This is a genomic window from Streptomonospora alba (assembly GCF_000826685.1).
Taxonomy (GTDB): domain Bacteria; phylum Actinomycetota; class Actinomycetes; order Streptosporangiales; family Streptosporangiaceae; genus Streptomonospora; species Streptomonospora alba.
The window spans coordinates 56,586-105,291 of the sequence record NZ_JROO01000040.1; the positions used below are offsets into that span (position 1 = coordinate 56,586).

Below are 48,706 nucleotides of genomic sequence, written 5' to 3' on the forward strand. Positions count from 1 at the left end.
TCGCCCGACGCGGCAGTGCTGCGGGTGGTGAAGGTGTTGCCGCAGGTGCAGGTGACCTGGGTCACGACGTACTCGGGATGGATGTCGGCTTTCACGTGGATCTCCTCGCTGTTGGCGGTCGCCGGGCGCACTCGGCAAGGCGCTGGGCTGCCGTTCCGATGGCGTGAACCGGTACCGCGGCGGTCGATATACCAGTTTGCCAGACCTTCAAACAAGAACCGACCAGCGGCTATTCCGGCCGCCGCGGGCGGCGGCCCGGGGAGCACCCGCGCGTGCGGCGCCGGACCGTTCAGCCACCGCGCCCCGGGCACGCGGCGCGGTGACCGTACCGAGCCGACGGCCTCCGCCCTCCGCTAGCGGGTGCCGGTGGGCTCGCGGCCCGGTCCGGTACCGCGGGCCGCGCGGCGCATCAGCACCACCAGGGCCGCCAGCGCGCCGAGGATGAGCGCGAGCATGAGCATCCCCGCGTTGAGACCCAGCCCGTACGCCAGCAGGTAGGTGAGCGCACCGGCCGTCAGCAGATAGTAGGTCAGCGGGATCACGGTCTGGCGGATCAGGTCGCCCTCGCGCCCCACCAGGCCGACGACGGCCGAGGCCGCGACGACGTTGTGCACGGTGATCATGTTGCCCGCCGCGCCGCCGACCGCCTGGCCGGCCACGACCGTCTCGGGCGCGACCCCGATCTGCTCGCCGGTGGAGAACTGGAACAGCGAGAACATCAGGTTGGACACGGTGTTGCTGCCGGCGACGAAGGCACCGAGCGCACCGATCCACGGAGCCAGCGCCGGCCAGCCGCCCCCGGCCGCCGCGGCCGCGCCGTGGGCGAGGGTGAGCGGCATGCTTTCCATGTCTCCGGCGCTGAACTCCGCGCCGGAGTTGATGAACACCCGCACCAGGGGAACGGCGAAGAGCAGCGCCACCGCGGCCCCGGCGATCTGGCCGCCGGCCAGGCGCCAGGACGCGGCGATCTGACCGCCGCTCATGCGGTGCAGGGCGTAGGTGACCAGGCAGGCCAGGATGAAGACCGCCCCGGGCGAGTACAGCGGCTGGACGGCCTCGCCGATGGAGGTGCCGAACAGTTCGTTCGCGCCGAGTTCGATGCCCTGCAGCCACTCCGGGATGCCCGGGAGGATGCGCGTGGCCACCAGCACTCCGGCCACCAGCAGGTAGGGCGACCAGGCCCGCAGCAGCCCGATGGAGGGCGCACCGCCGGTATCCGCGCCCGCCGGGCCGTCGCCGTCGCCGGGGTTGAGCCGGCCGTTCCAGCGCGCGGGCCAGCTCTCGCGCGGCCCGAAGTCCCACGTGGTCTTGGGCAGCAGGAATCCGCGCCGCGCGGCGGTGACGACGATCAGCAGGCCGGTGAGGCCGCCCAGCAGCGAGGTGAACTCCACCCCGAGGAAGGCGTTGAAGAGCACCGAGGGGACCGTCAGGGCGAAGGCGGCGAACAGGGCGAAGGGCCAGACCTGCAGGCCGTCGGCGAAGCGGCGGCGCTCGCCGTAGAAGCCGCACAGCAGGCAGCACATGAACAGCGGGATGAGCGTGCCGACGATGCCGTGCACGACCGCGGTCTGCAGTCCGATCCGCTCGACGAGCTCGGGCACGCTCAGGCCCAGCTCCTGCGCCCGCTGCTCGACCGCCGCCGAGCCGGCAAGACCGCCGTCGACGCCGACGAGGATGGGGGTGCCCACGGCGCCGAAGCTGACCGGGGTGCTCTGGATGATCAGGCCGACCATGACGGCGGCCATGGCGGGGAAGCCGAGCGCGAGCAGCAGCGGCGCGACGATGGCCGCGGGGGTGCCGAAGCCGGAGGCCCCCTCGATGAACGCGCCGAACAACCATCCGATGATGATCGCCTGGATGCGGCGGTCGGCGCTGATGCCGGTGAAGGTGGCGCGGATGGTGTGGATGGCCCCGCTCTTGGTGAGGGTCGCCAACAGCAGAAGGGCGCCGAAGATGATGTAGAGCAGACCGACGGCGAGGATGAGCCCTTGCACCGTGGAGGCGGCTACGGCGGCCCACTCCATCTGCCACACAGTCACGCCCACAAGCACGACCACCGCGTAGCCGGCGGGCATCGCGTACTTGGCGGGCAGGCGGAATCCGACCAGCAGGACACCGACCACCAGGATCGGCGCGATGGCGAACAGGCTGAGGAGGGGGAGGCTGTCCATCCGCTTGTCTCCCGGGGGTGGAGTACACGGTATGCAGTACGCCGTGAACCCTAGATCACATCGTCCCACCGGGTAAAGGCGGAAATGCGGACGGAAACGGACTACCGCAGGCCATCCGCATCACACGGATTCACACCCGCCGCGCACGGCAGGGCCGATCGCGTCGAGGGCGCACACGACAGGCGCCGCCCCCCGGCCCGGCCGGGGGGCGGCGCCTGTACTCAGGAGCGCTGCGCCTACGGCGGTGCCGCGACCGCCGGGGCCGTCCTCGGCGTCGCCGAAGGAGGCTAGGACCGCCGCTGGGCGCCCTCGGTCTCGTTGGCTCCGCCGACCGTGGTCTTCTGCACCTGCAGCAGGAACTCGGTGTTGCTCTGCGTGTCCTTCATCCGCTCCAAGAGCAGTTCCAGCGCCTGCTGGGTGTCGAGGGCCTGCAGCACGCGGCGGAGCTTCCAGATGATGTTGAGCTCCTCGCCCGACATCAGGATCTCCTCCTTGCGGGTGCTGGAGGAGATGACGTCGACCGCGGGGAAGACGCGCTTGTCGGCCAGGGACCGGCTGAGCTTGAGCTCCATGTTGCCGGTGCCCTTGAACTCCTCGAAGATGACCTCGTCCATCCGCGAGCCGGTCTCGACCAGCGCGGTGGCCAGGATCGTCAGGGAGCCGCCGTTCTCGATGTTGCGGGCGGCACCGAAGAACCGCTTGGGCGGGTACAGCGCCGTGGAGTCGACACCGCCGGAGAGGATGCGCCCGCTCGCCGGGGCGGCGAGGTTGTAGGCGCGCCCGAGCCGGGTGATCGAGTCGAGCAGGACCACCACGTCCAAGCCCATCTCGACCAGCCGCTTGGCGCGGTCGATCGCGAGCTCGGCCACCGTTGTGTGGTCCTCGGCCGGGCGGTCGAAGGTCGAGTGGATGACCTCGCCCTTGACCGTGCGCTGCATGTCGGTGACCTCTTCCGGCCGCTCGTCGACGAGCACGACCATCAGGTGGGTCTCCGGGTTGTTCTCCGTGATCGCGTTGGCGACCGACTGCAGCACCATGGTCTTGCCGGCCTTGGGCGGCGAGACGATGAGCCCGCGCTGGCCCTTGCCGATCGGCGCCACGAGGTCGATGATCCGCGTGGTCAGGATGTTGGGCTCGGTCTCCAGGCGGAGCCGGTCCTGCGGGTACAGCGGCACCAGCTTGGAGAACTCCTGGCGGTTGCGCGCCTGCTCCGGAGTCATCCCGTTGATGGTGTCCAGGCGCACCAGCGCGTTGAACTTCTCGCGCCGCTCGCCCTCGCGCGGTTGGCGCACCGCGCCCGTGATGGCGTCGCCCTTGCGCAGTCCGTTCTTGCGCACCTGGGCCAAGGAGACGTAGACGTCGTTGGCGCCGGGCAGGTAGCCGGTGGTGCGGACGAACGCGTAGTTGTCCAGGATGTCCAGTATGCCGGCGACCGGCAGCAGCACATCGTCGTCGCTGACGACGGGCTCGGTGTCCGGGCGGTCGCGGCGCCGGTCGCGGCGGTCCCGGCGGCGCCCGCGGCGGCGGTTGCCGCCGAAGTCCTCGTCGCCGCCTCCGCCGCGGTTTCCGCCGCCGCCTTGCTGCTGGCCGCCGTCCTGGCCCTGCTGCTGTTGCTGCTGGTTGTCGCCGCCGCCGGAGTCGTCGCGGTTCGCGCCGCGGTTGCGCCGGTTGCGCTGGCGCTCACGGCCGCCGCCCTGGCCGCCTTGGCCGGGCTGGCCGCCGCCCTGCCCGGACTGGCCGCCTTGGCCGCCCTGGGAGTCGGACTTCTGGGAGTTGGATGTCTTCGTCACGCTACTCGCGGGGGTCGAGGGGTCGGTACCGTCCGAGGGCCGGTTCTGGTCTGTGGAGTCCTCACCGCGCTTGCGCGGGGACCGGCGGCTGCGGGCCGGCTTCTCGGAGCGGTCGGCCTGTGTGGACTCGGAGCCGTTCCCGCCCTGCTCGGCCTTGGGCGATTCGGCTTTGGCCGGCTCGGCCTTGGCGGGCTCGGCCTTGGCCGCGGGCGCACTCTGCCCTGCGTCGTCCTGCGTGTCCTGCTGCCCGGCGCCCTTCTCGGGACGGTCCCCGGTCTGCTTGGCCCCACCCTCGGACTGCGGCGCGGACACAGGGCCGCCCTGCTTCGCCTCGATGGCGCCGATGATGTCGTTCTTGCGCATCCGCCCCGTGCCCGTAATACCCAGACTCGACGCCAGCCGCTGCAGTTCGGTCAGCTTCAGCGCCGACAGACCGGTACCGCCGGAGCGGCTGGGAGACCGGGACTGCGTGCTCTTTCTGGACGAGGTCGCGGCGTCGCCGGCATCCGCAGCGGACGCGGTCGTCTCCTGCTGCTGCTTGCTGACCGCCGCGTCCGTGTGGAGTTCGGTGGTGTCGCTCACTAAGGGTCCTTCCCAAGGAGCGGGCTCTGGCCGTCATCGTGTCGCTGACGGCCGGCCCGGTGGTGCGAACCGGCGGGGGCCGGGTCGGGCATGCCCCACGCGGATGTGTCGGGAACCGTGGATCCCTACCCGATCGCGGCGGGCTCTGGGTACAGCCAGGCGTGAGGGCGATGAGTCCGGTAGTGCCGCCCGTGAACCATTCTGCCGCCCTCGGCGGGCGAGTCGGCGGCACACTCAGGGTGGACGGATTCACGGGAGCGCCGCGAACTCAGCACAGTGTGGACCGCGTGCAGTGGTCGCATGGCCAAGACCACGTACACCTTGGACGCGGAAAACACTGTGGCGGATGAGCACACGCCCCGGATCGGGGCATCTGGTGCTTCACCCAGCCTAACATCACCGGAGCCCACAGCTATTCCTTGACACAGGTCTATGAACGGGGAGTTTCGATCCACGCTCCTGCCGGATCGATGGCTAAGGGGCGTATGTGCCAATGCTTACCCGTTCGCCGTTGGACTGAATCAACCAGGTCGTCACTGATTTGCGCAACATCCGGCGTTTCCGGGGATGAGGAAACGCCGCCTGCACGCCCCGCGTCGACCAGGACGAGCACGGTGGGACCGGCCCCGGAGACCACCGCCGGCAAGCCCTCGTCGCGCAGCTCGCGGGCGATGCGCAGACTCTCCGGCATAGCGGGCCGACGGTACTGCTCGTGCAGGCGGTCCTCGGTCGCCTCCAGAAGCAGCTCGGGGTGGCCGGAAACGGCCGCGACCAGCAGCGCTGCGCGCCCTGCCGTGAACGCCGCGTCGGCGTGCGGAACCGTCCCCGGCAGCAGGCCGCGCGCCTGCTCGGTCGACAGCCGTTCGTCGGGGATGCACACGAGCGGCCTCAGCCGCGCTGAAGGCGCCACGCCTGTCGCCCGCCAGCCCTCGGCCGAGCGCCAGGCGACGGTGAACCCGCCGTAGACGCAGGGCGCCACGTTGTCGGGATGGCCCTCGATCTCCGCCGCCAGCCGGAACACGCGGTCGCGGTCCAGGGACAGGTGCGCCGGATCCTGCCCGCTCAGCAGCGCGGTCGCGGCGCTGACGCCGGTGACGATGGCCGAGGCCGACGAACCCATTCCGCGCCCGTGCGGGATGCGGTTGGTGCAGCGCAGGTGCAGCCCGGGAAGCGGCTCTCCCGCCTCCTCGAAGACCGCCCGCATCGCGCGCACGATCAGGTGCGAGGAGTCCCGCGGAACCTCCCCCGCCCCCTCGCCCTCCACGTCGACGACCAGATCGCCGTCCCCTGTGATCCGGACGTCGGCCTCATCGTGCAGCCCCAGGGCCAGCCCGAGCGAGTCGAATCCGGGACCGAGGTTGGCACTGGTGGCGGGGGTGCGCACATGCACCCCGCTCAGATGCACCCCGGCGGGGAGCGATTGGGACATGCGGATGCTCTTTCCTTGACTTCTCTTCCTGCTGAAGCGCGAAGATTCTTCCCTCGCGGGTCGAGTCCTCTACTTCATCGCCAACCGCCGACCCGAGTCGACGGCGAGGGACGCGGCGCCGCCCACCGGTCTTGCACCGGCTCCACGTGCAACCGGTCGACGAGCCCCGTGGCGGAGGATCGTCGAGTACCGCCTGCTTCGCAGGAGTCCGCTTCCCGCCCCCGCCCAGTGCGGCGCACGGCCGCCGCTGCGCAGCGGCGCCGCGGGCTCAGACCAGGCCCAGCGCCGAAGCCGCCGTGGGAGCGTCGACGGGCACTGTCGTGGCCGCCGAGGCTCCGGCCAGCGCCCAGTCGGGGTCCTTGAGGCCGTTTCCGGTCACGGTGCACACCACGCGCGTGCCGCGCGCGATATGGCCGGTCTCGACCGCTTGGAGGAGCCCGGCGACGCTCGCGGCGGAGGCGAGCTCGACGAAGACGCCCTCCTCGGCGGCGAGCATGCGGTAGGCGGCCAGGATCTTGCGGTCGGTGACCGAGTCGATGCGGCCGCCGGACTCGTCGCGCGCCTGCTCGGCGTAGACCCACGAAGCGGGGTTGCCGATGCGGATGGCGGTGGCGATGGTGCGCGGGTGCTCGACGGGCGCGCCGTTGACGATCGGCGCCGACCCGCTGGACTGGAAACCGAACATGCGCGGCGCGACGGTGGATGCGCCGTCGTCGGCGTACTCGCGGTAACCCATCCAGTAGGCGCTGATGTTGCCGGCGTTGCCCACCGGCAGGCAGTGCACCTCGGGGGCGTCGCCGAGCGCGTCGACGACCTCGAAGGCCGCGGTCTTCTGCCCCTGCAGCCGGTAGGGGTTGACCGAGTTCACCAGCGCGACCGGGTAGTCCACCGACAGCTTGCGGGCGAGTTCGAGGCAGTCGTCGAAGTTGCCGTCGACCTGCAGCAGCTTCGCGCCGTGCACCAGTGCCTGGGCCAGTTTGCCCATGGCGATCTTGCCTTGGGGCACGAGCACCGCGCAGGTCATGCCCGCGCGCACGGCGTAGGCGGCCGCGCTGGCGCTGGTGTTTCCGGTGGAGGCGCAGATGACGGCCTTGGCGCCGTCCTCGGCCGCCTTGGTGATGGCCATCGTCATGCCCCGGTCCTTGAAGGACCCTGTGGGGTTGAGGCCCTCGACCTTGAGGAACACCTCGCACCCCGTCAGCTCGGAGACGCGCCTGGCCGGAACGAGCGGGGTTCCGCCCTCGTTCAGGGTGACGACCGAGGTGTTCGCTGTAACGGGAAGACGGTCGCGGTACTCCTCGACGACTCCCCGCCACGCCCGTGCCATGCTCACGACAGGGCCCTTTCGAGAGAAACGGGTGGATGCATTAGCCGATGCCGCGGACGAGGGCACGCCCCGATGCGCGGTGCCCCTGCGGATGTGTGCGGCAGCCGCGGCCCACGCCCGACGGCGCCGACCGCGCGGCCGCGGCACTGCCACCGAGTCTAGAGCCCGGCGGCGGCCGCACGTGCATCCGACGGGCACTCATCTCAGCAGTTGGGACGGCGTTTCACGGGCACCGCCGCGGCCGCGGCGGCCGCCGCTGAGCGGACCCGCGAACGCCGGCGCGCGGCCGGGGATCAGACGTCCTCGGAGAACGCCTCGACGCGCATGAGGCTGGCCACCGAGCGCACCATGTCCAGCCCGCGCAACCGCTCCACGGTCTCGGCCAGGGCGGAGTCGGGTGCGGTGTGGCTGACCAGTACCAGCTGGGCGTCCTCGCCCGACCCCTCCTGGCGGACGTTCTTGATGGACACGCCCATCTGCGCGAAGACCTCGGCGCAGCGGGCCAGCACGCCGGGGCGGTCGGCCACGTCCAGGGAGATGTGGTAGCGGGTTACCGTCTGCCCCATGGAGTGCACGGGCAGCCCCGTGTCGTGGGCGCCCTCGCCCATCGACGTGCCCGCCAGCCTGTTGCGGGCCACGGCGACCAGGTCGCCCAGCACGGCGCTGGCCGTCGGCCCTCCCCCGGCGCCGGGGCCGTAGAACATCAGCCGCCCGGCGGACTCGGCCTCGACGAACACCGCGTTGTAGGCCTCGGTGACCGCGGCCAGCGGGTGCCGGCGCGGCAGCATCACCGGGTGCACGCGCACGCCCACCGACTCGCCGTCCTCGGCGCGCTGGCAGATCGCCAGCAGTTTGACCACGCAGTCCATGGCCTTGGCGCTGGCGATGTCGCCGGCGGAGACCTCGGTTATGCCTTCGCGGTGCACGTCGGCCGCCGTGACGTTCTGCGTGTGGAACGCGAGCCTGGCCAGGATCGCGGCCTTGGCGGCGGCGTCGAAGCCCTCGACGTCGGCGGTGGGGTCGGCCTCCGCGTAGCCCAGGGTCTGGGCCTCCTCCAGCGACTCGGCGAAGCCGGCGCCCTGGGTGTCCATCCGGTCGAGGATGAAGTTGGTGGTGCCGTTGACGATGCCCAGGACCCGCTGGACCCGGTCGCCGGCCAGAGACTCGCGCAGCGGGCGCAGCAGCGGGATCGCGCCGGCCACCGCGGCTTCGTAGTAGATGTCGACGTTGTTCTCGCGCGCGGCGGAGAGCAGCGTCGCGCCGTCCTCGGCCAGCAGCGCCTTGTTGGCGGTGACGACGGACTTGCCCGCCTTGACCGCCTCCAGGATCAGCGACCGGGCGGGCTCGATGCCGCCGATGACCTCGATGACGAGGTCGATGTCGGGCCGTGTCACCAGCTCCGTGGCGTCGGTGGTGAACAGCTCCGGATCGACGCCGGTGCCGCGCTCGCGCCCGAGCCGCCGCACCGCGATGCCGCCGATCTCCAGGGGTGTTCCCACCCGTGCGGCCAGTTCGGATGCCTGCCGGTCGACCAGCTGCACCACTTCCGCACCCACAACGCCGCATCCCAGCAGCGCCACCTTCATCGCCATAGAGGGGTGACTCCCACTTCTGTCACGTCGTGTCCGTCCACTTCGTCCGCCGTCGGCCCGGCGCAGGCACCCGGCCCCGTCAGCCTACGTCCAAGCGGAGGAGGTCCTCCTCGGTCTCCCGGCGCACCAGTGTCCGCGGGACGCCGTCGCGCACCGCGACCAGGGCCGGGCGAGGCAGGTGGTTGTAGTTGCTGGCCATGGAGAAGCAGTAGGCGCCGGTGGCGGCGACGGCCACCAGATCGCCGGGACGCACGTCGGCGGGCAGGTAGAGGTCGTGCACGATGATGTCGCCGCTCTCGCAGTGCTTGCCGACCAGCCGGGAGAGCACCGGGTCGGCGCCGCTGGTGCGCGAGGCCATCGCGCAGGTGTACTCGGCGCCGTAGAGAGCCGTGCGGATGTTGTCGCTCATGCCGCCGTCGACGCTGACGTAGGTGCGGATGCCCTCGACGTCCTTGACGGTGCCGACCTCGTAGACGGTGATACCGGCGGGCCCGGACAGGGCGCGGCCGGGCTCGACGGCGATGCGCGGCATGGCCAGCCCGTGGGCGTCGCACTCGCGCTGCACGATGGCCAGCAGGCTCTTGGCGATGGTCTCGGGCTCCAGCGGGGTGTCGTCGGAGACGTAGGCGATGCCCAGTCCGCCGCCCAGGTCCAGCTCGGACAGCTCGACACCGTGCTCGCGGTGCACGCGGGTGAGGAACTCGGTGACGCGGCGCGCGGCCACCTCGAATCCGGCGGTGTCGAAGATCTGCGAGCCGATGTGGGAGTGCAGGCCGACCAGCTCGATGTGCTCGCAGGCCAGGACGCGCCGGACCGCCTCGGCGGCGGCGCCGGTGCTCAGCGCCAGACCGAACTTCTGGTCGTCGTGGGCGGTGGCGACGAACTCGTGGGTGTGGGCCTCGACGCCGGTGGTCACCCGCACCAGGACCGCGGGGGAACGGCCCCGCTCCGCGGCGATGCGCTCCAAGCGCTCGATCTCGTCGAAGGAGTCGACGATGATGCGGCCTACGCCGGTCTCGACCGCGCGCGCGAGTTCGGCCTGGGACTTGTTGTTGCCGTGCAGGCAGATGCGCTCGGGCGGCATGCCCCCGGCCAGCGCCACGTTCAGCTCGCCGCCGCTGCTCACGTCGAGCTTGAGGCCCTCCTCGTGCACCCAGCGGACCACGGCCTTGGTGAGCAGGGCCTTGCCGGCGTAGTAGACGTCGGCTTCGGCGTCGCTGAACGCCTCGCGGTAGCTGCGGGCGCGCCGACGGAAGTCCTCTTCGTCGAGCACGAACAGCGGTGTGCCGTATTCGGCGGCGAGGCGGCGTACGCCCGCTCCCCCGACGGTCAGCTCGCCGCCGGCGGTTTCGTCGCGCCGGGCCGTGGCCGGCCAGACGCGCGGATCCAGCCCCATCAGGTCGCGCGGCGGGGTGGGAGGGTTCTCCTCGGGCAGCACCTCCGCGTGGCGCGGACCGGCGGGGTGGGCGTAACGGCTCATGGTGTCAGTGCTCTCGACGTGTCGGCTTTCGTCCGGGCGTGACCGGTACGGCGTGCAGGGCTGTTCGGCGCGGTCGGGCGGGTGGGCGGCGCCGGCGGGGATCGGCGCGCCCGGCGGGGTGCGCGGGCGGCGCAGGATTCCCGCATCGCCCTGGGCGCCCGGGGTTTCCGGGGCCTCCATGCGGCGGGGCGTTCGCCGGAGTACTCACAGCCTTGTGGGCGCGGGCACGCCGAGCAGGGACAACCCCGCGTGCAGGACACCGGCCGCGGCCGCGCACAGCCGCATACGGCCGAGCGCCGGCGCGGATCCCCCGCCCGCGGATTCGACGGCGGCCTCCACGGCGAGTCCGCCTGACCCCCGCCATTCATGGTAGGCAGCCGCCACACCTTCGAGGTATCTGACCAGCATATGGGGTTCGCTACGCCGCCGGGCGGCGTGCAGGACCAGCGGGCCGTCGTAAAGCGCACCCGCCAGCGCGGCAGCCGCGGGTTCTTCCAGCGGGACGGGGGCGAGAGCGGGCGCCGCGGCGGTGGCGGCGGCCGCCTGCGCCTCGCCTGCCCAGCGCAGTGAGGAGACGGCGTGGGCGTGGGCGTAGCGCAGGACGAAGGCGGGATTGGCACGGGTGCCCAGCGCCCAGGCGCCGGGGTGCTCGGCGGTCGGCACGGCGGGCAGCCCGGGACCGGTCTCCTCGCCCGCGCGCGGGCGTTCGGCCGCCGCGCGGCAGAAGGCGACGCGGGCGCCGGCCTCGCCGATCACCGCGAGCAGCCGCCCGGCGGGGGTGTCGCCTCCGCCGCTGTCGATGCAGGGCTCGCGCCAGGAGACGTCGCCGGGCTGCACCGCGATGCACGCGCCGTCGGCCTCGGCACCGGGGTGCCCGGCCAAGGCGCGCATCCGGCGGCGCGCGTCCTCGCGCGCCAACCGCCGTGCCTCCTCTGCGGTGGCGGCACCGTGCAGGGGAGACGGCGGCGGGAGCGGTGCGGCCGAGGCACGCTCATCGGCGGGCGCGGCCCGGTCGGGCTCGGTGACATCGAGGCGGCCCAGGCCGCGAAGGTAGCCGAGATAGTCGCCCAGGAACGCGGCACCGTCGGCGGCAGCGGTGTGCACCATCGCGGCGCGCGCTTCGGAGGCGACGTCGAGCGCGACGAACCCGCCGCGCTGCACCCGGGCGCCGTCCACCCGGGCGACGCCGCGAAGCAGTGCGGCGGCGGTCTCGGCCACCCCGGACGCGCTCACGCCGAGACTCCCGGCCAGGCGCAGCGGCAGCGCCGTCGAGTACTGCGCCCCACCCGCGGACGCCACGCGCCGCGGTTCGGCCGGGGGGACGGATTCCAACGGGCACTCGGCGGCCGCGGCCACGGCGCTGCGCAGCAGGGCGTCCACGCGCCGGGGGGTCGCGCCCGCGGAGCGCCACCAGCGATCGGAGCCGTCGAGCGCCACAGGTCAGCCGGCCTGCTCGGCCCGGCTGTGCTCCGCGAGCTCGCGGACCAGCCGGATGAGCTCGGTGGGGTCGAACGGCTTGGTCAGGTAGGCGTCGACGCCGATCTCCTGTCCGCGCCTGACGTCGTCCTCCTGGGCGCGGGCGGTGATCAGCAGTACGCGCATCCCGCAGGTGGCGGGGTCCTCGCGCAGCCGCGAGGCGGCCACCCAGCCGTCGAGCCGGGGCATCATGATGTCCAGGGTGATCACATCCGGCCGGATCTCGCCCACGCGGGCGAGGCAGTCCTCGCCGTCAACCGCGGTGTGCACCTCGAAGCCCTCAAGCTGCAGGTTGACGGCGATCAGCTGCCTGATCACCTCGTTGTCGTCGACCACCAGTACCCGTGCCAGACCATCACCCACGGGCGCGAGACTAGCGTCCCCGCCCACGCCTCCGCTGGCGATCCGCCAAGCCCGCGGTAGTTGCACGACCCACCCTGCGGCGCCTGCTAGTCTGGATCTCGCAAAGCGCCCCCTTAGCTCAGGGGATAGAGCAACGGCCTCCGGAGCCGTGTGCGGAGGTTCGAATCCTCCAGGGGGCACCGGCGCTTTCACCCTTCGACCAGCGGAATCGCATATGCGGCCGCTGGTCTTTTCATGTGCCGGGCGCGATCCGGCCCGCCCGCGTACAGGGCTGCCACCGTCGTACGACATCCACCCGGATTCGCCGCAAAGCAGGCGAAAAAGGGCGGGCCACCGGCAGGTTCCGCCCCGCGTTTAGGTCACCTGTCTTGTGGTGATTCGGGTGGATAAAACCAGAGGCGTCCGCGCTTGCGCGGAGTGCCCTCCTCCACGCGCCGCGCGCCCCTCCGTCCGGCGAGGTGTGGGCAGGCTCTCGTGCGCAGACGGTGACTCTGATCCTTACGTGAAAGTAGGCTTGGCGTGCGCCGGATCCGCCGCCGCGGCCATCCCTTCTCCGCCGCACCCGACTCGCGGTCCGGTCGCTCGACTCTCGCCCGCAGGCGGCAACGGTGCCGCTCACGGAGCCGCTCCCAGGGCGGCCTCCAGCGGGAGCCATGCCCCGACCTGCGATCGCAGCAGACCACCGCGCGCTCCGACGTGTGCCCGGTGAGGGCGCGCGCCGCCCTGCACCGGTCACGTTGTGTGCGCCCAGCCGAGATTGGTTTCATGACCGCCCAGCAGACCAGCCCTCGCCGACGCCTCCCGATTCCGTCCTTGTCCGTGTCGAGGCTGCGCACGGAGGTGCTCGCCGGCCTCGTCGTCGCCCTCGCCCTGATCCCCGAGGCCATCTCGTTCTCGATCATCGCCGGCGTCGACCCGCGCATCGGGCTCTTCGCCTCCTTCACCATGGCGGTCTCCATCGCCTTCCTCGGCGGGCGCCCGGCCATGATCTCGGCGGCGACCGGGGCCATGGCGCTGGTCGTCGCACCGCTGGCGCGCGAGCACGGCGTCGACTACCTGCTGGCCGCGACCATTCTGGCCGGCGTCTTCCAGGTGGTCCTGGGACTGCTGGGGGTGGCCAAGCTGATGCGGTTCGTCCCGCCCAGCGTCATGACGGGGTTCGTCAACGCCCTGGCCATCCTCATCTTCATGGCCCAGGTGCCGCACTTCGCCGGCGAGGGCTGGCCGGTCTACGCCCTCATCGCAGGCGGACTTGCGATCATCTTCCTGCTCCCCCGGCTGACCACGGCGGTGCCCGCGCCGCTGGTGGCCATCATCGTGCTGACGGCCATCGCCGTCGCCTCCGGCGTCAGGGTGCCCACCGTCGGCGACATGGGCGATCTGCCCTCAAGCTTCCCGATCCCCTTCCTGCCCGACGTGCCGCTGACCATGGACACGCTGCGCACCGTTGCCCCCTACTCCCTGACGCTGGCTCTGGTGGGGCTGATGGAGTCGCTGATGACCGCCAAGCTGGTCGACGACATCACCGAGACGGGTTCGGCCAAGGGCCGCGAGGCCCGCGGCCAGGGCCTGGCCAACATCATCACCGGCTTCTTCGGCGGCATGGCCTCCTGCGCGATGATCGGCCAGACGATGATCAACGTGCGCTCCGGCGCCCGCACCCGCCTGTCCACGCTCATGGCCGGTGTGTTCCTGCTGATCCTCGTGGCGGTGCTGGGCGACGTCGTCGCCGTGATCCCCATGGCCGCCCTCGTCGCGGTGATGGTGTTCGTGTCCATCGCCACCATGGACTGGCACAGCATCGCCCCCACCACCCTGCGGCGGATGCCCTGGACCGAGACGGCCATCATGGTGATCACCGTCGCGGTCGTGGTCGTTACCCACAACCTCGCCATCGGCGTGATCGTGGGCGTGCTGGCCTCCACGGCCCTGTTCGCCCGCGGGGTCGCCGACCTCTCCGGGGTGACCAGCGTGCTCGACCCCGAGGGCGGGGTGCGGGTCTACTCCGTGCGCGGCGACCTCTTCTTCGCCTCCAGCAACGAGCTGACCGCCCGGTTCAACTACGGCGAGGAGGGCGTGGAGAAGGTGGTCATCGACCTCTCCCGCGCGCACATGTGGGACTCCTCGGCGGTGGCGGCACTGGACCACGCCGTGGACAAGTTCGCCAAGCACGGCATCACGGCCGAGATCTCCGGCCTGAACATCCCCAGCGAGGAACTGCACAAGGACCTCTCGGGCACCCTCAACGCCGCGCACTGAACACCGCGGACGCCCGCGGTGCGAACAAGAACGGCAGGGCCGCACCCCCGCGGGGGTGCGGCCCTGCCGTTCGCCGTCGGATACCCGGCACCGGGCCACGAGTCAGGGCCCGGACGGCCCGCGGTCCCCGGTCCGTGCGCCGTCCAAGCGAGCACGCAGGGCCTTCTTGTCGATCTTGCCGACTCCGCTGCGCGGCAGCGCGCCGGCGAAGTCGAACGACACCGGGATCTTGTAGCGGGCCAGCCGCTCCCCGAGGAACCGCCGCAGCTCGGAAGGGTCGGGGCGGTGGTCGGAGGCGGGCACCACCACCGCTGCGCCGGCCTCGCCCCACGTGCCGTCGGGGACGCCCACCACTGCGCACTCGCGCACGGCGGGGTGGGCGGCGAGGGCGGCCTCGACTTCCGCCGGATAGACGTTCTCCCCGCCGGTGACGTACATGTCCTTCACTCTGTCGACGATGCGGAAGTACCCGTCGCCGTCGACCTCGGCGGCGTCTCCGGTGTGCAGCCACCCCTCGCGCAGCGCCGCGGCGGTCTCGTCAGGGCGGTTGCGGTAACCCGGGGTCACGTTGGGGCCCTCCACCAGCACCTCGGACGGACCCGGCCCGGGCTCGGCGGTGCGCACGTCGGTGAAGAACGCGGCGACGCCGGCGCTGCCCGCCTTGTTCCCGCAGTCGGCCACGGGCAGCATCAGCGCTCCCGGGGCCGCCTCGGTCAGTCCGTAGCCCTGGACGAACGCGAGGCCGCGCGCCATGTACAGCTCGATGAGCGGCGGCGGCACCGGCGCGCCGCCGCACATCAGCAGGCGCAGACCGGAGAGGTCGGCCTCCTGCCATCGGGGCGAGCGGGCGATGCTCTCGTACATGGCGGGCACTCCGAACATCACCGTCACGCCCTCCTGCTCGATGAGGTCGAGGCTGCGCTCGGCGTCGAACCGCTCCTCCAGCAGCAGCCTCCCGCCCTTGAGCAGCACCGGCAGGCACAGCATGTTCAGCGCCGCTGTGTGGAACATCGGCGCGCTGACCAGGGCGGTGTCGGTGCTCAGAAGATCGGTGTCGACGACGGAGTTGACGCAGTTCCAGGTGACGTTGCCGTGGGTGAGCACCACTCCCTTGGGACGGCCGGTGGAGCCGGAGGTGTAGAGCAGCAGGAAGGGATCGTCGAGTTCGACGGGCCTGTCGATCTCCCCGCTCGGCGCCGTGGCCACGGCCCGCTCCAGGTCCTGCTCCCCGCCCCGGACCTGATCGCCGCCGACGACCAGGAAGCCGCCCACCAGCCCGGCTCCGTAGAGCGCCTCGGCGTCGCCGCGGCGGTCGGCGTCGGCGACGAGCAGCACAGGCGCGCTGTCGGCCGCCAGCACCTCCAGCTCGGCGAACGCCAGGCGGGTGTTGAAGGGGGTGAACACCGCCCCCAGCAGCGCGGCGCCGAACATCGCCTCAAGGAACTCCGGCCGGTTGGCGCCCAGGTAGGCGATGCGGTCGCCTTTGGCCACCCCGCGCTCTTCCAGCGCGTGGGCCACCCGCCGGGAGCGCTCGTCGAGCTCCCGGTAGGCGGCCGCGCGGCCGGCGTGCACGACTGCGGTGCGCGCACCCGCCGCACGGCCGCGCCGGGCGGGCCAGGATCCGACGCCGTGGTTGCGCATTGCGGCCTCCCAGGAACGTAGGGCTGAGTGCGGTGGCGGGCGGCGCGGGTCAGACGCGCCGGAGGTCGCGGCGGTAGGTCTCGGGGGTCAGCAGCACCGCCAAGGTGGCCAGCAGCGCCATCCCCGCGAGGTAGAGGCTCACGGCGAACGACCCGCCTTGGGTGGCGAACAGGGCGGTGGCGACGATGGGCGCCAGTCCGCCGCCGATGACATTGCCCAGCTGGTAGCCGGTGGAGATGCCGCTGTAGCGCACGCGGGTGGGGAACAGCTCCGACAGCAGCGCGGGCAGCGGGCCGTACTGGGCGGAGACGACGATGATGGCCAGGCAGCAGGCCAGCAGCGCCCAGAGGATCGTCTCGCGCTCGAACATCGGGAAGAAGAACATCACCAGCACGATCTGGGCGACGCCGCCGCCGATGAACACGCGCCGCCGCCCGAGCTTGTCGGACAGCGCCGACCAGCCCATGATGGCGGCCAGTTGGAGGGTGCTGGCGAGGATGACCACGACCAGCAGCGCGTCGCGTGAGTAGCTCAGCTCGGTGGTGCCGTAGGACAGCGTGTAGACCAGCACGATGTAGCCCAGGCCGGTCGATGCGGCGGTGGCGAACATGGCGCGCACGACGCCCAGCGGGTGGCGGAGCAGGATCTCCGACAGCGGTGCGAACCGCGGAGCGTCCTCGCTCTGCTGCCGTTTGCGCCGCTCCTCCTCGAACAGCGGGCTCTCGCTGATGCGCCGGCGGATCACATAGCCGACGACGATGAGCACCACGCTGGCGAGGAAGCCGATCCGCCACCCCCATTGGGCGAACGCCTCGGCTGTCATGGCCGAGGAGCCCAGCATGACGAGGTTGGCCGCGATCGCCCCGGCGGGCACGCCGAGCTGGGGCGCGGCTCCGAAGAGCCCGCGCCGTCCGGGCGGCGCGTGCTCCACGGCCATGAGCGCGGCGCCGCCCCATTCCGCACCCACGCCCAGTCCTTGGGCCAGGCGCAGCACGACGAGCAGGATCGGGGCCGCGGCGCCGATCTGGGCGTAGGTGGGCAGCAGCCCGATCAGGACCGTGGCCACGCCCATGACCAGGAGGGAGACCACGAGCATCCGTTTGCGGCCGAGGGCCCGGTCGCCCAGGTGGCCGGCGATGATCCCGCCGAGGGGGCGGGCGATGAACCCGACGGCGAACGTGGAGAGCGCGGCCAGTTGGCTGGCGAGGGCGTTGTCGGAGGGGAAGAACTGAGGGCCGAAGACGAGCGCGGCCGCGGCACCGTAGAGGAAGAAGTCGTACCACTCGATGCTGGTGCCGATGAAGCTGGCGAGGGCGATCTTGCGGGCTTCGCGCTGCTGCGAGGCGTCGGTGGAGGGGGGCGTACCGGTCACGGTGTCTCCGTTCCAGGAGGGGGATGTGCCCCTGTGCGAAGGGCCGCGGCGGGGGACGGGGCCGGGGCCCTTCCCGTCCCCCGGGGCCGTGGCGGCACGGACTCAGCCGCGCGCGTAGCGGCCCAGGCCCGGCCGGAAGCTCTTGGCGTCGAGGAACTGCTCCATGCCCTGGCTGCGCCCTTGTTCGGGGTCGAGGAACTGCGACTGCTCCAGCTTGGCGTAGAGGTAGTCCTCGGCCTGGTCCCAGGGCATCTCGGCGGCGAGCTTGTAGCCGGTCTTGGCGGCCCGCAGGACGACGGGGTTCATGTGGGCCAGGCGCAGGGCGAGATCGCGGGTCCGCTCGCGCAGGCGCTCGCCCGGAACGGCCTCGTTGACCAGGCGCATGCGCTCGGCCGCCCGTCCGTCGAAGGCCTCGCCGGTCATGATGTGGTACAGCGCGTCGCGCTGCGGCACGAGCGCCGCGAGCGCCCGGCTGACCACGCCGCCGGGCGGGATGCCCCAGTTGATCTCCGAGAGGCCGAAGCCCGCGTCCTCGTCGGCGACGGCCAGGTCGCAGGCCACGAGCGGGGTGAACGCGCCGCCGAAGCACCAGCCGTTGACCATGGCCACGGTCGGTTTGGAGTAGGTGGACAGCCGCCGCCACTGCCATTCCGCTGCGGTCCGGCGCACGCGGTTCTGCAGCGCGGGGTCACCGGAGGCGTCGACCTCGCGGAAGTACTCCTTGAGGTCCATCCCGGCGCTCCACGAGTCTCCCGCGCCCGTGAGGACCAGGACGCGGCAGCGCTCGTCGCCCTCCAGCGCGTCGAGGGTGGCGACCATCTCCTCGTTGAGGCGGGGATTCATCGCGTTGCGCTTGTCGGGCCGGTTGAGCGTCACCCAGGCGATGCCTTCGTCGAACTCGACGAGGACCGCCTCCCCCCAGGGCGGGGACGAGCCGTCGTGCGCGGCCCTGTCCGCAGACTCCATGTCAAACTCCTTGATATAAGGGACCTTGATGAATATGTAGCAAGGACCTTGATAATGTGTCAATCATGATCGAATCCGCTCGTGCGCAGGTCACGACCGAGGAATCCGAACCGCGCATCATCTACCTGGTCAAACGGATCGAGCTGATCGCCCGTGCACACCTGGACGGCGTCACCCGCGAGCACGGGCTGACCACCCTGCAGTACACGGCCCTGAGCGTGCTGCGGGCCCAGCCCGGGCTGTCCGCCGCGCAGCTGGCCCGGCGCTCCTTCGTCAGCCCGCAGGCGATGACCGAGATGGTGGGCGCGCTGGAGGCCAAGGCGATGATCCGCCGCGAGCCCGACCCGGAGAACCGGCGCGTGCTACGCGCCTACCTGACCGACGAGGGCCGCGCGGCCCTGGAGGCCTGCGACCGCGGGGCCGACCTCCTGGAGGAGCGCATGCTGCGCGACGTCGCGCCCGAGGACGCCGCCGCCCTGCGCCGCGCCCTCACCACCTGCGCCTCCGGCCTCACCGCGTTCACCGCGGCGGAGGCGGCGCACGCCTGAGGTTCCGGTCTGCACGGCGGCTGCCGCACGCCGGTCTGCCGCCGCCGCTCGCGGCGGCCGTGCGACGCGCGATTCCCCCGCTGCGAGCTGGTCGGGTGCCGGTTGTGTGCCGGTCTTGTCCCGAGTGGCGGGCGCGCCGTATTTTCGTGGCACCCAGGTACCCGGGGACGATACGCACGCCGCCGCTGTCAGGAGAGAAGTCGCCATGGAAACCGCCCTTACGCCGCTGGAGTTCGCCCGCCGTACGCGCAGGCTGCATCCGCAGCGCGAAGCGGTCGTCGACCAGGGCACGCGGCTGACCTACGAGCAGTTCTTCGACCGCTGCGACCGCTGGTCGGCCGCGCTGGAGCGGATGGGCGTGGGCAAGGGCGACCGCGTCGCCTACATCGCCCCCAACACCCACGCGCAGCTGGAGTCCTTCTACGCCGTGCCGCAGCTGGGCGCGGTACTGGTGCCGATCAACTACCGGCTCTCCGCCGACGACTTCGTCTACATCGTCAACCACTCCGGCGCCACGGTGCTGTGCGCGCACTCCGACCAGCTGGCCGTGGTCGACGGCGTGCGCGACCAGATGCCCGGCGTGCAGCACTTCGTCGCGCTGGAGGGCTCCGGCGAGGGCTGGCAGGACTACGAGTCCCTCGTCGCCGCCGCGCAGCCGCAGTTCACACGGCCCGAGATCGCCGAGACCGACCTGCTGACGATCAACTACACCAGCGGCACCACAGCCCGCCCCAAGGGCGTGATGATCACCCACCGCAACGCCTACATGAACGTGGTGGGCACGCTGCTGCACCTGCGCATCGGACTCGGCGAGCGCTACCTGTGGACGCTGCCGATGTTCCACGCGAACGGGTGGACCTACACCTGGACGGTCACCGCGGCGGCCGCCGCACACGTGTGCCTGCGCGCCATCGACCCCGGCCGCGTGTTCGACCTGATCCGCGAGGAGGGCGTCACCTGGCTGTGCGCGGCGCCGACGGTGCTGATCACCCTGGCCAACACCCCCGAGGAGGTCCGCGGCGCGGTCCCGCCCGGCGTGCACGTGGTCACCGCCGGGGCCTCCCCCGCCGCCGACACCATCGAGCGGCTGGAGGGCACCTTCGGCTGGTCGGTCACCCACGTCTACGGGCTCACCGAGACCACGCCGTTCATCACCGTGTGCGAGCCCTGGCCCGAGCACGCCGACCTGGCCGGCAACGAGCGCGCGGCGGTCAAGGCGCGCCAGGGCGTCGAGCTGATCACCTCCGGCGAGCTGAAGGTCCTCGACTCCGAAGGCGGCGAGGTGCCCTGGGACGGCACGACGGTCGGCGAGATCGCGGTGCGCGGCAACGTCGTGATGGCCGGCTACTACCAGGACCCCGAGGCCACCGAGAAGGTGATGGGCGACGGCTGGTTCCGCACCGGCGACGCCGCGGTCACCCACCCCGACGGGTTCGTCGAGATCCAGGACCGCATCAAGGACGTCATCATCTCCGGCGGCGAGAACATCTCCTCCATCGAGGTCGAGGGCGTCCTGCTGCGCCACCCCGCCGTCCTGGAGGCGGCGATCGTCGGCGTGCCGCACGAGCGCTGGGGCGAGACGCCCAAGGCCTCGGTGGTCCTGCGTGAGGGGGCCGCGACCACCGAGGAGGAGCTGATCGGCTTCGCCCGCGACAACCTGGCGCACTTCAAGGCGCCCACGCAGGTGGAGTTCGTGGACCAGCTGCCCAAGACGGCAACCGGCAAGATCCAGAAGTACGTGCTGCGCAAGGGTGCCTCGGCGGTGTCCAGCCAGTAGCCTCCCCGCAGCCGCCGGGCTGCACGTGCGGGCGGCCGTGGCGCCGACGCCGCCACGGCCGCCGGCGCCACGACTGCGCCGCTCAGGCCTCGCCGGCCACGTCGATCACGAGCTTGCCGGTGGTGCGGCCCGTCTCGCCCGCGCGGTGGGCGTCGGCGATCCGTTCCAGGGGGAAGACCTCGCTGATGTGCGGGCGCAGGCGGCCCGAGTCCGCGAGGTCGGCGACGGCCGTCATACCGGCGTGGTCGGACTCCACCAGCATGGGCTTGGCGTGCACGCCGCGCTGATCGGCCTCGTCGAGCAGCCCCTCGGGAGGGATCGGCAGGATCGTGACCATCGTGCCGCCGCCGCGCAGCACGCGCAGCGAGCGGAAGGCGTTGTCGCCGCCGATGGTGTCGAGCACGGCGTCGGCCTTGTCGACCACCTCGGTGAAGTCGGTCTCGCGGTAGTCGATGGGCTCGTCGACCCCGACCCCGCGCAGGAAGTCGTGCTTGCCGGCGCTTGCGGTGCCGAAGACGCGGGCGCCCAGGGACGTGGCGATCTGCGCTGCGAAGTGTCCGACGCCGCCCGCGGCCGCGTGGACGAGCACGCGGTGGCCCGACTCCACGTGCGCGGTGTCCACCAGGGCCTGCCAGGCGGTCAGCGCCGCGAGCGGTATGGCACCGGCCTCCACGTGGCTCAGCCCTCGGGGCTTGCGTGCGAAGGAGCGCGCGGGGCCGACCGCGTACTCGGCGAAGGCGCCCGCCCCGTAGGGGTAGGGCAGCATCCCGAAGACCTCGTCGCCCGGCTCGAGTACGGTCACGCCGATCCCCACGGCCTCGACCACGCCCGAGACGTCCCAGCCCAGCACGTAGGGCGGATCGCCGAGGAACAGGCGATCGGAGCGGTGCTTCCAATCGGTGGGGTTGAGCCCGGCAGCGTGCACCCGCACCAGGACCTGCGAGGGGCCGGGCCGGGGCACGTCGAGCTCCACTTCGTGGAGCACCTCGGGGCCACCGTGGGCGTTCTGCGACATTGCGCGCATGGTTTTGGCGGTCATACCTTCAGCCTCTCGTGACCGGGCCGTGCGGCAAAACGAACGGGCCGCGGCGGTGCGCCCGCGTATGGCCCCGGCCCGCGCCGCAGCGGGCCGGGCGCGGCAGGGCGGTGCCGAGGCGCGCCGGATGGTCCGCGCGTGCCCGGCGGCCAGCCGTCGACCGGCCGCCGCGTTCATGCGCGGCGAGCGCTACCGCCTCAGGCGTTGCCGCTGCTGCCCGCCAGCGAGAACGCGCGCAGGTCCTCGGGCATCCCCTCGCGGACCTTGCCCATCACGTTGCCGGTGGTCGCCTCGTCGAGCAGTTCGAACACCACGCGGGCGGCGAAGGCGGCCTTCGGCTCGTCGGCGTGGGCGCGCTCGGCCACGCGGCGGACGAACTCGTCCTGGCCGAACCGCTGGGTGGGCACCCACTGCTCGGTGACGCGCCGGACGTTCTCGCCGATCTCCTGCGGGAGCTGAGCGGCGAGATCGTCGGCGAGGTCGGGGTTGATCCGCTCGGCGATGGTCTCCAGCGTCGCCCGGGTGAACGCCTGGGCGGCGCCGCGGCTGTCGAGGTGGGCGCGATCCTGTACCTGACCGATGAAGGCGTCGTGCTTCATGTCCCCCTCCAGTCCGTCGTGGAAGCGGTACCGACCGGTTCTGCGCCGTTCACCGGACGGCCTGACTTGTCGCAGGTCCGCTACCACCAGATGCGCAGGCTATGCACCCGCGACGGCGCACTCGCCCGACCGAGGGGACCTGGCCCCGCTCACGCCCCTCCGCTGCCGCCACTGCCCCCGGCCCCCGGACCGGCGCGCTGCCTGCGGTTCCGCCCTACCCCGCGCCGGTTTCACCGCACCGCGTCGGGTTAGTCGGCCCACAAGCCGCGGGTGCGGCGCCGACGAGCGACCGCCGCCCCGACCGCGCCCGGCGCGGCGCGCTCCGGCGGCGGCGCGGCGGTCCGCCCGGCGCCCGCCCCGGCCCCGTGCAGCCGAATCGAGAGGTGGGCCGATGGTCGCGCATCAGGAACTCGTGGAACGGGTCGCGGCGCACAGCGAGGTGGGTGACACCGACCAAGCGGGGCGGGCGATCCGTGCGGTCATCCCCTCGGTCGCCCGACGGCTCGACGCGCAGACGCGCCAGGAGCTCCGCGACAGCCTGCCCGCGTCCCTGTGGAGCGAACCGCCTCAGGCGCGGGACCCGGAGATCGACCGCGTGGAGATGGCCACCGGTACCAGCGGAATCGCCCAGCAGGTCGCCGGCGACCTCGGCTGCGAACCTGAACAGGGACTGCACGTCACGCGCGTCGTGCTGGCCGAGATCGCCCGATCCGAGCCGTCGGTCTCCGACGGCCTGGCGTCCGCCCTGCCCCAGGAGCTTGCGGGCTGGATCGCCGACCCCACGGGGGCCCGAGGCCGGGCCGACACCGGGTTCACCGGCGAGCCCAGCCGACTGGACAAGGAGACCCTCGACGCCGCCCTGCAGCGCCTGCCCCAGTGGGAGGCCGACGGCGACTCCCTGGTGCGTACCGTGCAGGTCCCCGCCGACCGGATCCCGCCGCTGCTGTCGCGCCTCGACAAGCTCACTGGCGAAGCGGGGCACAGCGCCCGCCACCGGCGCACGACCGACGGCATCCAGTTCGTCCTGCAGACGGCCTCGGTGGGCGCCGTCACCACTGCCGACGTCGAGCTGGCCGAACAGATCGACCAGGCGGTGGCCGAGGTGGGCTCGGGCGGCTGAGCGCGAGCCGCCACGGCAGCCTGCGGCGGCCGCGTCCGGGCCTCGCTCCGCGCGACGGCGGAACGGCGCCCTGCCGGCCCCCGTATCGGCCGCCGGCAGGGCCCGGCGAGCGGGGGCCGGCCCGGTTCCAACGCGGGCCGGCCCCCGTGTCTGGCGTCCGCTCGCCTCACCCCCGCCTCGCGGGGGCACGTTCGAATGTAGGGCTCCCGTACGACATTCGGCGGCGGGCGTCCACAGGCCGCTGCGCACGGCAAGGGGGGCGGAGGGCCCGGCGCTGCTCGCGTTCCTATCGCACGGGGGTTCCGGTACCGTTCGACCAACCGGATCCGCCACCGCGCGGCGCGGTCCGGCGCCGGCTCGGCCGACGCAGGGCACGGCGGCACACCTGATCGAATCCCGGCGTTCGCTCAGGGTTCGCTCCCTGCTCGCCCGGCGCCGGTAGCTTTTGCGCGCAGTGCCTAGGAAGTGGAGTATTCGGTGGCCGAGCGGCTCGTCTTGCACATCGGAGTGCAGAAATCCGGAACGACCTATCTGCAGCAGATGATGCAGGACCGCACAGAGGAGCTCGCCGCGATCGGCGCGCTCTATCCGGTCCCGCCGCGGCGGCGAGCGGGCGCCACGCGGGTCAACTACCACGAGACCGCCACCTATGCGCTGCTGGGCGACGAGTACTCCTGGGTCACCGAGGAGCGCGCCGCGAAGGAGCGCACGTGGTGGGAGAACCTGCACAAGCAGGTGCGGTCGTGGGAAGGAACCGCGATCGTCTCGGCCGAGGCGCTGTCGGTGGTGCGCACCGAGGCCGCCCGCAAGACGATCGATGCGCTGGGCGCCTCCGACACCCGGGTGTTCATCACCGCGCGCGGGCTGGGCAAGCTGCTGCCGTCGGTGTGGCAGCAGCACATCCGCAACGGCAAGTCCAGCAGCTTCCACTCCTACCTGCGCCAGCTGGCCCGGCAGCGCGAGTCGGGCTGGGACCCGCTGGAGGAGGACCACAACACCCACCTGTGGCGCGCGTTCGCACTGGGCCGACTGGCTCGGCGGTGGGCCTCGATCGTGGGTCCCGACAAGGTGACGCTCATCAGCAACCCGGGGTCGCCCGCCGACCGGCTGTGGCACCGGTTCCTGGAGGCGATCGAGCTCGGCGACGCCTCGGGCGTCCCCGCACCCGACGACACCACGACCGTGCACAGCGGAGTCACCGCGCCCGAGGCCGAAGTGCTGCGTACGCTCAACTCCAACCTCTCGGGGGCCGAGTGGCCGGCCGATGACGCCCGGCGGCTGCGCACGCGGATCATAGAGGGGTTCGCACAGCGCTCCCAGCGCGGGCCGCGGCTGGGCATCCCCGCGCGGTTCCGCGAATCGGTGGACTCCTGGAGCCGTACCGACATCGAGGACCTGCGCGAGTCGGGCGTCCGCGTCGTCGGCGACCTGGACGAGCTGCTCTACTCGGCCGGCGCCGAGCCGCCCGAGCCGACCGTGAGCGACGTCGCCGAGGCCGCGGGCAGCGCGGCGGCGACGGCCGCCGCATGGTCGCCGAGCCTGAAGAGTTCCCTGTCCAAGGCGGTGTGAGGGCCGCGTAGGCCAGGCGCCGCGACGGGCACGGACGACCCGCCGGGGCCGCCGTCCCCGACGGCGGCCCCGGCTTTCGCGGCGCGCTCAGCAGCCCGGCTGCAGCGGTTCGCCCGCAGATCGCCGGCGGCCGGGCCGTCCGGCGGCATTCGGCGTCGGGGCGGGCCGCCTGCCGCTACTCTTCGGCGACGGCCTCGATCAGCACCGCCTGGGCCGGGAAGAGCCGGGGCATGGGGATCCCCAGGTGTTCCAGGGCGGTGCCCGTCACGACCGGGGCGGGTGTGGCGGCGTGCATCCACCCGGGCGCGCCCGCATCGCCGCGGGTGGGATCGCCCAGTTCGGTGCGGTGGAGCAGGGTGTAGCGCCGCTGCGGGTCGAGCCCGGGCAGCGTGGTGCGGCCGGGTTGCTCGGCCGGCGCCGTCTCCAGGCGTGCGAAGCAGTAGAGCGCGCGCTCGCCCGCCTGCGACACGACGCCGTGCAGCAGGGCTCCGGCATCGGTCTCGTCGCTGCGCACGGTGCGGCCGGTGTGCAGCAGGGGCCGGAACTCGCGCACCAGCGCCGTCCACGCGGCCACCGTGGCGAGATCCCGTTCGGAGCAGTCGGTGAGGTCCCACTCGATGCCGGCGTGGCCGAACAGGGAGGTGGCCAGCCGGAACGCGGTCTCGGTCCGGCGGTGGGTGGTGTGGGCGACCGGCGGGCCCGCGTGCGAACCGACGAGTTCGGGCGGCAGCAGCAGGCCGGTCCAGCGCTGGATGGTCTGGCGCTCCACCGGGTCGTTGCAGTCGGAGGCCCAGACCCGTTCCGTGCGAGCCAGGATGCCCAGGTCGACGCGTCCCCCGCCGCTTGAACACGATTCGAACTCCACGTGGGGGTGGCGCTCGCGCAGCGAGTCCAGCAGGGCGTAGAGGGCGCGTGTCTGGCGATGGACGCCGGGGACGCGCCCGGTGCCCGCCTCCGATGCGCCCGCATCCGCGGATCCGGCACCGGCCGCGTGCACGGCCTCGTACAGGTCGCGGTTGTGGTCCCATTTCACGTACCGGACGGGATAGCGCCGCAGGAGCGCGTCGAGCCGGTCGTGGATGTGCTGCCAGGTATCGGGGCGCGCGATGTCCAGCACGTACTGGTGGCGCCACGAGCGGCCGGGGGCGCCCTCGGGGTGCAGCAGCCGGTCGGGGCCGCTGCGGGCGAGGTCGGAGTCGAGGTTGACCATCTCCGGTTCCACCCACAGGCCGAAGTCCATGCCCAGCGCCCGCACGTGCTCGATGATGGGGTCCAGACCCTGCGGCCAGGTGTCGGGGTCCACGGTCCAGTCGCCCAGGCCGCTGCTGTCGCTGCGCCGCCCCCGGAACCAGCCGTCGTCGAGCACGAAGCGCTCCACGCCCACGGCGGCGGCGCTGTCGGCCAGCGTGCGCAGCCGGTCCAGGTCGTGGTCGAAATAGACCGCCTCCCAGGTGTTGAGCACGATCGGGCGCGGCTGGGCGGGATGCTCGGGACGGGCGCGCAGGGCGGCGTGCAGGCGTTCCGAGACGCCGTCGAGCCCGGCGGTGGAGTGGGCGAACACGACCTCGGGAGCTTCGTAGGACTCCCCCGGCTCCAGCCGGATCTCGCCCGGGCGCAGCGCCTCGGCGCCGCCCAGCACGGCCGAGTGGGCGCCGGCGCCCTCAGGCAGCCGCTCGACGAGGTACTCCTGGTCGCCGCTCCAGGCGACGTGGGCGGCCCAGACCTCGCCCGCGCGGAACCCGAACGCGCGGGTGCCGGCGGCCATCAGCAGGGGGCTGTCGTGGCCGGGGCGGCCGCGCAGGGCGCGCCGCAGCACCGTGCCGTCGGCCATGGCGCGCCGCTGCGGGCTCCGCTCACGCACCCACCGGCCGGTGAGGTCGAGGACCTCGGCGGCGCGGGCGGGCAGCGGGAGCAGCAGACGCAGCCCGGCGAGGTCGTAGGGCGCGCGGGGGTGTTCGGGGCCGCCGGGGTCCGCGGCGGCCGGGGCGGGCTCGGCGGTGACGGCGGCGCCGGCCCGCAGCACCCCGCAGTCGTCGAGCCGGTAGCGCAGTTCCACCGCGAGGCCGGCGCCGGGATCGTGCAGGTCCAGTAGGAGGGTGTCGGCGGATGCGCCGGAGTCGGTGCTGTGGCCGCGCAGCCGCAGCCGCGGTGCGGTGGCCGCCCCCGCGCGGTGTCCGCTGAGCGCCGGGGTTCCGGCCCAGGCGTCGGCCTCGGTAGGCAGGACGGTGAACCCGCGCGGGGTGTCGGGAGCGCTGCCGGGCACCGCGGGAACGGAGGTGGTGCGCAGGTGCTCGGCGGCCCCCGGTGGGAGGGGGCCGAGATCGGCGCCCCAGTGCAGCACCTCGGGCAGCCCGCCGCCGGCCCTGGGCGCGAGGTCGACGACCAGCCCCGCCCCGCCCCGGCGCAGGACGGCCACGGGCGCGGCGGGAGTGCTCGAAGCGGTCACGGTGCGCCTCCACAAGGGCTTCGGGGAGCTGGCTGTGCGTCCTTCGAGGCTAGACGACCACCCGGCGGCGGACTCCCCGGCGGGGACACTCCACGACCCCCGCTCCAGCATGTCCCCGGAGCCGTTCCCGCCCCCCGAAACCGCCCTCGGGGCCGAGCGCAGCAGAGCACCCGGCGGCGCCGGCCGCTCCCCTCTCTACGGTTCGATGACCGCCGGGGAGCCCGAACCGTAGGGATCGGAGCGCAGTTCCAGCGAGACGATCTCCGCGCCCTGCGGCATCTCGAAGACGACGTCCGTCTCCTCGCTGGCTCCGGGGTTCAGATCCTCGCTGCAGTAGGTGTCGCACGCGGCCAAGGCGGCGTCGAAATCGTCGACGTACTGATTGGCCTCGGCATCGTAGGCGTAGGAACCGCCCCAGTCGAAGTAGGCCGGAGCCGACGACTCGTTGGTGATCTGGACGTTGAAGATCACGAACTCGCTGCCGTCTGCGGCCCGGTCGGTGGTTCCCATGCCGTCGGTTATCACGCCGTCGTCGTCCACATAGGCCTCGTTGACGCGCATGGCGAAGACGCCGTCGCTTCCGGCGAGTCCGGTGAACGCCCCCAGCGGCGGAGCGGACTCGGGAGCCGGTTCCGCCTCCTGCTCCGCTTTCCCGCCCTCTTCCCGGGGCACGGTCTCCGTCTCGGTGGCGGTTTCGGTCTCCGGCTGGGAACCGGCCGCGGGCTCCGCGGACTCGCCCGTGGAGCAGGCGGACAACCCGGCCAATCCGGCCAGCACGGCCGTCGGCGGTGCGCCGGCGAGGAGTCTGTTGTTCATGGTTCTACCCGATCGCCTGCCGTCCGGGGAGTCCGGAGGTGCGTCGGATCGTGATCCGGCTCTCGGCCCGGCACGCGTCCCGCTGAGGGAACGCGTCCGGCGCCACAGGGTGCCCGAGTGCCTCGGGGACGGGTGGAGCAGGTCCGGTGTCCTCGGAACGGTGTGGATTGCGGTTGCGGCGCGACGTCCCGTCGCCCGCGGGCCCGCCCGAGCGGTCGCGCGGGGAGGCCGTGTCCTCCCTGTTCCCCCTCGCCCCCGCGCGAATCCGGGTGAAGCGAACCATTCGACCAGGTCGGTCACCGCTCGTGCCGACGCCCCCGGGCTCCGACCGAGGGCTTCGACCGAGGGCCGTCATGCGGAGTCCCGGACGATGAGCTCCCAGCGGGCGCTCATCACCTCGCCGTCGAGGGGGGCTCCGGCGTCCAGGCGCTCGAAGAGGCGGGCGACCTGGGCGGAGAAGTCGAACTCGCGTGCGCCCACCGTCGTGAGGGCCGGGGTGATCACCAGCCCTTCGGAGATGTTGCCGATGCCGCTGACGGCCAGCCCGCCGGGCACCGGGACACCGTGGTCGCGGGCGGCCCACACCGCGTCGATCGCGGCGCGGTCGGTGGCCGATACGACGGCTGTAGGCGGGTCGGGACGGCGCAGCAGGTCCCGCACCGCGGCGTAGGCCTGGGAGCGGGAGTCGGCCACGGGCAGCACCAGGTCGGTTGCGGCGCAGATGCCGTTCTCCTGCAGGACCTGCCGGTAGCTGCTCAGTTTCACCGACGGGGCGGTGCGACGGCTGTCCTCGCCCGGGTGGCCGAGGTAGGCGATCCGGCGGTGGCCCGCGGCGATCAGGTGCTCGACGGCGTCGCGGCAGGCCCGGGCGCGGTCCTGGCGCACGACGTCGAAGCCCTCGGGGGCGAGGTCGTCGTCGAAGACCACCAGGGACAGCCCTTGCCGGGCCAGCACCGCGAGTTCCTCCGGATCCACCGGGCAGTCGGGCAGCAGGACCGCGCCGTCGACGTAGCGCTCGCGCAGGACGCGCAGCAGCGCCTCTCCGGCGGCGGCACCGCTCATCGGCAGCGCCACCACGCCCAGGCCGCGCTCGGCCGACGCCTCCTGCATCTGCTCGGCCAACCGGTCCGACCAGGGGCTGGAGGGCGCCGGGTACATCAAGGCGACCAGGCCGCTGCGCCGCCGGCGCAGGCTGCGCCCGGCGTGGTCGACCTGGTAGCCCATCTCGGCGACAGCGCGCAGCACCCGCTGGCGGGTCTCCTCGGGCGGCGGCTTCGCACCGCCGCGGCGGCCGCTGAGCACGTAGGAGACCGTCGCGGTCGATACGCCCGCGCGGCGGGCGATGTCGCGTTGCGTGGGTCGTTCGGGAGGCTCGGTCACTGCCACGTCCAGCACACTAGTCCGCTGCCGTGCGGGCTCCGGATCCCGGTGCGCCCTCGGACGCACCGTGCGACGCGCACCGCTGGACGATCCCGGAGCGGCGGATGTAACGTACGCCATGTTAATCGAATAACAGACCTCGCCGCGGCACTCGCGGCGACCTCCGGCGCGTCGGGCGCGGTCCGCCCGCGTCCCGCACCGTCGCCGCTCCCCCGGAACTCCGCCGCGCCATCGCCGATCCACGAGGGCCGACATGACAAGCCCGAGCGAATCCACACGCCAGCCGATGTCCAAGGTCGTCGCGGCCAGCCTCTCCGGCGCACTGCTGGAGTGGTACGACTTCAACCTCTACGGGCTCTCGGCCGCGCTGGTCTTCAACGAACTCTTCTTCCCCGACGCCGATCCCCTGGTCGGCACGCTGGCCTCGCTGGCGACGTTCGGCGTCGGCTTCGTCTCGCGCCCCGTCGGCGCGCTGCTGTTCGGCCACCTCGGCGACCGCGTCGGGCGCAAGCAGATCCTCGTCGCCACGATGCTCATCATCGGCGGCGCGACGTTTCTGATCGGGCTCCTCCCCGACTACAACACGATCGGCGTCTGGGCGCCGATCCTGCTGGTCGCACTGCGCCTGATCCAGGGCCTGGGCCTGGGCGGCGAGTTCGGCGGCGCGTCGCTGCTCACGGTCGAGCACTCGCCGCGCTCCCGGCGCGGCTTCTGGGGCAGCCTGCCCCAGACCGGCGGCCCCATCGGCTACCTCATCGCGGTGTCGGTGGTGAGCCTGTTCGCCCTGATGCCCGACGACGACTTCCTCGCCTGGGGCTGGCGCGTCCCCTTCCTGCTCAGCGCCGTACTCCTGGTGGTGGGCCTGATCGTACGGCTCAAGATCGCGGAGACGCCCGCCTTCGACCGCGTCAAGCAGGCCGAGACTCAGGAGCGCCTCCCGCTGTGGACCGCGCTGAAGCGCCACCCCCGCAGCATCGTCGTGGGGTTCGGCGCCCGCCTCGGCGAGGCCGGGACCTCCCAGATCTACCAGCCCTTCGCCATCAGCTTCCTGACCACCACGCTCGGCTACGCCCAGGGCGTCGCCCTGACCGGGATCGTCGTCTACAACGTCATCGGGCTGGCGCTGATGCCGGTGGCCGGGGCCCTCTCCGACAAGGTCGGCCGCCGCCCGCTGTACATGACCGGCGGCGTCCTCGTCGCGCTGACGGCCTTCCCCTACTTCTGGCTACTGGAGACGGGCAGCATGTGGTGGGCGTGGATCGGCATGGGCATGGCCGCCGTGGGCGGCGCTGTGTGCATGTCGAGCCTGCAGGCCACACTGTTCACCGAGATGTTCAGCGTGAAGGTCCGCTACTCCGGCATGTCCTTCGCCTACCAGTCCTCGGCCATGGTCGCCGGCTTCGTACCGGCCATCGCCACCTCGCTGCTGATCGCCGGCGACGAGGCGGCCTGGCCGGTGGCGTTGCTGGTCGTCGGCCTGGGCACGGTCTCGGTGGTCTCGACGCTGTTCATGCGCGAGACCCGGCACGTCGACACCGCCGAGCGCGAGGAGGAGGCGGCCGCGGTCGGCGGCCCGACGCAGTAGCGACGCACCGAGCGAAGTCCGTCGCGGCGGCCCCACGGCCCGCCGCGACGGCGAGAAGGCGAGGATTCGACCGCAGTGACCAGCACTTCCGGGGCCGACCGCACCAACGTCATCGTGTTCTTCACCGACCAGCAGCGGTGGGACGCGACCGGCGCGCACGGCGCTCCCCGCGACCTGACCCCCAACTTCGACCGGATGGCCGCGGAAGGGGTGCACGTGTACAACTCCTTCACCTGCCAGCCGGTCTGCGCGCCGTCGCGCGCCTCGTTGCAGACCGGGCGCTACCCCGCCCAAGTCGGCTGCTTCCGCAACAACATCCCGCTGCCCGAGGACACGCCCACGCTCGCCGACCGCTTCAACGAGGCGGGCTACGACACCGGCTACATCGGCAAGTGGCACCTGGGCGACACCGACACCGCCGGTCCCGTGCGCCCCGAACAGCGGGGCGGTTACCGCGACTGGCTGGCCTCCAACCTGCTGGAGTTCACGTCCGACGCCTATGAGACCACGCTCTACGACGGCGACGGCCGGGCCCGCGAACTGCCCGGCTACCGCGCCGACGCGCTCACCGACGCCGCAGTCGACTACATCTCCCGCGAGCGCGACGCCCCGTTCCTGCTGTTCCTGTCCTTCCTGGAGCCCCACCACCAGAACCAGCGCGACGACTATCCGGCGCCCGAGGGCTACGCAGAGCGCTACGCCGGCACCTGGACACCCGGCGATCTAGCGGCGCTGGGCGGCAACTCCGCCGAGCACCTCGGCGGCTACCTCGGCATGGTCAAGCGGCTGGACGAGTGCCTCGGCCGGGTGCTCGCCGCGCTGAACGAACAGGGACTGGCCGAGAACACCGTCGTCCTGTTCACCTCCGATCACGGGTGCCACTTCAAGACCCGCAACGCCGAGTACAAGCGCAGCTGCCACGACGCCTCCATCCGCGTGCCCACCGTCCTGCGCGGGCCCGGCCTGGACACCGGCCGCCCGCTGCAGCGCCTGGTCAGCCACATCGATCTGCCGCCGACGCTGCTGGACGCGGCAGGCTTGAAGGTTCCCGAGGAGATGGACGGGCGCTCGCTGCTGCCGCTGGTGCGCCGCGAGGCCGACGACCGGCCCGACGACGTCCTGGTGCAGATCAGCGAGGCGGAGCTGGGCAGGGCGCTGCGGACCCCGCGGTGGAAGTACGGCGTGGTGGCCCCCGATGCCGACGCCTGGGACACCCCCGCGGCCGACCGCTACGTCGACGCCTACCTCTACGACCTCCACGACGACCCGCACGAGCTGCACAACCTGATCGCGGACCCGGCCTGCGCCGAGACGGCCGCCGCGGTCCTGGATCCGCTGCGCAAGCGGCTGGCCCAGCGCCTGGCGGAGACGGGCGAGTACCCGGTGATCGAGCCCGCGCGCTGAGACCGGCGGATCCGTCCTTCGCCCGGCGCCGGGTGTACCACCGCACGCGTGTGCGCATGCGGGAATCGGGGGTAGGGGGCGGAAGCGGACCGGGCTGCGGGTAGCGTGCGGCATGGTGACCGGCACGGCGGGCGCGCTCCGCGGGCAGCGCCGCAACGGAAGCCGTGCCGAGCGCCCACGGGGAGGGGGGTGCGCCGACCCCGGCGTCGGCCGCCTCGGCGCCACTACCGAAACACCGCGAGGAGGGTACGCATGGAACTCGACATGGTCGTCGAGATCCCGCAGGGGTCGCAGAACAAGTACGAGATGGACCACAAGGTGGGCCGCATCCGGCTCGACCGCACCCTGTTCACGTCGACGCAGTACCCCGCGGACTACGGCTACATCCCCGGCACGCTGGCCGAGGACGGCGAGCCGTTGGACGCCATGGTTCCGCTTGAGAAGCGTTCCTTCCCCGGCTGCGTGGTGCGGGTGCGCCCCGTCGCGGTGTTCTGGATGCAGGACGAGCGGGGCCCCGACGCCAAGGTCCTGTGCGTGCCTGTGGGCGACCCGCGCCAGGACCACATCCGCGATCTGCGCAACATGCCCGAGTTCCAGCTGCAGGAGATCACGCACTTCTTCGACATCTACAAGCGGCTGGAGCCGGGCAAAAGCTCTGAGGTCCGCGGTTGGCAGGACCGCGCCTCCGCTGAGGAGACGGTGGAAGCGGCCCAGCGCCGGGCCGCGGAGGCGGGCGGCGAGACCGCCGGGAACGCCGAGGCCGAGACGCCGTCACTCTGACGGGGGCTGCCGCGGCGGCCGACCGCCGCGGCAGCCGAGGGGAGCCGTCCCTCGGTCCAGGCCGACCCGCAGGCGAGGCGGCGCCGGACGCGCCCCGGCCGGCAGCTCGGGCTAGTCGACCACGCCGTCCCACAGCCCGCGGGTCCGGGCGTCCGGGTCCTCCACGACCTGCGGTTCCGGCGCGTCGAAGCGCATGACCGGGCGCCGCCGCAGGTCCCATCGGGGCCAGTCGAGGTCGCCGGTGGAGGCGAAGCGGACCCAGGCCCGGTGCATGTCGTCCGCGAGCTGCTGCGGCGCCTGCGGGCCGGCGAGGTTGCGGCCGTCGGCCAGGTTGTCGAAGACGAACGGGATCTCCAGGGCGTGGCACGCGCCGAGGCGCCCGCCGAGCCTCTGGGAGCGCCAGGCGAAGTCGTAGCCGTAGGTGCGCCCACTGCCGCCCGCCGCGGCCCGCGCCTCCAGCACGCGGGTGGCGGGCACCCGGAAGACGGCGTCGGTGCCCAGATCGGCGAGGGCATCGCCGGGGGTGGGGTTGCGCCGGGTGTAGACCTCGACGGCATCGGGGGCGAGCCCGATCCCGGCCGCCTGGGCGGCGACGTGTTCAGCGCGGATGTGGTCGATCAGGCCGGGCGCGGCCAGGAAGAGCCGGTACTCCTGGGTGGTCGTACCGATCAGCAGGTCCTTGTCGGCCGCCTCCCCCGCGCGCAGCGCGTCGACGGGCCGGCGGGTGAGCAGTTCGCCGTCGACGGCAGGCGAGAACGGCAGCGTGCCCAGGGCGGGCAGCCGCTCGCCCCACAGCCCGGTGTCGGCGCTGCCGCGCAACTCGGCGATGATGCGGGTCTGCTCCTCCTGCAGCCGCTTGGGCGACACCTCGGCCAGTTCCGCGCCCGTGGGCCCCACGTCCAGGCGCCCGGCGAGCACCCGCCCCACGGTGCGGGCGTCCTCGGCGCGCAGCGTGTTGTGTCCGGCGCCGGACTGGGCGATGGCCCGCCGGAACAGCGCGCGGGCGCGCGGGATCGCCATCAGGGTGGTCACGCTCATGGCGCCCGCGGACTCTCCGAAGACCGTGACCTGGTCGGGGTCGCCGCCGAACGCGGCGATGTTGTCGCGCACCCACTCAAGCGCGGCGATCTGGTCGAGCACTCCGCGATTGGCCGGCGCGCCCTCGACGAGCGCGAACCCTTCGGCGCCCAAGCGGTAGTTGAAGGTGACCGCGACGGCGCCGCTGCGGGCGAAGGCGCTCGCCTCGTAGCCGGGTTCGGCGCCGGATCCGTTGGTGAACGCCCCGCCGTGGATCCACACCATGACCGGTAGCCCGCGCTCGCCGGTTCCGGGGGTCCAGACGTTGAGGTTGAGGTACTCGTCTCCGGGGATGCTGCGCTCGGGCAGCGCCTCGGCGATACCGGCCTCGTAGGGCGGGTGGGGCGCGGTCGGGCCGTATTCGGCGGCTTCGCGCACTCCCGTCCACGGTTCCGGCGGGCGGGGCGCCGCGAAGCGCGCCTGCCCCACCGGGGGTGCGGCGTAGGGAATGCCTCGGAAGGCGCTGATCCCGCCTTCGGCGACACCGCTGACGCGACCGGACGCGGTCGTGGCCAAGGCCTCCATAAGCGCTCCCCACTGCAGTTGTCGGGCGGCCCGCCGACCGGCGCACCGCCGTAGACGTTCCTATGCAAACCGACCGGTCGGTGTCAACAGGGGATGCCGGCGCCCATTCCGCGGGGCGGCATGGCCCGGGCGACACGCCTTGTCTAGCCTTGCGGAACGAAGCGGTCGCCGCACCGCAGCTGCCGGCGCCCGACCGCCGAACACCCCCTTCCCGCCTCACTCGACGCCCTGCCCGACCGCCCCGCCTGCCGAGCGCTGCGGAGCGCCGCCCGCCTGCGCAGCGTTTCCACCCACGCCACGAGGAGATCGCCATGGCCCACGACGCGCCGTCCCCCGACAACGCCCGCACCGCGTGGTCGGCGCTGGAACCCGTCCACGTCCCCGTCTACTTCGCTCACGAGGCCCAGGCCCGCTACGCCTCCATCGGCCTGGAGAACCCCGCGATGCACTACTTCGCCTCGCGCTCGGCCCCCATGGGCGCCGTCGGCCCCGGCGCTGTGGCTGCGGCGTTCTACAACTTCAATCCCCAGGCGGTGCGCGCGGTCATCCCCCACGCCTGGTCGCTGGCCGCACCCGAGACGGTGCTGGCGGCCCGCAACGACGTCGCCGACCGTATGCTGCGCCGCGTGCTCGGCGAAGAGGCGGTGGACTCCGACCCCGTGAAGGAGGCCGCCGAGATCGCCCGCACGGCGGCGCTGGCGGCCGCCGAGCTTCCGTACGGGCGGCCGCTGTTCGCCGGCCACGCCGGTCTGGAGTGGCCCGACGAACCGCACATGGTGCTCTGGCACGCCGCCACCCTGCTGCGGGAGTTCCGGGGGGACGGCCACATCGCAGCGCTCGTCGACGCCGGCGTCTCACCCATGGACGCACTCGTGTCGCACGCGGCCACCGGCTCGATCAAGCTCTCGTTCCTGCGCAAGAGCCGCGGCTGGAGTGAGGAGGACATGGACGCGGGCGTGCGCGGGGCCGTCGAGCGCGGACTGGTCACCACCGACGAGGCGGACACCCCGTCTCTGACCGACACCGGCCGCACCATGCGCAGCCACCTGGAGGAGCGCACCGACTCCCTGTCGGTCGAGCCCTACGCGGCGATCGGCGGCCGGGGCTGCGAGCGCCTCGCGGAGCTGATGCGGCCCTTCCTCGAAGCGCTCAAGGCCGAGGGCCTGCGGCCGGGCACCCGGAACAAGCGGTAGACCGAAACCCCTGCGGCCGACCGCCGCAAAGGCCGGCGCACCGGGCCGGCACGGCCGGCCGCAGGGCCGCCGATCAGGCCCGGACCTCGCGGATGGCGTCCATGTGCTCCTCTCCCCACTCCCCGAGCGGCCGCAGCGCCCGATCCAGCGCGGCCCCCTTGCGGGTGAGCCGGTAGACCACTTTGGGCGGCACCTGCTGGTGGATCTCGCGGTGGACCACGCCGTCGCGTTCGAGCTCGCGCAGCTGCTGGGTCAGCACCTTCTCGGAGACCCCCGACAACTCGCGCCGCAGTTCGCCGGTCCGGCGCGGCTCGACGCTCAACGCCCAGAGGATCAGGGGCTTCCACTTGCCGCCGACGACCGCGACGGCGGCGTCCAGCCCGCACAGGAATTCGACCATGCCGCACACTCCTCGGGTACACCCACCTGCAGGTAAGTACCGAACAAAATAGTGGGTACTTGCCGCAGGCGCCGCACCGTCCAATGCTTGCGGCATGACGAATCCAGCCTCATCATCCGCACAGCAGGGCGTCTCGGTGGTCGGTCTCGGCCCGATGGGGTCCGCACTGGCACGCGCGTTCCTCGCCGAAGGGGTGCCCACCACCGTGTGGAACCGGACCCGTGCCAGGACCGAGGCGCCGGCATCGGAGGGCGCGGACGTCGCCGCCGACCTCGCATCCGCGGTGCGTTGCGCCCCCACGATCGTGACGTGCCTGCGCGACCACCGGTCCACTCGCGAGCTGCTCGAACCCCTTCCGGCCGAGGACCTGGCCGGGCGCACCGTGGTGGTACTCGCCTCCTCGTCCCCGGTCGAGGCCCGCGAGACCCAGGCATGGGCGGACGCGCGGGGACTGGACCTGCTCATCGGCGCGATCATGGTGCCGACGCCGCTGATCGGCACCGAGGACTCGCTGATCCTCTACAGCGGCCGAAAGGAGGTGCTGGAACGAAGCCGCCCGGCGCTGGAGGTCCTCGCACCGCGCTCGGAGTACGTCGGCGACGACCCCGGCCTGGCCGCCCTTCTCGACACCGGCATGCTCGAAGTCTTCTTCGCGGGGATGACCGGCTTCCTGCATGCGAGCGCGATGGCCACCGCGCAGGGATCGGCCGCCGCGGACTTCGCGCCGTGGGCCAAGGAGATGCTCGCGATCCTGCCGGCCGCCTTCGACGGCCTGGCCGCGGCCGTCGACGCCGGTGAGCATCCCGGCGACGAGGACAACCTGGCCATGGAACTGGCCGCGCTCGACCACATCGTCCGAACCAGCCGCGAATCGGGACTGGACAGCCGGTTCCCCGAGCTCATGCACGGCCTTGCGCGCACCGCGGTCGACCGGGGCCACGGCGCCGACGGCTGGTCGCGTGTCGTGGACATGCTGCGCACCGCCCCGGCGCCGGAAGCGGCGCAGGCCGGGTGACCGGGGCCGCGGCGGGTCCGGGACTGCTGCGACCCGCCCGGCCGGTGCGCGGGTGCGGCACGCGGACGCCTCGTAGGCTTCTCGGATGCGCATCAGCTTCGCCAGCGATCAGGGCCAAGGGCGGGCCAACGAGGACCGGGTGTGCGCCGGGGACGCGTGGGCGCTGGTGATCGACGGGGCGACCGCCGTACCGGGGCTCGACACCGGGTGCCGGCACGGCGTCTCGTGGCTGGTGGACCGGCTGAGCGGCACGCTGGCCGGGGAACTCTCCGCCGAGGAGCCGGCGCCGCTGACCGACTGCCTGGCTGCGGCGGTCGAATCCACACGCCGCGCGCACGGAGCGGGCTGCGACCCGGACCATCCCGACAGCCCGTCGGCCACCGTGGCCGTGGTCCGCCCCGAGCCCGCCGGTCCTGACGCTCCGCCCGGTCCGCGCAGACTGGAGTACCTGGTGCTGGCCGACTGCACCGTTGTGCTGGCCGAGGCCGACGGCGAGGTCGCCGCGATCACGGACGACCGGGTGGAGCACCTGCCCGGCGGCCGCCCCTACAGCGCCGAACTGGTGCGCACCCACCGCAATGCCGAGGGCGGCTTCTGGGTGGCGGGCGCTCTGCCCGAGGCGGCCTACCGCGCGGTAACCGGGGTCTCGCGCACCGCCGGGGCGCACTTCGCGCTGATGACCGACGGCTGCGCGCGCCTCGCGGGCCTCTTCGGCCACCCCTGGCCGCGGATCTGGCGAAGCCTGGAGTCCGGCGGCCCCGACTCCCTCCTCGCCTGGGTACGGGCCGAGGAGGAGCGCCGCGGGGCGTCCGTCGCCAAGCGCCACGACGACGCGACAGTGGTCGCGGGCGCCTTCGCCCCGCGGGCACGGCCGACCGGGTGAACGCGCGGGAGCCGGGCGGGTGTCAGAAGGGCGCCGTGCGTACCGCGGCCGGATTGTCCCAGCGGTCGACGGCGTCGCCGGGCCCGCTGATGCCCGGTCGACGCTTCTCCATGCCGGCGGAGTCGCACACGTCGGCGATGAAGCTGCGGAACTCCTCGCACCCCTCGAAGTCGATCGCGAGGATGTGGTAGCTGTCGACCTCCCCGCTGATCGTCTCGATCCGCAGTTCGGGCAGGCCGTTCCGGTCGAACCCGAACTCCAGCGACTGGGGGACGCTGACGTGGGTCCGCAGCTGCACGCCGGCGATGTCGTCCAGGCGGTAGCGCCGTGTCACCGCGCACCGCCCGCGCCGCACGCGCCGGTAGTGCAGCACGGACTCGTCGAGGACGAAGCGCACGCGGCCGTAGGGCGCGCGGGTGCGCCATCCCACCAGGATCATCACGGCCAGGCTGATGACGGCCGCCGCCGCGCTGGCCCACACCACCGCGTCGCGGATCCCCCACAGCACGCACCCGGCGAAGAGCGCGGCTCCCCCGACCGCCACCTTGCCCAGCTGCTGCCAGAACAGGCGCGTGTCGTCGGTGTAGATCCGTGTGCGCGCAACTGCCACGGGTCGGCTCCCTCACCGTGGTCCTCGATCACGAGGCCGGTAATACCAAGGGGAATGTACCTGATTCGTCCCTGTTGGGGGGAGTACGGGCACTTCGCAGGTCGCAACACCATCCAGCCCGTAGGATCTGCCCGGCCGGCGACGCACGCCGGCCGCGCCCCGCCCCGGGTACGCACGGCAGCGGGCGGACGCCGCAGACCGCACGGAGGGACCATCACCGAAATGGCCGACAACAGCACGCCCGGGACCACGCCGCAGGAGACCGGCTCGGAGGACGCACCGGTTCTCAGCGAGCGCGACGGCGGCGTCCTGCGGTTGACGCTCAACCGCCGGGACCGGCTCAACGCCTGGACCCCGCAGATGGCCGAGCACTTGTTCGCCCTGCTGCGCGAGGCCGACGCCGACCCGCAGGTGCGCGCGATCGTGATCACCGGCGCCGGACGCGCCTTCTGCGCCGGAGCCGACATGGAGGCGCTGAGCGGGATCAGCGGCACACGCCTGGAGATCGACGGGCGCTCGATGGCGCTGCCCGCCACGCTGCGCAAACCGGTCGTCGCCGCGGTCAACGGCCCCGCGGCCGGTGTCGGACTGGCGCTGGCGCTCTTCTGCGACGTGCGCTTCGCCGCCGACGACGCCAAGCTCACCACCTCCTTCAGCCGGCGCGGACTGGTGGCCGAGTACGGGATCGCCTGGCAGTTGCCGCGCCTGGTCGGACAGGGACGGGCGATGGACCTGCTGCTGTCCTCCCGTGTCGTGCTCGGCGAGGAGGCGCTGCGCATGGGGATGGTGGACTTCAGCCTTCCCCGAGAGGACGTCCTGGCCGAGGCCCTCTCCTACGCGGGCACGCTGGCCGCCGAGTGCTCGCCGCGCTCGATGGCGGCGATCAAGGGCCAGGTGCTGCGTGCCCAAAGCAGCGGCCTCGACGCCGCGGCCGACGAGGCGGCCGGGTTGATGGCCGACGCCTTCGCCTCGGAGGACTTCGCCGAGGGCATCGGCAGCTACGTGGAGAAGCGGTCCCCCGACTTCCCGGGGCTCGGGGCGCAGGAGTGAAGCATCCGACACGCCGCTGAGGCACCCGGCACGGCACATCGGCGCCGCACGCGGCTAGGCTCGGTACATACCATCCGGTCGGTCTGCGGCGGCGCCGACCCGGCCGAGAAGTCCACGTTGGGAGACAGCAGCCCTATGCGAGCCATCCAGATCACCGAGTTCGGCGGCCCCGAGGTCCTCAACCTCACCGAGGCCCCGGACCCGGCGCCCGGCCCCGAGGACCTCCTCGTCGAGGTCGAGCGCGCCGGCGTCAACTACGCCGACACCCACCGGGTCGAGGACACCTACCTCTCCAGCACCGGCCTGCCGCTGATCCCGGGAAGCGAGGTCGCGGGACGGACCCCGGACGGCCGCCGCGTCGTCGCCATGGTCGACAGCGGCGGCTACGCCGAGCGCGCCGTGGCCTCGCCGCCCATGGCCTACGAGATCCCCGAGGGCGTGGACGCCGCCACCGCCCTCGCGCTGCTCATCCAGGGCTCCACCGCCTGGGTGCTGCTGCGGCGCAACGTCCACCTGGCCGAGGGCGAGTCCGTCGTGGTCCACGCCGGCGCCGGCGGGGTCGGCTCCCTGGCGGTGCAGCTGGCCAAGGCCTTCGGTGCCGGGCGGGTCATCGCCACGGCAGGCAGCCAGGACAAGCGTGAACTGGCCCTGGAGCTGGGCGCCGACGCGGCCGTGGACTCGCGCGCCGAGGACATGACCGCGGCCCTGGTCGAGGCCAACGAGGGCCGCCGCGTGGACGCGGTGCTGGACATGACGGGCGGGCGCGTCACCGACGAGAGCATGCACGCGCTGGCGCCCTTCGGCCGGCTCGCGTTCTACGGGATGGCCTCGCGCGAGGCTCCCAAGCCGGTGCAGCTGCCCAACCTGATGCGCTACTCGACGACGGTCAGCGGCATGTGGCTGCCGCACGCCTTCCAGCTGCCGGGCAACGTCGTGGGCGGCGCGATGGCCGAGATGTTCGACCTGGTGCGTGCGGGCCGCCTGCGCGCCGTGCTCGGCGGCGACTACCCGCTGGACCAGGCCCGCCGCGCCCATGAGGACCTGCGCTCGCGCGCGACCCGGGGCAAGCTGACACTGAACCCGGCCGCCTAGGGCCTGGTTTTGGTGGGCCACCAGCCCGGGGCGGCGGGGTGAGGGGCCGATGCCGGTACCGCTGATGGCCCACCTGCGGCTGCCCCGCACCGTCGGTCGCCCACCCACGCGCCCGGACCGGGTACTGGGCGGCGCGGCCTACTCCTCGCGCGTCGACCGGGCCCACCCACGCCGATGCGAGATCACGGCGACGACCGCGTTCCTCCGTTGATCTTGTACTTACGGTCACATGTGATCGCTCACAATGACCGTAAGTACAAGATCAACGCTGATGCGTAGGGCCGGGACCGGGCCGGCCGCCTCCCTGGCGCGACCTCACCCGTTCAAAAGCCGGGACCTAGCCGACCGGCGGGGCACCGGGGGCGGGCTCCCGGGGACGCATCGGGCCGCCACCGCAGCAGGCGGCCGCTCTTGCGGGCTCCCGGAGGGGGTCCCCCTGCCCGTCCCGGCCCGTGCGCTCTCTAGAGCGTCCGCCCGGTCGTCGCCGCGCGCCGCTCGATCAGCCGGGCCATCTCGACGGCGGCCTCCAGCTTCTCCTCTGGGCTCATTTCGGCCGTGCCGTAGCAGACGACGTCCACCACGAGGTTTCGGTCGCGGAACTGGGCGACGACCCAGCTGCCCCCGGCTTCGTCCAAGGCCGGAAAGTCCAGTGACTCGACGTTGGTGTAGATGATCACGAACCCGTCGTCGCCCGCGCCCAGCCGGTTCACCTCGACGTCGGCCACGGCCGACCCGAAGTAGGCGTCGACACCGCGTGCCGCGGAACCCGTTTCGACGCCGCCGGAGAGTTCGATCCGGTTGCGGTCGAGCGCGCGCCGCAGCGACGCGTAGTCGGCCTCCTCGGTGGCGGGGTCGTAGCGGTTCAGGTTGGCCGCCCCCAGGGCCAAAGAGCCCGACTCCCTCCTGCCCGTGCACTGCGCCTGCTGCACGACCTGCGGCTCCCGGGTGTGCATGCGGTCCCCGGTCAGCACGACTCCGGTGAAGGCGGCGCCTTCGAAGCCGGGAACGGTGTCGAGGGCATCGGCGGGCAGCAGCTCCTCGCACGCGGCGATGTCGGCGTATGGCGGCCCGTCGTCCAGCGCGACCCATACGAACCCCGCGATCACGCCCACCGCGGCGGCTCCGGCGACGACACCGGCGATCAGCCGCCGGCGCAGGCGCTGCGCCCGGTCTCCGGCCGACGGCGGACCGGCGGACGCGGATCGGCGGCCGGGCACACCTGCGCTCGGCGCGGCCGTCCCCGCAGCGCCCCGGCCCGGTGGCAGCGGGCCGCCCGGCGGCCCCGGGAAATCGGCGTCGCCGGAGGACGCGGGTCCGTACCGTCCCGGCGGCTGACCGTACGGGCCGTACGGGCCGCGCGGAGCGCCGCCGTGGTATCCGTGGGGGTCGGGCGAGGGCTGGGGCGGCTGCGCGGCCATGGCGGCTCCTCCTGCGTTTCGGCGAGCCCGGGGGGAGGGCCGCGCTCCCGCCCCATTCTGGCGCCTCGCCGCCCTCGGCAGGAGGGGCGGCAGCAAGTCGTCGGCCGTACCGGGGCCGCCTCCTTTTCTCTTACCGGGGAATTCGCCGCACAATGGAGAAGTGGCACGTGGCAAGCTCCGCATCTATCTGGGCGCCGCTCCCGGCGTAGGCAAGACCTACGCCGCGCTGAGCGAGGCGCACCGACGCCGCGAGCGCGGCACCGACGTCGTGCTCGGGCTGGTCGAGACCCGCGACCGCCCCCGCACCGCCGAGCTCCTCGACGGGCTGGAGGAGATGCCGCGCCCGCCCCAGGCGGACGGCGCCTGCGCCGAATTCGACCTCGACGGCCTACTGGGGCGCGCCCCGCAGGTGGCCGTCGTCGACGACTTCGCCCACACCAACACGCCCGGCACCCGCAACGCCAAGCGGTGGCAGGACGTCGACGAACTCCTCAACGCCGGCATCGACGTCATCACCACGCTCAACATCCAGCACGTGGAGTCGCTCAACGACGTCGTCGAGCAGATAACCGGTGTTCGCCAGCACGAGACCATCCCCGACGAGATCGTCCGCCGCGCCGACCAGATCGAGCTGTGCGACATGTCACCGCACTCGCTGCGCCGGCGGATGTCCCACGGCAACATCTACCCCGCCGAGAAGATCGACGCCGCCCTCTCCAGCTACTTCCGCGAGGGCAACCTCACCGCGCTGCGCGAACTCGCGCTGCTGTGGGTCGCCGACCGCGTCGACGAGGGCCTGGCCCTGTACCGCGGCGAGCACAAGATCCGCCAGACCTGGGAGGCCCGCGAGCGGGTCGTGGTGGCGCTGACCGGCGGCCCCGAGGGCGAGACCCTCATCCGCCGCGCCGCCCGCGTGGCCGCGCGCTCGCGCGGCGGCCGCCCCCAGCCCAGCCACCTGATGGCCGTGCACGTGGTCCCCGGCGACAACCTCGCCCACCCGCTGCCCGACGTCATCACCGACCAGCGCCGGCTGCTGGCCGAGCTGGGCGGCACCTACCACCAGGTCATAGGCGACGACATCCCCACCGCGCTGCTGGAGTTCGCCCGCGGCGTCAACGCCACCCAGATCGTGCTGGGCTCGTCGCGGCGGCGCGCCTGGCAGTACATCTTCGGCCCCGGTGTGGGAGCCACGGTGGCGCGCGAGTCCGGCGACATCGACGTCCACATCGTCACCCACGAGGAGGTCGGGCGCGGGCGCAGCCTGCTGCCTCCGCTGGCGGCGAGCGTGAGCCGGGCCCGCCAGGTCTGGGGCTGGCTCATCGGCGTGCTCGGTCCCGCGGCACTGGCGGGCGCGCTGCAGCTGCCGATGACCGACGGCGTGGGACTGACCACCCACGTGCTGCTGTTCTTGGTCTGCACCATCGCCGCCGCCTTGGCGGGCGGGCTGTGGCCGGCGCTGATGTGCGCCGTGTGGAGCACCGTGCTCCTGGACCTGCTGTTCACACAGCCGCTGTACGGCCTGGCCATCGACAGTCCCGGCAACGGCGTGGCGCTGGCGGTGTTCGTCCTGGTCGGAGTGCTGGTGGCGTTCGTCGTCGACCTGGCCCGGCGCCGTTCCCTGCAGGCCAGCCGCTCCAAGGCCGAGGCGAGCACACTGAGCCTGCTGGCCAGCAGTGTCATCGACGGCCAGGAACCGCTGCCGGCCCTGCTGCGGCGCATCCGCGAGACGTTCGGGCAGCGCTCGGTGGCGCTGCTGCGCCAGGAGGACTCCGGAGAGTGGACCCGGCTGGAGTGCGTCGGCGAGGCCCCGTGCGAGGCCCCCGACCAGGCCGACGCCCTCGTCTCGGTCAGCGACTCCCTGGCGCTGGCGCTGCGCGGCCACATGCTGCCCGCAGCCGACCGCCGCATCCTCGGCGCCTTCGCCACCCACATCGGCATCGCACTGGAGCGCCAGCGCCTGGCCCACGACGCCGCCGAGGCCAAGCGCCAGGCCGCCCGCAACCGCATCCGCACGGCGCTGCTGGCTGCCGTCTCCCATGACCTGCGCACACCGCTGACCTCGATCAAGGCCAGCGTCTCCAGTCTGCGCTCGGTCGACATCGAACTCGACGAGCAGGACCGCGGCGAACTGCTGGAGAACATCGAGGAGTCCACCGACCGGCTCAACAGCCTCGTCGACAACCTGCTGGACATGAGCCGGCTGCAGACCGACACCGTCCAGCCCAAGATCCGTGCCGTGGGCCTGGAGGAGGTGGTCCCCGCCACCCTGATCGGCATCGCGCCGCACACCGTGGGCGTGGACGTACCCGACAACCTGCCGCGGGTGCGCGCCGACGCCGGCCTGCTGGAGCGGGCGGTGGCCAACGTGGTGCAGAACGCGGCGCGGCACAACCCGCCCGACCGCCCTCCCATCCGGCTGTCGGCCAGCGCCCTGGGCGACACCGTGGAGCTGCGGGTGGCCGACCACGGGCCGGGGGTTCCCGACGAGCACAAGGACCGCATCTTCGAGGCCTTCCAACGCCTCGGCGACGCACCGCGGGGCACCGGCATCGGACTGGGCCTGGCCGTGGCGCGGGGGTTCACCGAGGCGATGGACGGTACGCTCACCGCCGAAGACACCCCGGGAGGCGGCCTGACCCTGGTGTTCACGCTGCACAGCACCACGGCCGAGCCCGCGCGCGACGGTTCGCCGCTCCCGCCCGCGGGCGCGGCCGCCGAGCAGGAACCCGCCTCCGGCTCCTCGGGTTCACCGAGCGGCCCCTCCCAGGAAAGCTAAAAGGTGTGACGATGCGGATCCTGGTCGTCGACGACGACGCGCAGATCATCAGGGCGATGCGGATCAACATGCGGGCGCGCGGCTACGAGGTCGACACCGCCTTCGACGGCCGCTCGGCCCTGCAGGCGGCGGCCAAGCACCCGCCCGACGTGGTGCTGCTGGATCTGGGCCTGCCCGACATGGAGGGCGGCGAGGTCATCGAAGGACTGCGCGCGTGGACGTCGGTACCCATCATCGTGCTCTCGGCGCGCCACTCCTCCAGCGAGAAGGTGCGCTCGCTGGACGCCGGCGCCGACGACTACGTCACCAAGCCCTTCGGCATGGACGAGCTGATGGCGCGCATCCGCGCCGCCCAGCGCCGCTCCATGCACGTGGAGGAGGCGCCGGTGGTGGCCACCACGGCGTTCACCGTCGACCTGGGTGCCAAACGGGTCACCCGCGGCGACGAGGAGGTGCGGCTGACCCCCACGGAATGGCACATCCTGGAGGTGCTGGCGCGCAACGCCGGGCGGCTGATCAGCCAGCGGCAGCTGCTGCACGAGGTGTGGGGCCCCAACTACCAGAGCGAGACCAACTACCTGCGGGTGTACATGGCCCAGCTGCGCCGCAAGCTCGAACCCGACCCGGCGCACCCGGCCTACCTCATCACCGAGGCGGGCATGGGCTACCGCTTCGAGAAGGGCTGAGGACGGGCGCCGCGGGCGGCCGTTCAGCGAAGGCGCGTGCGCACGAACAGCTCCCGGGCCCGGTAGAGGTGGTCCGGGTTGTCGCTGAAGACGCCGTCCACGCCGGTCGCGAAGACCGCCAGGTAGTAGGACGTGTAGTCGCCGTAGCGGGTGGGGTCGTCGCCGATGTCGTAGCCGTCGGGCAGGAACGCGTTCTCGCTGCGCAGCGTGTAGGGGGTCACCAGCAGTCCGCGCTCGTGGGCGTCGGCGACCAGGGCGGTGGGCTCGCCCGCGCGCCCGTCGTCGCCGATCGGCAGCACCCAGCTCATCGCCGGGCCGACGGCGTCGGCGTACTCGGCGATGCCGTCGAGGGCCTCGGGCGTGGTCAGGTCGCCGCGGGCGCCGCTGATCAGCTGCACGACGCGCGCGCCGATCAGTTCGTCGACCTCGCGTGCGCTGTCGGGCTCGAAGGACTGCACGACCACCGGACCTTCCTCGTCGTCGAGGCCGCGCTCGCGCAGCGCCTCGGCGAGCATGTGCTCGGTGTCCAGACCGATGGAGTCGAAGTACCCGCCGTGCTTGAGCTCGGGAATGATCTGCAGGTCGCGGTTGCGGTGGCGGCCGCGCTCGAAGGTGTCGAGGACCTCCTCGAAGGTGGGGATGCGGAAGGCGCCGTCGAAGCGGGTGTTGCGCGGGCGCACGTCGGGGATGCGCTCCACGGCTCGCAGCGTCTTGATCTCGGCGAGCGTGAAGTCCTCGGCGAACCAGCCGGTGACCCGGCTGCCGTCGATGGTCTTGGTGGTCTTGCGGTCGGCGAACTCGGGATGGTCGGCGACGTCGGTGGTGCCGCTCAGCTCGTTCTCGTGGCGGGCGATGAGATGGCCGTCCCGGGTGGGTACCAGGTCGGGCTCGATGACGTCGGCACGCTGACGGATCGCCGTCCGGTAGGCGTGCAGCGTGTGCTCGGGGCGGTAGGCCGAAGCGCCGCGGTGGGCGATGACCCACGGGGTCTCGACGAGGGACTCGGTGCCGGCCCCGCCCGAAGGGCCGGCGGGCGCCGGCTCCGCGGCGGCGGGGGCGGCACCGGCCAGCAGCCCGAGGGCGAGCAGCGGTGCGGTCAGGGCCATGCGGCGGGAGGCGGCAGCGGGGCGTGGCATGGGGGGCTCCTTACGGGTTCCGCTGTGGCGCGCACCGGTGCCGAGCACCGATGGCGAACTCCGACGGGGAAGACCCTGGCGGGCGCACGCGACCCCTGCATTCCCCCCGGTTGAACGTCGGGCCACCGCCGGTCGAACGGCCGTCCTCACGGCACCGGGACGCGACCGCCCCCCTGCACCGGTATCCGCGGCTCAGCTCGCGGCCAGCTCCATCAGCATGGCGAAGTGGGCGGTGTCGGCGCGCTTGCGGTTGGCCTCGGCGATGGCGAAGAGGGGCGCGCACGCTCGGCACCAGGCCATCAGCCGCTCATGGGGGACGCCGATGCCGGCGGAGAGCACTGCAACGCGCCGCTCCACCTCCTCCAGGCTGTCGGCCCGCCATAAGGCCCAGTCGACGGCGTCGGCGGCTCTGTCGCCGACGCAGGCGCGGGGGTCGACCGCGACGAGGCCGCGCTCCTTCCCGCCGAGGAGGACGTTGCCGGGATGCAGGTCGCCGTGCAGCGGCACGGCGCCGTCATCGGCGTCGGCGAGGTCGCGCGCACGGGCGTGGCCCCGGTGCACCGCCGACGGCGGGATGATCTCGGCGGCCGGGGCCGACTGGCGTTCGCGCTCCCACATGTCGAAGATGAAGTTCATCCGGCTGTTGAGCGGGTGCAGCTCGCCGAGGTCGTTGCGGGCCACGTCCACCGAGTGCAGGTCGGTGATGAGCGCTGAGATCTCGGCCATGTCGGGGACCTCGCCCTGCAGCGCGACGGTGCGGCCGGGGCCGACGGCCTCCATCAGCATCGCGCTGTGCTCGCCGTCGACCTCCCACACTTCCGGCACCCTGCCGGTGTCCTGCCACATCCGCAGCAGGCGGGCCTCTGAGGTGACCAGGCCGTGGTCGGGAGAGATCTTGAGGACGCCGCGCGCGCCGTCGGCCGTGCTGCAGAACAGCACCACCGAGGTGCGGACATGCGGCGCGGACTCCTCGACGGTGAGGTTCCACCGGCGCGCCAGTTCGTCGACCCGGGCCGGCAGGCCCGCCAGCCAGTCGATGGCGCCGGTGCCGAATCTGCGGACCAGCCGCTCCTGCTGCTTCGCATCGACCAACTGCTGTGTGACGTCGTTCATGGGTCCACCTTGTGCATCGGCCCGGCCCTGGATCTGTGGTTTCGCGTTGGCGTGGCCACCCCGAGTGCTCGGCGCGCGACTGGAGGCGCGTGACGCACTGGTCGACCTACCCACTGACGCCGCACTCCTCCCCTTCGCATATGGGGGCGGTTCGCAGAGGTTGTGCGGGCGGCGACCCGACGGCGGCGGCCGACGCCCGCCTGACGGCATGCGCCGGCGGGCGG

38 protein-coding genes and 1 tRNA gene (1 of these 39 running past the window's edge) are annotated in these 48,706 nt (G+C 72.7%); 16 read left to right on the forward strand and 23 right to left on the reverse strand.

Features of this window, described 5'->3' with window-relative positions:
- From rpmE to LP52_RS20155, 9 genes are all read right to left on the reverse strand, one after another.
- On the reverse strand, positions 1 to 95 hold the start of the coding sequence (gene rpmE, locus LP52_RS20115) for a 50S ribosomal protein L31 (protein WP_040275917.1). The gene continues 121 nt to the left of window position 1, outside the view; 95 of the gene's 216 nt are visible here — the first part of the coding sequence; its start codon is at positions 93 to 95; its stop codon lies beyond the left edge, outside the window.
- Positions 96 to 353: 258 nt separating this feature from the next.
- Complete coding sequence (locus tag LP52_RS20120) at positions 354 to 2,171, reverse strand: L-lactate permease (protein ID WP_052810058.1); 1,818 nt, start codon at positions 2,169 to 2,171, stop codon at positions 354 to 356.
- Between the two features lie 287 nt (positions 2,172 to 2,458).
- Positions 2,459 to 4,543, reverse strand: coding sequence for a transcription termination factor Rho (rho, locus tag LP52_RS20125; RefSeq protein WP_052810059.1), 2,085 nt, complete (start codon positions 4,541 to 4,543; stop codon positions 2,459 to 2,461).
- Between the two features lie 430 nt (positions 4,544 to 4,973).
- Positions 4,974 to 5,972: a homoserine kinase gene (gene thrB / locus LP52_RS20130; RefSeq protein ID WP_193790020.1), complete on the reverse strand. Its 999-nt coding sequence runs from the start codon at positions 5,970 to 5,972 to the stop codon at positions 4,974 to 4,976.
- A 268-nt stretch (positions 5,973 to 6,240) separates the two neighbouring features.
- The gene (gene thrC / locus LP52_RS20135; protein ID WP_193790021.1) at positions 6,241 to 7,299 is read right to left on the reverse strand and encodes a threonine synthase; all 1,059 of its coding nucleotides are present in this window, start codon (positions 7,297 to 7,299) and stop codon (positions 6,241 to 6,243) included.
- Positions 7,300 to 7,592: 293 nt separating this feature from the next.
- Positions 7,593 to 8,891 carry a homoserine dehydrogenase gene (locus LP52_RS20140; RefSeq protein ID WP_040275865.1) on the reverse strand — a complete coding sequence of 433 codons (1,299 nt, stop codon included), beginning with the start codon at positions 8,889 to 8,891 and terminating at the stop codon, positions 7,593 to 7,595.
- Positions 8,892 to 8,970: 79 nt separating this feature from the next.
- The gene (gene lysA / locus LP52_RS20145) at positions 8,971 to 10,371 is read right to left on the reverse strand and encodes a diaminopimelate decarboxylase (protein ID WP_040275924.1); all 1,401 of its coding nucleotides are present in this window, start codon (positions 10,369 to 10,371) and stop codon (positions 8,971 to 8,973) included.
- Between the two features lie 204 nt (positions 10,372 to 10,575).
- Positions 10,576 to 11,808, reverse strand: a complete 1,233-nt coding sequence (locus tag LP52_RS20150; protein ID WP_052810060.1) for a DALR anticodon-binding domain-containing protein — start codon at positions 11,806 to 11,808, stop codon at positions 10,576 to 10,578.
- A 3-nt stretch (positions 11,809 to 11,811) separates the two neighbouring features.
- Positions 11,812 to 12,210 (reverse strand): response regulator transcription factor, encoded by a 399-nt coding sequence (locus LP52_RS20155; protein ID WP_238581011.1) that lies wholly within the window; start codon positions 12,208 to 12,210, stop codon positions 11,812 to 11,814.
- A 107-nt stretch (positions 12,211 to 12,317) separates the two neighbouring features.
- Between LP52_RS20155 and LP52_RS20160 the strand changes: the two genes are divergently transcribed.
- Together LP52_RS20160 and LP52_RS20165 are read left to right on the forward strand one after the other, a co-directional pair.
- Positions 12,318 to 12,389 (forward strand) — tRNA-Arg (locus LP52_RS20160).
- A gap of 586 nt (positions 12,390 to 12,975) precedes the next feature.
- Entirely contained in the window at positions 12,976 to 14,469 is a 1,494-nt protein-coding gene (locus LP52_RS20165) for a SulP family inorganic anion transporter (RefSeq protein WP_040275866.1), read from the forward strand.
- 102 nt (positions 14,470 to 14,571) lie between these two features.
- On the opposite strand, the gene LP52_RS20170 is transcribed toward LP52_RS20165, so the two are convergent.
- The 3 genes from LP52_RS20170 to LP52_RS20180 form a co-directional block, all read right to left on the reverse strand.
- Positions 14,572 to 16,110 (reverse strand): acyl-CoA synthetase, encoded by a 1,539-nt coding sequence (locus LP52_RS20170; RefSeq protein WP_040275868.1) that lies wholly within the window; start codon positions 16,108 to 16,110, stop codon positions 14,572 to 14,574.
- A gap of 49 nt (positions 16,111 to 16,159) precedes the next feature.
- On the reverse strand, positions 16,160 to 17,482 hold the full coding sequence (locus LP52_RS20175) for an MFS transporter (protein ID WP_040275869.1): 1,323 nt from the start codon (positions 17,480 to 17,482) through the stop codon (positions 16,160 to 16,162).
- A gap of 102 nt (positions 17,483 to 17,584) precedes the next feature.
- Positions 17,585 to 18,448, reverse strand: coding sequence for a p-hydroxycinnamoyl CoA hydratase/lyase (locus tag LP52_RS20180; RefSeq protein ID WP_040275870.1), 864 nt, complete (start codon positions 18,446 to 18,448; stop codon positions 17,585 to 17,587).
- 65 nt (positions 18,449 to 18,513) lie between these two features.
- On the opposite strand from LP52_RS20180, the gene LP52_RS20185 reads away from it, so the two are divergent.
- Positions 18,514 to 18,996, forward strand: a complete 483-nt coding sequence (locus tag LP52_RS20185; RefSeq protein WP_040275871.1) for a MarR family winged helix-turn-helix transcriptional regulator — start codon at positions 18,514 to 18,516, stop codon at positions 18,994 to 18,996.
- Positions 18,997 to 19,201: 205 nt separating this feature from the next.
- Entirely contained in the window at positions 19,202 to 20,773 is a 1,572-nt protein-coding gene (locus tag LP52_RS20190; protein WP_040275872.1) for a long-chain-fatty-acid--CoA ligase, read from the forward strand.
- An 82-nt stretch (positions 20,774 to 20,855) separates the two neighbouring features.
- On the opposite strand, the gene LP52_RS20195 is transcribed toward LP52_RS20190, so the two are convergent.
- Entirely contained in the window at positions 20,856 to 21,812 is a 957-nt protein-coding gene (locus LP52_RS20195) for an NADP-dependent oxidoreductase (RefSeq protein ID WP_040275873.1), read from the reverse strand.
- Positions 21,813 to 22,006: 194 nt separating this feature from the next.
- Positions 22,007 to 22,408 (reverse strand): DUF2267 domain-containing protein, encoded by a 402-nt coding sequence (locus tag LP52_RS20200; RefSeq protein ID WP_040275875.1) that lies wholly within the window; start codon positions 22,406 to 22,408, stop codon positions 22,007 to 22,009.
- A gap of 391 nt (positions 22,409 to 22,799) precedes the next feature.
- Between LP52_RS20200 and LP52_RS27835 the strand changes: the two genes are divergently transcribed.
- The gene (locus LP52_RS27835; RefSeq protein ID WP_040275879.1) at positions 22,800 to 23,528 is read left to right on the forward strand and encodes a DUF2267 domain-containing protein; all 729 of its coding nucleotides are present in this window, start codon (positions 22,800 to 22,802) and stop codon (positions 23,526 to 23,528) included.
- 477 nt (positions 23,529 to 24,005) lie between these two features.
- On the forward strand, positions 24,006 to 25,097 hold the full coding sequence (locus tag LP52_RS20210; RefSeq protein WP_052810068.1) for a hypothetical protein: 1,092 nt from the start codon (positions 24,006 to 24,008) through the stop codon (positions 25,095 to 25,097).
- Between the two features lie 175 nt (positions 25,098 to 25,272).
- On the opposite strand, the gene LP52_RS20215 is transcribed toward LP52_RS20210, so the two are convergent.
- The 3 genes from LP52_RS20215 to LP52_RS20225 form a co-directional block, all read right to left on the reverse strand.
- Positions 25,273 to 27,543, reverse strand: coding sequence for an alpha-galactosidase (locus tag LP52_RS20215; protein ID WP_238581012.1), 2,271 nt, complete (start codon positions 27,541 to 27,543; stop codon positions 25,273 to 25,275).
- A gap of 195 nt (positions 27,544 to 27,738) precedes the next feature.
- On the reverse strand, positions 27,739 to 28,359 hold the full coding sequence (locus LP52_RS20220; protein ID WP_040275881.1) for a DUF4352 domain-containing protein: 621 nt from the start codon (positions 28,357 to 28,359) through the stop codon (positions 27,739 to 27,741).
- Positions 28,360 to 28,710: 351 nt separating this feature from the next.
- On the reverse strand, positions 28,711 to 29,745 hold the full coding sequence (locus LP52_RS20225; RefSeq protein ID WP_169775391.1) for a LacI family DNA-binding transcriptional regulator: 1,035 nt from the start codon (positions 29,743 to 29,745) through the stop codon (positions 28,711 to 28,713).
- 247 nt (positions 29,746 to 29,992) lie between these two features.
- On the opposite strand from LP52_RS20225, the gene LP52_RS20230 reads away from it, so the two are divergent.
- The 3 genes from LP52_RS20230 to LP52_RS20240 all read left to right on the forward strand — a co-directional run bounded on the left by LP52_RS20230 (position 29,993) and on the right by LP52_RS20240 (position 33,508).
- Positions 29,993 to 31,324 carry an MFS transporter gene (locus LP52_RS20230; protein WP_084723357.1) on the forward strand — a complete coding sequence of 444 codons (1,332 nt, stop codon included), beginning with the start codon at positions 29,993 to 29,995 and terminating at the stop codon, positions 31,322 to 31,324.
- A 75-nt stretch (positions 31,325 to 31,399) separates the two neighbouring features.
- On the forward strand, positions 31,400 to 32,728 hold the full coding sequence (locus tag LP52_RS20235) for a sulfatase-like hydrolase/transferase (protein ID WP_040275882.1): 1,329 nt from the start codon (positions 31,400 to 31,402) through the stop codon (positions 32,726 to 32,728).
- A 252-nt stretch (positions 32,729 to 32,980) separates the two neighbouring features.
- Positions 32,981 to 33,508: an inorganic diphosphatase gene (locus LP52_RS20240; RefSeq protein ID WP_040275884.1), complete on the forward strand. Its 528-nt coding sequence runs from the start codon at positions 32,981 to 32,983 to the stop codon at positions 33,506 to 33,508.
- Positions 33,509 to 33,619: 111 nt separating this feature from the next.
- Here LP52_RS20240 and LP52_RS20245 read toward each other — a convergent pair whose 3' ends face one another.
- Entirely contained in the window at positions 33,620 to 35,110 is a 1,491-nt protein-coding gene (locus LP52_RS20245) for a carboxylesterase/lipase family protein (protein WP_040275885.1), read from the reverse strand.
- Positions 35,111 to 35,421: 311 nt separating this feature from the next.
- Between LP52_RS20245 and LP52_RS20250 the strand changes: the two genes are divergently transcribed.
- Positions 35,422 to 36,303 carry an SCO6745 family protein gene (locus LP52_RS20250; protein ID WP_040275887.1) on the forward strand — a complete coding sequence of 294 codons (882 nt, stop codon included), beginning with the start codon at positions 35,422 to 35,424 and terminating at the stop codon, positions 36,301 to 36,303.
- Between the two features lie 73 nt (positions 36,304 to 36,376).
- On the opposite strand, the gene LP52_RS20255 is transcribed toward LP52_RS20250, so the two are convergent.
- Positions 36,377 to 36,703: a winged helix-turn-helix transcriptional regulator gene (locus tag LP52_RS20255; protein ID WP_040275888.1), complete on the reverse strand. Its 327-nt coding sequence runs from the start codon at positions 36,701 to 36,703 to the stop codon at positions 36,377 to 36,379.
- Between the two features lie 94 nt (positions 36,704 to 36,797).
- Between LP52_RS20255 and LP52_RS20260 the strand changes: the two genes are divergently transcribed.
- Both LP52_RS20260 and LP52_RS20265 read left to right on the forward strand, forming a co-directional pair.
- Entirely contained in the window at positions 36,798 to 37,718 is a 921-nt protein-coding gene (locus LP52_RS20260) for an NAD(P)-dependent oxidoreductase (RefSeq protein ID WP_040275890.1), read from the forward strand.
- A gap of 85 nt (positions 37,719 to 37,803) precedes the next feature.
- Positions 37,804 to 38,601: a protein phosphatase 2C domain-containing protein gene (locus LP52_RS20265; protein ID WP_040275892.1), complete on the forward strand. Its 798-nt coding sequence runs from the start codon at positions 37,804 to 37,806 to the stop codon at positions 38,599 to 38,601.
- Positions 38,602 to 38,623: 22 nt separating this feature from the next.
- Here LP52_RS20265 and LP52_RS20270 read toward each other — a convergent pair whose 3' ends face one another.
- Positions 38,624 to 39,211, reverse strand: a complete 588-nt coding sequence (locus LP52_RS20270; protein WP_040275894.1) for a hypothetical protein — start codon at positions 39,209 to 39,211, stop codon at positions 38,624 to 38,626.
- Positions 39,212 to 39,433: 222 nt separating this feature from the next.
- On the opposite strand from LP52_RS20270, the gene LP52_RS20275 reads away from it, so the two are divergent.
- Positions 39,434 to 40,261, forward strand: a complete 828-nt coding sequence (locus LP52_RS20275; RefSeq protein ID WP_052810064.1) for an enoyl-CoA hydratase-related protein — start codon at positions 39,434 to 39,436, stop codon at positions 40,259 to 40,261.
- A gap of 135 nt (positions 40,262 to 40,396) precedes the next feature.
- Complete coding sequence (locus tag LP52_RS20280) at positions 40,397 to 41,353, forward strand: quinone oxidoreductase family protein (protein ID WP_040275896.1); 957 nt, start codon at positions 40,397 to 40,399, stop codon at positions 41,351 to 41,353.
- A gap of 461 nt (positions 41,354 to 41,814) precedes the next feature.
- Here LP52_RS20280 and LP52_RS20290 read toward each other — a convergent pair whose 3' ends face one another.
- Entirely contained in the window at positions 41,815 to 42,771 is a 957-nt protein-coding gene (locus LP52_RS20290) for a hypothetical protein (protein WP_157036407.1), read from the reverse strand.
- 160 nt (positions 42,772 to 42,931) lie between these two features.
- Between LP52_RS20290 and LP52_RS20295 the strand changes: the two genes are divergently transcribed.
- Both LP52_RS20295 and LP52_RS20300 read left to right on the forward strand, forming a co-directional pair.
- Positions 42,932 to 45,547, forward strand: a complete 2,616-nt coding sequence (locus tag LP52_RS20295) for an ATP-binding protein (protein ID WP_052810065.1) — start codon at positions 42,932 to 42,934, stop codon at positions 45,545 to 45,547.
- 11 nt (positions 45,548 to 45,558) lie between these two features.
- Positions 45,559 to 46,233 carry a response regulator gene (locus LP52_RS20300; RefSeq protein WP_040275944.1) on the forward strand — a complete coding sequence of 225 codons (675 nt, stop codon included), beginning with the start codon at positions 45,559 to 45,561 and terminating at the stop codon, positions 46,231 to 46,233.
- A gap of 23 nt (positions 46,234 to 46,256) precedes the next feature.
- On the opposite strand, the gene LP52_RS20305 is transcribed toward LP52_RS20300, so the two are convergent.
- Together LP52_RS20305 and LP52_RS20310 are read right to left on the reverse strand one after the other, a co-directional pair.
- Positions 46,257 to 47,369, reverse strand: coding sequence for a glycerophosphodiester phosphodiesterase family protein (locus LP52_RS20305; protein ID WP_040275900.1), 1,113 nt, complete (start codon positions 47,367 to 47,369; stop codon positions 46,257 to 46,259).
- A gap of 192 nt (positions 47,370 to 47,561) precedes the next feature.
- Positions 47,562 to 48,482, reverse strand: a complete 921-nt coding sequence (locus LP52_RS20310) for an aminoglycoside phosphotransferase family protein (protein WP_040275901.1) — start codon at positions 48,480 to 48,482, stop codon at positions 47,562 to 47,564.
- Between the last annotated feature and the right edge of the window lie 224 nt (positions 48,483 to 48,706).

Bases quoted from the DNA above. Each gene is read 5' to 3' on its own strand.
- LP52_RS20230 (WP_084723357.1), top strand. From the start codon at position 29,993: ATGACAAGCCCGAGCGAATCCACACGCCAGCCGATGTCCAAGGTCGTC.
- LP52_RS20245 (WP_040275885.1), bottom strand. From the start codon at position 35,110: ATGGAGGCCTTGGCCACGACCGCGTCCGGTCGCGTCAGCGGTGTCGCC.
- LP52_RS20165 (WP_040275866.1), top strand. From the start codon at position 12,976: ATGACCGCCCAGCAGACCAGCCCTCGCCGACGCCTCCCGATTCCGTCC.
- LP52_RS20265 (WP_040275892.1), top strand. From the start codon at position 37,804: ATGCGCATCAGCTTCGCCAGCGATCAGGGCCAAGGGCGGGCCAACGAG.
- LP52_RS20240 (WP_040275884.1), top strand. From the start codon at position 32,981: ATGGAACTCGACATGGTCGTCGAGATCCCGCAGGGGTCGCAGAACAAG.
- LP52_RS20275 (WP_052810064.1), top strand. From the start codon at position 39,434: ATGGCCGACAACAGCACGCCCGGGACCACGCCGCAGGAGACCGGCTCG.
- LP52_RS20260 (WP_040275890.1), top strand. From the start codon at position 36,798: ATGACGAATCCAGCCTCATCATCCGCACAGCAGGGCGTCTCGGTGGTC.
- LP52_RS20180 (WP_040275870.1), bottom strand. From the start codon at position 18,448: ATGGAGTCTGCGGACAGGGCCGCGCACGACGGCTCGTCCCCGCCCTGG.
- LP52_RS27835 (WP_040275879.1), top strand. From the start codon at position 22,800: ATGGTCGCGCATCAGGAACTCGTGGAACGGGTCGCGGCGCACAGCGAG.
- LP52_RS20120 (WP_052810058.1), bottom strand. From the start codon at position 2,171: ATGGACAGCCTCCCCCTCCTCAGCCTGTTCGCCATCGCGCCGATCCTG.
- LP52_RS20200 (WP_040275875.1), bottom strand. From the start codon at position 22,408: ATGAAGCACGACGCCTTCATCGGTCAGGTACAGGATCGCGCCCACCTC.
- LP52_RS20185 (WP_040275871.1), top strand. From the start codon at position 18,514: ATGATCGAATCCGCTCGTGCGCAGGTCACGACCGAGGAATCCGAACCG.
- LP52_RS20250 (WP_040275887.1), top strand. From the start codon at position 35,422: ATGGCCCACGACGCGCCGTCCCCCGACAACGCCCGCACCGCGTGGTCG.
- LP52_RS20220 (WP_040275881.1), bottom strand. From the start codon at position 28,359: ATGAACAACAGACTCCTCGCCGGCGCACCGCCGACGGCCGTGCTGGCC.
- LP52_RS20305 (WP_040275900.1), bottom strand. From the start codon at position 47,369: ATGCCACGCCCCGCTGCCGCCTCCCGCCGCATGGCCCTGACCGCACCG.
- LP52_RS20255 (WP_040275888.1), bottom strand. From the start codon at position 36,703: ATGGTCGAATTCCTGTGCGGGCTGGACGCCGCCGTCGCGGTCGTCGGC.
- LP52_RS20280 (WP_040275896.1), top strand. From the start codon at position 40,397: ATGCGAGCCATCCAGATCACCGAGTTCGGCGGCCCCGAGGTCCTCAAC.
- LP52_RS20195 (WP_040275873.1), bottom strand. From the start codon at position 21,812: ATGACCGCCAAAACCATGCGCGCAATGTCGCAGAACGCCCACGGTGGC.
- LP52_RS20190 (WP_040275872.1), top strand. From the start codon at position 19,202: ATGGAAACCGCCCTTACGCCGCTGGAGTTCGCCCGCCGTACGCGCAGG.
- LP52_RS20170 (WP_040275868.1), bottom strand. From the start codon at position 16,110: ATGCGCAACCACGGCGTCGGATCCTGGCCCGCCCGGCGCGGCCGTGCG.
- LP52_RS20310 (WP_040275901.1), bottom strand. From the start codon at position 48,482: ATGAACGACGTCACACAGCAGTTGGTCGATGCGAAGCAGCAGGAGCGG.
- thrB (WP_193790020.1), bottom strand. From the start codon at position 5,972: ATGTCCCAATCGCTCCCCGCCGGGGTGCATCTGAGCGGGGTGCATGTG.
- LP52_RS20300 (WP_040275944.1), top strand. From the start codon at position 45,559: ATGCGGATCCTGGTCGTCGACGACGACGCGCAGATCATCAGGGCGATG.
- LP52_RS20140 (WP_040275865.1), bottom strand. From the start codon at position 8,891: ATGGCGATGAAGGTGGCGCTGCTGGGATGCGGCGTTGTGGGTGCGGAA.
- thrC (WP_193790021.1), bottom strand. From the start codon at position 7,299: ATGGCACGGGCGTGGCGGGGAGTCGTCGAGGAGTACCGCGACCGTCTT.
- lysA (WP_040275924.1), bottom strand. From the start codon at position 10,371: ATGAGCCGTTACGCCCACCCCGCCGGTCCGCGCCACGCGGAGGTGCTG.
- LP52_RS20290 (WP_157036407.1), bottom strand. From the start codon at position 42,771: ATGGCCGCGCAGCCGCCCCAGCCCTCGCCCGACCCCCACGGATACCAC.